The following is a 57,671-nucleotide window of genomic DNA, read 5'->3' as shown; positions in this document are numbered from 1 at the left end:
TAGAAGGCCAGATTGCAGATAAAACATTAAAATTTCTAGCGACACAGCAGCCGCTTGCAGGCGATCTGCGCATGTGCATTTCCATTTTACAAATGATTCGAGATTTGGAACGCATCGGCGACCACTGTGAAGACATTGCAAAATATACGTTACGCCTCGAAAATGAAGAATATATGAAAGAGCTGATCGATATTCCCCGCATGGCAGAGATGGCGGCGAAAATGGTGAAAAATGCAACTGACGCATTTGTAAACAAAGACTTACGCCTTGCAAGAAAGGTATGGATTTTCGACGATGAAGTCGACGAATTGTTTCGCAGCATTTACGAGGAACTGATTGGATTCATTGGAGAGGATGCCGTAAAGAACCGTCAAAGCGTGACCTTCTTGTTTATTGCATCCCATTTAGAGCGGATTGCAGACTATGCGACAAACATTTGTGAGGAAACGGTATTTGCCATGGAAGGAACGACTGAAATCAGCGAAAAAAAAGATGAAAAAAATGAATAAATATACTTGAATATTTATTCTGATGGTAGTATAATCATGCATATGCATAAAGAAGTGATTTCAATGGAAAAACAATAGGTACATTGTATTTGATATAATCGAGACAGGAAATCCGAAGAAAGGAGCATTTGCATGGTAAAAGTAAAAAACTTAAAGAAAACCTTTGGCCAAGTAGAGGCATTAAAAGGGATTAACGAAAGCATGAAAGAAAGTGAAGTGGTTTGCATCATGGGACCTTCCGGCTGCGGAAAAAGCACTTTTTTGCGTTGCTTAGATTTGCTTGATATGCCGACTGAAGGTGAAGTTCTCATTGAAGATACAGCAGCTGACGGCACAAGTGAAGAGCCACTTCGAAAAAAGATTGGTTTTGTTTATGGAAATTTTAATCTTTTCCCGCATTTGAATGTAAGAGATAATGTGGCAATTGGAATGCTCCATGATCAGACAGCGGATTGTACAAAAGCCAATGAACAGGCGATGATGGCATTGGAAAAGGTTGGTATGGAAGCGAAAGCATCGCTTTATGCGGATCAGATCAACGGTGCGGAGAAGCAGAAAATTGCGATCGCAAGAGCTTTGCTATATGATCCGAAGATACTTTTGTTTGATGAGCCGACAATGGGCTTGACAGCGGAGATGGCGGAAGAAGTTGTGCGCTTAATTAAGCAGTTTGCAAGCGAAGGAAAGACCGTCATTGTTGCGACAAACGAAAAAAGCCTAGCAAAGAAGGTCGCCGACTCTGTTCTGATAATGGAACAGGGATGCATCGTCGAAAAAGGAGCTCCCGGGCAAGTCCGATATTTGAATTAAAGCTGAGAGCCGCAGCTTTTCGTCACTCCCGACAATTGATGAAGCGCTCAGAGGCAATAAAGAGAATATAGGATGAGATGAGATAAAATAAGTCACCAGGAAAAAATCGGTCGTGTGTAAATGCAGACCGATTTTTTCGTGTATTTTTTTCAAAAAAAGATAAAGGGCTATTAAGTAACTGAGAATCCGAACGATATATAAGACATAGAAAAAAGTTTTCGACCCGAAGGCGAAAGGGCCCTTAGCCGGAGGGATGAAATATAAAAAGAATTTACATGTAGGGGAAAGGAATCCCCTGATAAGATTTAAGGAGGAACAATTATGAGAATTCAACACAATATCGCAGCATTAAACTCGTACAGACAATTAGGCGGAAACAATAACGCAGTAGGAAAGAACCTTGAAAAGCTGTCTTCCGGTTACAAAATCAACCGTGCCGGTGACGACGCTGCAGGTCTGGCAATTTCCGAAAAGATGAGAGCACAGATCAAAGGCCTGGAGACTGCACAGAATAATGCAAATGACGGTATTTCTTTAGTACAGACAGCAGAAGGTGCTTTGACAGAAGTACACTCCATGCTGAACCGTATGTCAGAGCTGGCTACACAGTCCTCAAACGGTACATATGATAACGATGTAGACCGTAAAAGTCTTCAGGAAGAAATCAAATCCCTGAAATCAGAAATCGACCGTATTTCCGAATCCACAAACTACAATGGAATCAACCTGTTAGACGGTTCCCTTGGAAGCAGCTCTGCTACAGGCGTTGCAGTGAATGTGAAGTATGCTGATCTGGCAAGCAATCCGGACGTATTGAAGCTGAATGCAGCAACTGCGACGACGTCTACAGTAGCTGCAGAGGGTACTTCTCCAGCTACATTGACTAAGGGTGATACATACAATGTAACGCTTACCTACAGAGATGCGGATGGTGCATTGCAGGAAACAACCGTTGACTTTACGGCAGCTGACGATGCAGAGTTTAGTGATTCAAAAAATGATGCGTCAAATACGGAACTGCAGGAAAAACTACAGGAGAAATTGGGCGACGGCTATACGGTAGGGGTAGCAAGCGGTGAAATAACGATCACCTCCAAAAACGCCGGAGCGGCAGATCAGTTTGAAATCTATAAGATTGGGGTGACTGATAGTACAGGTACAGATCAAGCAGTGTTTGATGCCCCAGCGACTACAGCAGGTGAGGATGCTTACTATGATTTAAATGCAGATAAGATTGATGTCTATAGTGCTGGCGGTGATGCATCGAAAAGCATTTTTGAAATCAACGGACAAAAATTTGCATTTGTAGAAGATTCTGATGCAGCTGCAGACTTGGATTCCGATGTCAATTATGTTAAGGTTACTTCTGGTTCTTATACTGTAGGCACTGATGACGTAGCTATGGCTGCATTAATCAGTGAAAAGACGGGAATTAATGCAAGTGCATCTTCTAGTGCAATTTCATTAAAGGCTGGCACCGCTTCCGCAACTTCCGGAGACGGCTTGGTCTTACAGGTTGGTGACACGGCAGATAAGTACAACAAGGTTACCGTATCAGTTGGTGACATGAGTTCAAGTGCACTTGGCATCGGCGGTGTGGATATCGGCTCTCAGACAGGTGCATCGGCTGCGCTTGAAAAGATCAAGGATGCAATCAATAAAGTATCTGCTGCACGTGGCGGTCTTGGTGCGGTTCAAAACAGGTTAGAGCACACCATCAACAACTTAGGTGTTGCAGGAGAAAACATGACTGCTGCAGAAAGCCGAATCAGAGACGTAGACATGGCGAAGGAAATGATGGACTTCACAAAGAACAACATTCTGACTCAGTCTGCTCAGGCTATGCTTGCACAGGCAAACCAGATTCCGCAGGGCGTATTGCAGTTATTACAGTAATTGTAGGAGTAAACCCTTGTATTGGGAATTTTATAAGAAGAAAAAAGGGCGGAGCAATCTGCCCTTTTTCTATCACAAAAAATGTATTTTTCGTGATAGAAAAAGGGAAAGATTTATCTTGATTTCATGAGCTGTTTCTAATGAAATTGATTCAAGGATATAAAGACAGAAAAATACGGAGGATGCAAATGAAATACAATGTGATTAAACCGGACTATTACGATGACTTTTCCTGTATCGGAGGAGACTGCAGCTATCACTGTTGTCAGAAATGGAGTATTCATTTATCGCAGAAGGAGTATAAGAAGCTAAAAAATGCAAGGCTTTCACCGGAGCTTAAAAAGGTTCGGGAGCAAGCATTGTCACGGATACGGACCAATTCAAGCACGACTCGATATGCAAAAATGAAATTGAATGCAGATGGAGATTGCCCGATGCTTTCGGAAAGCGGCTTGTGCCGTCTGCAGCTGGAAGGCGGAGAGGAAAGCTTATCGCAGGTATGCCGCACCTTTCCAAGACTGAATGCACTTTCTGCAGGAGTGCTGGAGCGTCATCTTTCGCTGGCTTGTGAGGTGGTGGTAAAGCTTATCATGGGAAAAAAGGATGGGATTGCACTTGTTTCACAGGAAGAAGAGCTGAAGGAGGATCTGCGTGTCTTTTCCTTAGAATTGGCAGGAGAAAAAAAGAGGGCAATCTATGATTGTGTTTTCGACATTAAGGTATTGGCAGTGGCAGCACTGCAATGTAGAAGTCTGTCACTGGATGACCGTTTTTTACTGCTCGGCATGTTTTTAAAGCACATAGACGAACTGGAAGCAGAAAAGAAAGAAGCAGAAATCCCCGCCTATGTGGACAGCATGCTTTCTCTTTTAGATACCGAAGAGCTTTCTGAGATGTGGAAAGGCATGAAGGGCGACACAAACCTTCAAGCAATGAGTATGGGCATTTTAATTACCAATTATTATAAAGGCGGAATGAGCAGTGTATCGGAAGCAGTGAAAGAGAAGCTGAAAAATATAGGCGTTTCTGCAGAGGCGGATGAGACGGGAGAACTTGTCTATACCTGTAATCTTGAAACTTATGAGAAATCGAAGGAAAGAGTGAGACGCTTTTTTTCGGGACGAGAATACATCTTAGAAAATATACTCGTCACTTGGTTTTTCACAACACGCCAGCCATTCCATTTCAGGGAAAAGAGCGTGTGGGAAAATTACCTGAGCTTTGCAGGCTTGTATCAGCTTTTGAAAGGATTTCTGCAGTGTGAGCTTTCAGATAAATCCACAGATGAAGAATTCATTCAGCTCATCGTAAAAATTTCGAGGAATTTGACGCATAATGAGGAAAATCAGGAGACCTTGCTGAAACGGGCACGATTGCGGGGTACGGAAGACCTTGCCAGTCTTGCAATACTCATCAAAGATTAAAGACTTGCTTTTTCTTTCCAATACCTTGCAAATTTGATATCCTCAAAGAGCAGATGGTCGATAAAAGGGGAGGAGAGGAAGTCATACAATTCCTGCACAGCCTGATCAGAAAAGGAAGCCTTGCGAAGGAAGTGACCAATTTCACGCATGCTTGCACGCAGGCGGTCGTGAGAAGCCAGATGATGATGAAAGTACGGATAATGTGATTCTTTTTGGAAACCCTCTTCATTTAAACAATGTGAAAGAAAAAGCTGTTCGAGCAAAGAAAGATCTGCTTCCAATTCCGTGGAAGCGGGATGAATCTTACATTTTGCATAGAACAGATTTGCTTTCAAAAGAAAATGCTTGTGCTGGCTGTCAATGAGAGGGATCTCGGTTGCAAACTTCTTATCCCAAGGTATCGTAGGCATGATAGACTCCATTTATTCCAAAAATGTGAAACGGCACGTCAATTTTCCGTCTTGTGACTGTACGTATTGAATGCTCAGCTTTTCAAAAAAAGCAGAAGTGAAGAGCGGAACTCGATCCAAATCGACAAAAATATGGGTGCGGTTCACTTGAATCGCTTTTAATTTGGATAAGGAAACCGCTTTTTGCAGCAGACTTCCCTGATTCAGCAAAAAAGTCTTAAGCATCATAGACTGCATAGGGCCGCCTTGTGGGCGGATATCTTCACGATAAGTAAAGCTTAGACGGTGCATCTGCGGTTCGAAGACGCATTTTTCCACACTGAGCAGATACATTGCCTTAATCGGGCCGAGCTGTTTGATGTTGAGATTCAAATCTAAAAATATATAATCACCGGAAAAAGTAACCTTATAGTCGTGGACATTCGGTGCAAGCTTTGCTAAAATGGGTTTTTTGCAAGGATTGTTTATCAGTTCTTCCGGTATGGACAGAATTCCGTTTCTTAAATCCGCAGGTTCAAAGTAGTCAAGATACTGACTGAGACTCTCTTTCTTCTCTATGAGAAAACCTAATAATGATTTGATGGTCTGGTCATTCAATGGAAACACTCCTTTTTGATTTTCTTTTTATACGATGTATTTTAAATTTCTTCCAAGAGGTAGATTCCCTCAAAATTGCTGATTTCTTCGAGCAATTCATCCCGATCAACATGCTTTGCTAATTTGATAGAAAGATGGACACCTACGGTGTGCTCTGAAATGGTCTCAGAGCGGCTCAGGTGGGTTTCCGGTATCATGACATCAAGACTTCGAATAAATTTCAGCATGGGCGGGACTCTTTTGATGGAATCCGTTTCAATATAAAGGTCAATCATCCTTGAACGTTTATAAAAGTACAGTTCAATACTTGGGAGAAAAGCAAGGACGATAAAGATTAAGATTCCGGCAATGATTGCACCGGAATAAAAGCCGATTCCGATTGCAAGTCCGGTACAGGCAGAAGCCCAAAGTCCGGCGGCGGTAGTCAATCCTTTTATTTTATGACGTCCTGTTACTAAAATGGTACCGACTCCCAAAAAACCGATGCCGCTGATCACCTGTGCTCCAAGTCGGGCTGGGTCGGAAGCAGTGGACATGGTTTCATAGATGAATTGGTTGGTCAACATAGCAAGTGCAGCTCCCATACAGACGAGCATGTGTGTGCGAAAGCCGGCCTGGTGCTTGTTAGAACCTCGCTCTAAGCCGATCATTCCCCCTAAAAAAATGGAAAGGATGAGGCGAATTGTGACCGATATCAGATTAATGTCTTGTAAATATATCGTATAAAAGACTTGCAGCTGCTGCATAAATTCCTCCTGTTTATTCATATTCAAGAAGATAAAGAAATAACACTTGTTGCATCCATACATTCGATACAATACCGATAGTATTTGTTATAGGAACTGTATTTATTATATCATAAGTGCAAACCGCTGCTCTGGTTTGCTTCACACCGATACAATCAATACATGCGAGGTAAAATATATAAGATTTTGTTACATAAACTGTATTTATTATATCATATGTAGGAAGCGCATAGTAAGCGATTCATGAACGCAATTTATTATAATTTTTTACTATGGGATTTTTTCCCTTGCGGTGAAAGAGGAAGCGGGTTATACTAAAATCAATTTTAATGGGGTGTGCCTATGTATAGAGAAATAAAGAAAAAACTTCTTATTTTAGAAAACAGAAAGCCGTTTCCGCCGGAAATAAAAACGTATATCGAGGAAGTGAGCTTTCATGACTGGATTTATTCTTCCCTGCATTTGGATGGCAGTGCGGTTTCCAAGCAAGATGTCATAAAAATTATGAAGGGTGAATTTGTTGTGAGCGTGAATCTGATGGAGCACAGCCAAATTCGTAATTATATGGAAGCGATACGGAAAATCTATCTTTTAAAGGATATGAAATATGAGTTGGATGAAAAGCTGCTGATACAGATTTTTAAAGTGCTCTTTCCGGAGGAAAGTGAGATTTACCGCACAAACAATCCGGTTTTACTTGAACTGTGTTATAATCCGCCGCATTTTAAAGAAATAGAAGAGCAGATGGAGCTTTTGTTTGGCTGGATGAATGAGGAAATCATCTCCAATCCAATCCGAAAAGCTGCCTACCTGCATAATAAGATCATTGAAATTTATCCGTTTGGCCCGCATTCTGCCAGCATGGCGAGGATGGCGCTTCTGTGTGATTTGATCCAGCATGGATTTCCGCCCATTTCGCTTGCGATGAGCGAGTCACAATACAATGACGCACTGTGCCATTATTTGAAGACAGAAGAGATTGAGCCGTTTTATCAAGTGGTAGAACGTGGAGTATACAATCAATTGGAGGTGATGCTCCAATTGACGTCTCCTTACCGTTAATGCATTATTCTACAAAGTCTCCGCCGCGGATGACTTTCTTTCCAAGTGTTTCATCACCCTTGATTCCTTCATGCTGTTCCTTTAATATAGCACGGATTTTTAAAGGAAGTGCAAAGAGATTGATAAAACCTTCTGCGTCTTTTTGATTATAAACCTCATCTGCACTGAAAGTAGCAAACTCTTCACTGTAAAGGGAATACGGAGATTTAGAACCAACAGCGGTGCAGCTTCCTTTATATAACTTGATTCGAACCGTTCCGGTTGCTTGTGCCTGCGTTACATCGACAAAAGCGTCAATCGCTTCTCGCAATGGGGTAAACCAACGCCCGTCATAAATCAGTTCAGAATACTTTTGTGCGACGATATTTTTATAAGCCATCGTATCACGATCTAAGATCAGCTTTTCCAATGCATGGTGTGCTTGGTATAGGATGGTGCCGCCCGGCGTTTCATACACACCTCTGGATTTCATCCCTACAAGACGGTTTTCTACGATGTCAATACAGCCGATTGCATTTTCTCCTCCAATTTTATTTAGATAAGCAAGAAGCGCAACCGCATCCATTTTTGTTCCGTTAATTCCGGTGGGAATTCCTTTTTCAAAGTCAATTTCAACATACAGCGGAGTATCCGGTGCTTTTTCCGGCGGCACACTTAAAAGAAGCATATCGTCTAAATGCTCGTTCCACGGGTTTTCAAGGTTTCCTCCCTCATGGCTGATATGCCATAGATTTTCATCACGGCTGTAAATTTTCGTTACACTTTGTGCTACCGGAATGTTATGTTCTTTTGCGTAAAGAAGACAATCTTCTCTGGATTTTAAATCCCAAATCCGCCAAGGTGCAATAATCTTAATGGAAGGGTTTAAAGCTTTAATAGAAGATTCAAAACGCACTTGGTCATTTCCTTTTCCCGTACATCCGTGTGCAATTAAGTAAGAACCTTCTTTTTCAGCGATCTCTACCAGCTTTTGAGCCATTAAAGGGCGGGCCATAGAGGTACCCAACAGATAATCCCCTTCATAAACCGCACCGGCTTTTAAAACCGGCCAGATGAATTGCTCAACAAATTCTTTTTTTACATCAATGACATAAGCTTTCGATGCACCGGTTGCATAAGCTTTCTTTTCAATCGCTGCAAAATCTTCATTTTGCCCGGCATCAATACAGACCGCAATTACATCATAATCATATTTTTCTTTGAGCCAGGTTACAATAACCGATGTATCCAATCCCCCGGAATAGGCAAGTATAATTTTTTCTTTTTTCATGGCATTACTCTCCTTACTATGTAATCTCGAAAATATATGTTATTTAGTATAGTACTGCTGGGGGAAAAAATCAATAAAAATTTTAATATTTATTCATAAAAATAAATAAATATACACAAACGTCGTTTTGAATCCGAATTGTATCCTTCGATCGCATGTTACTTTTTTGTGCAATGGTTTACTTTATTCATAAAGTCGAATATAATTAAAGAAAGAATTTTATTGCTTGGAGGAAATCATTTTGAATCAAAAAGAAATTTACGAGAAGCTTCTCCCTTATATACAAGAAAGTGGCTTGCATCTTGATGCACCGATGCGAGAATACACGTCATTCCGTACCGGAGGAAATGCGGCACTGCTGGTAAAGCCATCTGGTTTGTCAGAGCTTTTTTCGGCGGTTGAGCTTTTGAACAGAGAAAAATGTCCCTTTATTGTCATCGGAAACGGGAGCAATACTTTATTCCGTGATGAAGGTTATGAAGGTGTCGTACTACATGTTGGAGGGGGCATTGACCGAATCCGCGTGGAGGGAAATGTGATTTTCGCAGAACCCGGCATCTTACTATCGGCAGTCTCTAAAAAAGCGATGGAACATTCCTTGACCGGGCTGGAATTTGCTGCAGGAATCCCGGGGAGTTTAGGCGGTGCGGTTTACATGAATGCCGGTGCTTATGGCGGTGAGATGAAAGATGTCATAATCAGCACAGCTTCCATAAAGCGGAATGGAATGATGAAAGATCGCAAAGCGGATTCCTTGCATTTTGGATATCGTAAAAGTGTTTTTCAAGAAAATGATGAGATTATAATCGGGGTAAAAATGTATTTGCAGACCGGAGATCAAGAAGAAATACAAAAGCGCATGAGGGAACTGAACACAAAAAGAAATGAAAAACAGCCGGTTTCTTTCCCGAGTGCAGGCAGCTTTTTTAAGCGGCCGGAAGGGCATTTTGCCGGACGACTGATTGAAGATGCTGGATTAAAGGGACTCAGCGTCGGTGGTGCAAGAGTTTCTCCTATGCATGCCGGGTTTATTATAAATGAAGGAGGAGCGACTGCGGCAGACATCATCGATTTAATGAAGCTGGTTCAACAGACCGTTTATGACAAGAGCGGAGTGATGTTGAATCCGGAGGTACGTATTATATAAGGAAAGGAGTGTATAATGCATAGAGGTATTATACGAAAGAAAGTCGAGTGCAACAATACCGTTTAAAATTTGATATTCATACACATACGACCTTTTCACATGGAAAAGGTTCCATTGAAGATAATGTGAAGGTGGCTTTGCAAAAAGGTTTAAAAACAATTGGTATTTCCGACCATGGACCGGGGCATATTAGTTATGGGATAAAAAGAAGTGCAGTTCCGATCATGCGTGCAGAAATTGAAGTTCTGCGGAAAAAGTATCCGCAGATTGAAATCTTACTAGGTGTAGAGGCAAACATTATGAATCCCAGCGGCCATTTGGATGTGCTGCCGCATGAATTTGAGCAGTACGATTATATTTTGGCGGGGTATCATTATGGTATTTTTGGAGAAAAACCGCTGCGTGCAGGGCTGTTGCACAGCTTTAACTATGTCAGGGAGCATACAGGTATTTCTGTAAAAGCTGCGAAGCACTGGAATACGGAGATGACGATTAAGGCATTGTATGAGAACCCGATTAAGGTGTTGACGCATCCGGGAGATAAGGGCGAGTTTGACATTGCGGAAATCGCGAAGGCTTGTGCAGAGCGAAAGACGTGGATGGAAATCAGTAATTGGCATAAGGACTTAACCGTAGAATCGATTCGAATTGCAGCAAAAGAAGAGGTACAGTTTATTTTGAGCAGCGATGCACATGTACCACATAATGTCGGGGGTTTTGAGGGCGGTCTGAAAAGAGCGATTGAGGCCGGTTTGGATTTGGAACGCATCGTAAACTTAGAATATCAGGATGTATAGAAATAAAGTATGAGGGAAAGGAGGTGCGTTATGGAAGCAATTATTGTAACAGGATTATCCGGTGCGGGAAAGAGCCAAGCGGTTCATTGCATGGAGGACTTAGGGTATTATTGTATTGATAATATGCCCCCGGTTTTAATCAAGGAATTTATTAACTTGGCTGTTCAAGATAAAATGAAGATTGATAAAGCAGCGTTTGTTGTAGATATACGGAGCAGAGAATTTTTTGAGAACTTTAGAAATATCCTAACGGATTTAAAAAGTCAGGATGTTCCCCTTAAAGTGATGTTTTTGGAAGCATCTGATGAAGTATTGATTCGCAGATATAAAGAAACAAGGCGCAGCCACCCTCTTTCTCCGTCGGGCACGATTGCGGAGGGCATTCGAAAAGAAAGAATGCATTTGGAAGAGATTCGAAAAGAGGCCGATTTTATATTGGATACGTCGAATATGAAAACGGCAAAGCTGAGTGAAGAGATCAAGGAGCTTCTGTTATCAGAAGACGAAGCGGATGGGTTTACCATAACGATTATGTCTTTTGGGTACAAGCATGGGATTCCTTTGGATGCAGATTGGGTATTTGATATGCGCTTTCTGCCAAACCCATTTTACCTTGCCAGCATGAAAAATTTAACAGGGAACAGCAAAAAAGTGCAAGATTATGTATTAAAGTTTCCGGAAAGCCATAAATTTATCAAAGAGATTTATCAGGTGATCAATGATTTAATTCCTCTATATAAAAAAGAAGGAAAGTCAAATCTAGTTCTTGCGTTTGGATGCACCGGCGGTCAGCACCGTTCGGTAACGATGGCGAATGAATTTTCAAGATTGTTTACAGCAGATGAAAAACGTGTGATTTTGATTCACCGTAATTTGTAAGAGAAATAGACAGAGGGCATATATGGAAGAGCGTTCAAAAAAAAGGATGATCGATTACTACAGTCAACAGGGAAGCGGGCCTAAAATCACAGTCATCGGTGGGGGAACCGGCCTTTCGGTTATTCTTCGAGGGATGAAAAAAGTGACGGAACATTTAACGGCGATTGTGACGGTGGCAGATGACGGTGGCGGTTCCGGTATTTTAAGGGAAGATTTGGGCATGCTTTCGCCCGGAGATGTCCGCAGCTGCCTTCTGGCGATGGCGGATGAAGAAGGAACGATGCAGGAACTGCTAAAATACCGCTTCTGTGAGGGCCGCTATGCGGGTCAAAGCTTTGGAAACCTCCTGCTTGCTGCATTGGATGGTATTTACGGTAATTTTGAAACAGCAGTCAGTAAAGCGAGTGAAATTCTCAGAGTGCGTGGATGCGTGCTTCCGGTGACGACACAAAATGTAACTCTTTGTGCAGAACTGGAAAATGGAGAAATTGTTTACGGAGAATCCCGCATACCTGCAAAAGTAATTTCAGAAAAAAGCAGAATTCACCGTGTTTTTTTGAAACCTGAGAATTCAGATGCCACAAAAGCTGCAATTCGTGCTATACTAGAATCAGATGTGATTGTTTTTGGCCCGGGAAGTCTTTACAGCAGTATCATTGTAAACTTTCTGGTGGGAGGCATAAGGGAAGCGATACAGCGATCTTGTGCACAAAAAATTTTAATTTGCAATATCATGACACAACCGGGAGAAACCGATAATTATACGGTTTCCGACCATGTGAACAAAGTGAATGAATACATAGGACGTGAAGTGATAGAGTATGTGATCGCCAATAACAAGCAGATTGAAGACGTGAAGCTGCAAACGTATAAGGAGGATGGTGCCAGGCAGATCCTTCCCACCAAAATAGATAAGGCATATCTTAAGGGAAAGAAGATACGATTGATCGAGAATAACTTTACGGATATAAAGATGGGATACATCCGCCATGATGCCGAACGCATCGCTAATTTGATTGTCGGGCTGACTCATGAATACTAACCATTCTGAGGGCTTGATATATTTAATAATAACATATACATACAAAGGAGCAAAAAATCATGGAAAAACTAATTATCAGTGCTGCAATCTGCGGTGCAGAAGTAACAAAAGAGCAGAATCCTGCGGTCCCTTACACAATTGAAGAAATTGTAAGAGAAGCAAAGTCTGCATATGATGCAGGTGCATCTGTAATCCATCTTCACGTAAGATGGGATGATGGTACACCGACACAGAGCAAAGAAAGATTCCAAGAGGCAGTGGATGCAATCCGTAAAGAATGCCCGGATGCAATCATTCAGCCTTCTACCGGTGGTGCAGTTGGTATGACTGATTTGGAAAGACTAGAATCTACAGATATCGTTCCAACTCCTGAATTTGCAACGTTAGATTGCGGTACTTGCAATTTTGGCGGAGACGAAGTTTTTGTAAACACAGATAATACGATCTTCAACTTTGCAAAAATTATGAAAGAAAGAGGCATTAAGCCGGAGCTGGAAGTATTCGATAAGGGTATGATTGACATTGCGTTAAAAGCAGATAAGAAAGGTCTTTTAGTACACCCGCTTCACTTTGACTTTGTTCTTGGCGTACAGATGACTGCAACATTAAGGGATTTAGTATTCATGGTAGGAAGCCTTCCTGCTGGTTCCACATGGACGGCTACCGGTCTTGGAAAGAATGCTTGGCATATTGCAGCTGCGACTATTTCAATGGGCGGACATGTAAGAGTTGGATTTGAAGATAACCTTTACCTAGAAAAAGGCGTTCTTGCAAAGAGCAACGGAGAAATGGTAGAAAAAGCAGTAAAGCTTGCTAAGATTTTGGGAAGAGAAATTGCAACTCCTGCAGAAGCAAGACAGATTCTAAGCTTAACAAAATAAAAAAAGCAAAACGTTAATGCATGAATAAAAAGCGGAAGGAGTACTTTGCTCCGACCGCTTTTTTTGATACAATATTTTTGCTGCAGAAAAGAATGAAAAAAGCATGAAAAACAGATTACTGGAGGTGCAACGATGTCTTTTTCATCAAATACAAAGAACGAATTGGCACGCATTGAGATGGAAAAGAAATGCTGTATGCTTGCCGAAATTGCAGGATTTTTACGTATGTGCGGAACGATAAAGCTTTCCGGCGGGGGAAAGATGGATGTGAAGCTGACGACGGAAAATGCTGCGGTAGCTCGCTTGTTTATCAAGCTTTTAAAAAGTTATTTTGGAGCCAGAGCAGATTTAGCCGTTTCTGAGGCCGCAATTTTAAAGCGGGGTCATTCCTATGAATTGACCATAGGATCGGATAAAAATGCAGAACAAATCCTGAGAGAAACAGGGATTTTACTTGTAAAAGAAGGCTGCAATTATATCAGTGACGGCATTTATTCGGATATCATAAAAAAACGCTGCTGTAAAAAAGCTTATTTAAGAGGGGCTTTTTTGGGGGCGGGTACGATTAGTAATCCTGAAAAGGGGTATCATTTAGAAATAGTCTGTAATAGTGAACTGTTAGCAAATGATGTGAAAAAATTAATAAATGGATTCCGCTTGCATGCGAAGGTAGTACGGCGAAAAAATAATTATATTGTCTATTTAAAAGAAAGTGAGCAAATCACCGATTTTTTAAATATATTAGGTGCACATTCACAGCTTTTGGATTTTGAGAATATCCGAATTGTAAAGGAAATGAGAAACAAAACCAACCGTATTGTAAATTGTGAAAGTGCGAATTTAGATAAAACCGTTAATGCAGCATCCAAGCAGATTGCAGATATTGAATACATCAGGGATGAGAAAGGCTGGAGTTTTTTACCGGAAAAGCTGTTTTCTGTCGCACAGCTCCGTCTCGAAAATCCAGAAGCATCTTTAAAGGAGCTGGCAGAAATGACGGACCCGCCATTGAAAAAATCGGGTATCAATCACCGCTTGAAAAAAATTGAAGAGCTGGCGGAAAAGATTCGACAATCAAGGAAATAGCATTCATTAAAGATTAAAGGAGAGAATATGAAAGAAAATAAGCACTTGCTTTTCCGATTTGCACCTTATTTTAAGAAGTACAAAGCGGTCTTAATTTTGGATTTATTTTGCGCAGCATTAACTACGCTTTGTGAGCTGGTTCTGCCGTTGATTGTAAGATTTATTACGGATAAGGGTATGAATGATATGCAGGCTTTATCGGTGCGTATCATTTTATCACTCGGTGCCGTATATCTTGTTTTGCGGTGTATTGATATGATTGCCAACTATTATATGGCAAACATCGGTCATATGATGGGGGCAAAGATCGAGACAGATATGAGAAGAGATTTGTTTTCTCATTTACAGGAGCTGTCTTATTCCTATTATGACAATACAAAGATCGGTCAGCTCATGGCAAGAATCACCAGTGATTTATTTGATATTACAGAGTTTGCCCACCACTGCCCGGAAGAGTACTTTATTGCGGCGTTAAAGATCAGTGCATCTTTTGTCATTCTTTGTACCATGAATATTCCGCTTACGATTCTCATTTTCGCAGTCATTCCGGTTATGATCTACTGCTCGATGTATTTTAATAATCGAATGCGCAGAGCATTTAAAAAATCCAGAAACCAGATTGGAGAATTAAATGCACAGGTGGAAGACAGTCTGTTGGGCGTCCGTGTTGTAAAATCCTTTGCAAATGAAAAAATGGAAGAAGAGAAATTTGAAGAAGGTAACAGCGGATTTTTAAAAATAAAAAAAGAAGTATATCGTTATATGGCGGGATTTCAGAGTACAACCAGGTTTTTCGATGGAATCATGTACATCATGGTCGTAGTAGTCGGTGCACTTTTTATGATAAACGGAAAAATTACAGCGCCTGATTTGATCTCTTACCTCCTTTATGTGACGATGCTGCTTGCATCTATTCGAAGAATTGTCGAATTCACAGAGCAATTTCAACGAGGGATGACAGGGATTGAGCGCTTTGTCGAAATCATGGATGTGCCGGTGGAAATCAAAGACACGGAAGGAGCAGTTCCACTTGGAAAAATTAAAGGAGAAATTCAGTTTGACCAAGTGAGTTTCCGTTATGCGGAAGGGGAAAAGAGCGTACTTTCTAATATCAATCTCCATGTAAAAGCAGGAGAAAATGTGGCACTCGTCGGTCCGTCAGGCGGCGGGAAAAGTACACTTTGCAACCTAATACCAAGATTTTATGAAGTGACGGCAGGGCGAATTTTAGTAGATGGGCAGGACATCAAAAATGTTACGCTGCAATCTCTTCGCTCCCAGATTGGGATAGTACAGCAGGATGTGTACCTTTTTTCCGGAACCGTTTACGATAACATTGAATACGGTAAACCCGGAGCGACGTTTGAAGAAGTTGTGAATGCTGCGAAAATGGCGGGTGCACATGAATTTATTGAACAGTTGGAAGATGGGTATCAGACGTATGTTGGCGAACGAGGGGTAAAGCTGTCGGGAGGGCAGAAACAGAGAATTAGTATCGCCAGAGTCTTCTTAAAAAACCCTGCAATCCTCATTTTAGATGAAGCCACATCGGCATTAGACAATGAAAGTGAACGAATTGTGCAGAATTCGCTTGAAAAGCTTGCAAAAGGCCGGACAACATTCACCATAGCTCATCGTTTATCTACAATACGTAACGCTGCTGTGATCTTGGTACTTTCCGACCAGGGGATTGTAGAAAGCGGAACGCATGAATCATTGATGGAAAAGAAGGGATTGTATTACAGTTTGAATCAAGCCTAATAATGATTGAAAATTTAGAATGCGATATATGACAAACAAGAAAGATTTGTGTATAATAAAATAAATACGTATTTTTAGTAATAGAAAGAGCTGGGAGGACGGTTGCATTATGGAAGAAAATAAGATGGAGAAATGGACGCTGGAAGATATGACGGATATTTCAGAAATGGATGGAAAGTATTTGACCTTTTGGACAGAGAGCCAAATTTTTGGAATTCCGATTGCAGATGTTGTACAGATTGTTGGGATACAGGAAATCACGTCAATGCCGGAATTTCCTAACTATGCAAAAGGTGTGATTAATTTGCGTGGTTCGATCATTCCGGTAATCGACGTCCGCCTTCGTTTTAATAAACCGGAGATGCCGTATAATGAGCGTACGTGCATTGTTGTAACGAACATAAAAGAGAATTTAATTGGGTTTATTGTTGATGAAGTGGATGAAGTTGTAAAAATTGAAGCAGAGCAAATTTCAAAACCACCGCAGCTTGCAAGTGAACGGAGCGATGCACAGACCAATTTAGAAGGAATCGGTAAACTAAATGGAAAAATTGTTTTGCTGATCAATACAGAAGCATTGCTAAGTGATGAAACAATTGACTTTTTAACGGCTGCCTCTTAAAAATGAAGAGCATTATTTTAATAGGGAGTCAAGTTTTTGCACAAGAAATAGAAAAGCCTTAAAATCTGGTTTTAAACTAGGTTTTAAGGCTTTTTTTGTGGGAATTTATAATTAAAGTTTATTGGAAGGATTGCTGTCTTCCTGGGAAGGAGGCATTTCTACCTGATCGGTAATACCGTCTTTACCAAGCCGTGCATTTTTGGATAAAATGCTTTCAGAAGGCTGTGGTGGGGTGTTTTCCGCCCCATGAGAAGAAAGCATTAAATTATTCCAGATATTATTGACGGTTTCTACGCATTCAAAATAAATTTGAGACATAATATTCTTTGGAATTTCCAGACTGTCTGCCAATTCTGAAATTTTCTTCCAGTCCGCTCTTTCGTAGCTTAGTACCAATTCATACAGCTGGCCGCAGCGGCCCTCTCCCTCTAGCAGTGCGGTTTTTACTTCGTCTGCAATGTAAAGCTCGTCTAAAACTTCATCTAACGGAGCATCTAGTAACAGACCTAAAGTAGAGAACATACCCATTAGATAAGCTTCAGATTTTGAAATCGGCATTGCACTGGCATGCGGAAGCAGGCTGGAGCAGAAATTAGCACGTAGCAGGGAAACCTTAACCAAATCTTCTGGAAGATTATCATCATCCTGCTGAAAGCTCAGAAGATAAATCCACTGCTTCAATTGACCAAGTCCCAGGATTACCAAAGACTGCATGATCGAGCTTACCTTATGGCGTAAGGCAAAATAAGAAGAATTAACCATTTTAAGAAGAGAAAAGGTCAGGCTGACATCTCTGGCGATAATCGCTTCTACCATATCTAAATCCGGCTCATCTTTTGTTAATTCTACAACAAGCTGGAAGAAGTTCCCTTGAAGATATTCAAGGCGGTTTACTTTTTTGGAAACATCCTCTGCGATATACGAACCTTGCATATAGTCTACTTCCAGTTCAATGGCAAAGTCATAGGCCTTTTTTGTATTTACACCGTAAGCAATGCACTGTTTTTGAAATCCTTTTGCAGTACGCACGATATTTCGAAAAGAGGTTGAATTGGTATCGATATTTCGAAAATCCAGTCGAATATAATCAATGATATCCATCATTGAAAAGTACCGAGGTGCAAACTGAAAATCATTAACAGCTACTTTATAATTCTGTTTTTTATAGCGGTGAATGATATTTTGCGCTAAGGGATGGATAATGACGTTGTCATCAATTTGTATGACAAGCTGGTTTTGTTTAAAAATCTTTGGAACATTTCGAAACAAAAGATTAGGTGTAAAGGTAATAAAAGCGATCTTATCTTCAAATATTTTATTTCCATTTTGCAGCAAAAAATCTGCGATCAAGTCTGCTGCATTCCGATCTTTTGTTTGGTTGGATAAACCACCAGTATCATCTTGGAATACTACTTCGTAACCAAAGATTTGCTGATTCAAATCTTTAATTGGCTGGCGTACTACATATTTCTGCATCTTGTCCCCCTTTTTTCCTTTCAATCATAAGACCTTAATAGCTGTGAATTTTACCTCAATTTTTGACTATTACGTTCATTATATCAGAAATTAGTAAAGTGATGCAAAAGTTTCTTCAATAAAACCTTTTTTCAATCTTCAGAGGTAAAGTATTAGATAATAAATAGAATTATTAGATTTTTAATAATTTTCTCTTATTAGGACGAGTAAAGATTGATAAATATTTGTCCATCTAAGTAAAAAATAAAATATAAAATATTTATTTTCATTGAAATTTCACTAGTCCTATACGCTTTATTTTATTTTTTTTTAGATTATACATATTGTGGCACATGAATTGCGTTAATAAAATGACAAAGTTTAATTCATCTGCATGCTAGTGACTTTATAATAAACGACTAGCAGAAGGAAGCACATTTTTTAGGAGGTAAAGAAAGATGTTAAAAAATGCATTACCTAAAGTTGTAACTACATTACCAGGACCAAAAGCATCTGAAATCATTGCAAGAAGAGAAAAAGCAGTTCCGAATGCCATCAAATGCGGCTATCCATGCGTTATTGCAAAGGGAGAAGGTGCAATGTTTGAGGATGTAGATGGAAATACATTCCTTGATTGGATTGGCGGTGTCGGCGTTTTAAATATCGGATACAGCAAGCCGGAGCTGGTTGATGCAGTAAAGGCACAGTCGGATAAGTTCTTTCATGCAATGATGAACATCACGACGCATGAAGGTTATATTAAACTTGCAGAAAAATTAAATGAGATTGTTCCTGTTAAGGGCGAAACAAAGAAAACCATGTTTGTAAACAGCGGTGCGGAGGCTGATGAAAATGCAGTGAAAATTGCAAGAGGATATACGGGAAGACCAAATATTATTGTCTTTACCGGAGCGTTCCACGGAAGAACAAATATGACCATGACAATGACTGCAAAAAAAGCATATGCAGTTGGAATGGGTCCTTTCCCAGATGGCGTTTACAGAGTAGAATTCCCTTACCTTTACAGAGCACCGGGAAAGATGAATGAACAGGAAGCAATCGATTATTATATAGGAAAATTAGAAGAAGCATTTATCGAAGCATCTCCGGCAGATTATGTTGCTGCAATTGTACTGGAGCCAATTCAGGGCGAAGGCGGATTTGTACCGGCACCGATTGAATGGGTAAAGGCAGTTCGTAAGATCTGTGATGAGAAAGGAATCCTTCTTGTTGCAGATGAAGTTCAGACTGGTTTTGCTAGATCCGGAAGAATGTTTGCTACAGAGTACTGGAAAGAAGCAGGATGTGCACCGGATATCATGACTTGTGCAAAATCCATAGCAGGAGGAGCACCGCTCAGCGCAGTAACGGCTAGAACAGAAGTTATGGACGCGGTACCGGCAGGAACAATCGGCGGAACTTATTGCGGAAATGCATTGGCTTGTGCGTCAGCTCTTGAAGTCATTGATATCATGGAGAAAGAAGATTTTCCTGGAAAAGCACTTAAGATTTCTGACAAAGTCATGAAAACATGGAAAGAGTGGCAGAAAAAATATGAAGTGATTGGTGATGTAAGAGGCATCGGTTGCATGATCGGTATTGAGTTTGTAAAAGACAAGAAAACAAAAGAAGCAAATCCTGAGATTGTAAGTGCAATTGTAGCAGAGGCAGTAAAGCATGGTCTTCTATTGGAGAGTGCAGGTACTTATGGTAACGTAATTCGTTTCTTAGCACCGCTTGTTATTACAGATGAGCAGTTAGATGCAGGATTGGAAATTTACGAGAACGCAATTAAAGCTTGCATGAAATAATAGGAGGACGTTATGGGTTGGCAGGAACAATACAAAAGCCGATTGTGTACAGCAGAAGAAGCAGTTCGTCACATTGAGGACGGGGATGCAGTAGTATTGGCACATTGCGTGGGAGAACCTCCCGTGTTAGTGGAAGCCATGGTTGCAAATGCAGCACAATATAAAAATGTAGAAGTAAAGCATATGGTGAGTCTTGGGAATGGCGGATACGCTGTTCCCGGGATGGAAGAGCACTTTCGAGCAGATCCGTTATTTGTAAGTCCCAATACCCGAAATGCAATTATAGAGGGGCGGGCGGATTTTACTCCTGCATTCTTCCACGAAGTACCGTTACTGCTTCGACAGAAAAAACTTCGATGTGATGTTGTGATGGCACAGGTGACGCCACCAGATGAAGATGGTTATTGCAGTTTGGGTACATCTGTAGATTATACGTATCAGGCGATTAAGTCTGCAAAAATCGTTATTGTTCAGGTGAATGATCAATTTCCGAGAACGTATGGTGAAAAAGTTCATATTTCCGAATTTGATTACATCGTAGAGGCTTCTACACCGGTTTATGAATCCAAGCCAACTCAAATCGGAGAATTGGAGAAAGCCATCGGAGCGAATTGTGTTTCTCTTATTGAAGACGGTTCAACGTTACAGCTCGGAATAGGCGGTATTCCAGACGCAGTGATTCAGCTGCTCGGAGACAGGAAGAATTTAGGCATACATTCGGAAATGATCTCCGACGGCACCTTAGCTCTTTATGAAAAAGGAGTTATCAACGGTAAGTTTAAGAAGTTTGACCAAGGAAAAATGACGGTTACCTTTTTAATGGGAAGCCGTAAGCTTTATGACTTTGCACACAATAATCCGGAAGTTGAAGTAAGACCGGTGGACTATGTAAATCATCCTGCGGTAATTATGAAGCAGAATAAAATGGTTTGCATAAACTCTGCAATCCAAGTCGACCTTATGGGGCAGGTTGCAGCAGAAAGCATTGGCTTAAAACAATTTTCAGGTGTAGGCGGCCAGGTAGACTTTATCCGCGGTGCTTCCATGGCAGAGGATGGGAAATCCATCATTGCGATGGCTTCGTATACCAAGAAAAAGGATGGTTCAATTATTTCTAAAATTGCTCCGTTCTTAGACCATGGTGCTGCGGTCACAACCTCAAGAAATGACATTGATTATGTTGTAACAGAATGCGGCATTGCAGAGCTGAAAGGAAAATCTTTAAGAGAGCGTGCAAGAAGCTTAATTAATATATCGCATGAAAGTGCAAAAGAAGAATTGCAAGCAGAATTTGAAAAGAGATTTCACGAAAAATTTTATGCCATTGCAAAAGACTTTTAAAAGAAGGAAGAGAGGGAATTATATGCAGGCTTTAAGAGTAGTACCGAAAGTGTTCTATTTTGACACTTTCAAGGAATTCAATGATGAGTTTAAAATCGGGAAGAATGATTTGGTCGTAACCAATGAATTCATTTATGAGCCGTTTATGAAGCCGCTGGGCATCGAAACCAATCTGATCTTTCAAGAAAGATTCGGGGTCGGAGAGCCTTCCGATGAAATGATTGATGCAATGACAAAGGAAATGAAAAAGTTCAATTTTGACCGCATCATTGCATTCGGAGGAGGAACCATTGTAGACATTTGTAAAATTTTAGCACTCGATGTTCCCGAACACTCCATCGATTTATTTGAAGGGAAGATATTGCCGGTAAAGAAAAAGGAATTAATCTTGATACCGACGACTTGCGGAACGGGAAGCGAAGTGACAAATGTTGCAATTGCAGAATTAAAATCCAAGCATACAAAAAAAGGAATTGCAGTAGAAGAAACGTATGGAGATTGTGCGGTATTGATTCCGGAGACTGTAAAGGGTCTGCCGTATAAATTTTTCGTAACCAGCTCCATTGATGCATTGATTCATGCAATCGAATCCTATTTGTCTCCAAAAGCATCTCCTTTTACAGAAATGTACTCTTTGAAAGCAATCGAGATGATTATGGGAGGATATAAAAAGATCATTGCAAGTGGACCGGAAGCAAGATTAGATGACTTAAGAACCTTTGTATTGGCAGCGAACTATGCCGGAATTGCATTTGGTAATGCCGGATGTGCAGCAGTGCATGCACTTTCCTACAGCATAGGCGGAGCCTTCCATGTTCCTCATGGAGAAGCGAATTATCAATTCTTTACAGAGGTCTTTAAAATGTATGACCGAAAAGACCCGAATGGTAAGATTGTTCAGGCAAAAGAAATTTTTGCAAGTGTTTTAGGCTGTGATGCAAAGGGAGAAGTTTTCGATGCATTGGAAGAATTCCTAAATAAATTAATTGCAAAGAAACCATTGAGAGAGTATGGCATGGTGGAAGCACAGATTGATGAATTTACAGAAAGCACGATTGCAAATCAGCAAAGGCTTTTAGCAAATAATTATGTGCCGTTAAGCAAAGAAGAAATCAAAGAAATTTTTGCAAATTTATATTAATAAACTAATATAAATTTTTGATAAACTGATAGGGGGAAAAGAAAATGGCTTTAATGACTGGTGATCAATATATTGAGAGCTTAAGAAAGTTAAATACAAGAGTATATATGTTTGGTGAAAAAATTGATAACTGGGTAGATCATCCGATGATCCGCCCATCCATCAACTGTGTTGCGATGACTTATGAATTGGCACAAGATCCGCAGTATGAGGATCTGATGACAGCAACGTCAAGCATAACTGGAAAGAAGATCAACCGCTTTGCGCATCTTCATCAGAGCACAGATGATCTGAGAAAAAAGGTTAAGATGCAGAGACTTTTGGGACAAAAGACAGCATCTTGCTTCCAAAGATGTGTAGGAATGGACGCATTTAATGCAGTCTTCTCTACAACATTTGAAATTGATGAAAAGTATGGGACGCATTATCATGATAATTTTGTAAAATATTTAACTTATGTTCATGAGAATGATTTGGTAGTAGATGGCGCGATGACAGATCCAAAGGGTGACAGAGGGTTACCACCGAGCAAGCAGCCTGACCCAGATGTATTTGTACACATTGTTGAAAAGAGAAAAGATGGGATTGTAGTAAGAGGAGCAAAGGCTCATCAAACTGGTTCCATCAACTCTCATGAGCATTTAATTATGCCGACAATTGCAATGACAGAGGCAGATAAAGCTTATGCTGTATCGTTTGCACTGCCGTCTGATGCAGAGGGACTCTTTATGATTTATGGAAGACAGTCCTGTGATACCAGAAAATTAGAGGAAAATGCAGACGTCGATCTTGGAAACAAGAAATTTGGCGGACAGGAAGCTTTGGTTGTATTTGATAATGTATTTATTCCAAATGACCGAATTTTCCTTTGTGAAGAATATGAGTTTGCTGGTATGATGGTAGAACGGTTTGCAGGATACCACAGACAAAGCTACGGCGGATGTAAGGTGGGTGTCGGTGATGTTGTAATCGGAGCCGCTGCCCTTGCTGCAGATTACAATGGTGCAAATAAAGCATCCCATATTAAAGATAAACTGATTGAAATGACGCACTTAAATGAAACATTATATTCCTGCGGAATCGCATGTTCTTGTGAAGGATGTGAGACAAAGGCCGGAAATTACCAGATTGATCTTTTGCTTGCAAATGTATGTAAGCAGAATGTCACTCGCTTCCCTTATGAGATCGTAAGACTGGCAGAAGACATTGCAGGTGGATTGATGGTAACGATGCCTTCTGAGAAAGACTTTAAGTCAGATATGGTTGTGGGAAAAGAAGGAGAGACAATTGGAGAAATTTGTAATAAATATTTTGCAGGAAAAGCAGAGGTCTCTACCGAAGATAGAATGAGAGTGCTTCGCTTCTTAGAAAATATTTGTCTTGGTTCTTCAGCTGTCGGCTATCGTACAGAATCCATGCATGGCGCAGGTTCGCCACAGGCGCAGAGAATCATGATTGCAAGACAAGGAAACATCGAGGCTAAAAAAGGACTTGCAAAAAATATTGCTGGTATAAAATAGAAAACAAGAAAAGAGATGAGATAGGGCGGCATCTGGCCGCCCGAAATAAACTTATTAAGATCCGTTCCCGTTATGAGTGAAAGAGAAAGGATGATATGTATATGAGTGGAGATAATCAGACATTACAAAAGGCATTTGGGACAAAAGATGTATTAGCACTGGCATTTGGTACGATGGTAGGCTGGGGCTGGATCATGCTCTCCGGTGCATGGGCTGCAAGTGCAGGTATGCTTGGGGCAATCGGTGCCTATGTCGTTGGCGCAATACTATGTGTTTTTGTTGGAATGGTATACGCAGAGCTTACACCAGCAATTCCTTGTACAGGAGGAGGCGTTGTTTTCTCCTATAAAGCAATGGGCTATTGGCCTGCTGTGATTGCAGGTTTGGCTACCAGTTTTGCATATATTGGTGTGGCAGCATGGGAAGGACCGGCTTTTGCTACTGCAATTGATTACGTAGTACCAATTCCCAAAATAGGCTTTCTTTGGACAATACAGGGCTTTGACGTATATGGTTCATGGGCTTTGATTGCGATTGCGGCTTCGGTTATTATTACGATGGTCAATTATAAAGGTGCAAAGCAAGCTGCTATTTTCCAATCAATTGCAACGATAGGGCTTGTTACCGTGGGCATCATCTTTGTGTTCGGAGGTGCCACAAGGGGAGATATCAGCAATACCAAACCTCTGTTTACAGACGTAAAAGGTTTTGCATCGGTACTTCTTATGGTTCCTGCTATGTTTGTAGGGTTTGATGTAATCCCGCAGTCAGCTGGTGAAATGAATGTCCCACTCAAGAAAATTCCGAAGCTTCTTATCCTTTCTATTTGCGCAGCAGCAGCTTGGTATATGATCATGATTATGACAACCTGTCTGTCTGCTCCAGCTGCAGTTCGTGAAGCCGGCGTAATACCAGTTGCAGATTCAATGGCTTACGCATTTGGCAGCCCGATCTGGGGAAAGATTTGCATTGTCGGTGCAATTTGTGGAATCTTAACGAGTTGGAACGGTTTCTTATACGGCGGAGCGAGAGTTCTTTACTCTTTGGCAAATGCTAAGATGCTTCCTGCCTTTTTAGGTGAAATCCATCCAAAGTATAATACCCCTTCGAATGCAGTTTTGACTTGTGGTATTCTTTCTACTTTCTCCTGCCTACTGGGAAAGGGAGCGTTAGTTTGGTTTGTAAACGCCAGCTCCTTTGGTGTAGTAATCATGTATTTGATGGTAGCACTATCGTTCTGTTTCCTAAGAAAGAATCAGCCAGACCTTGCTCGACCATACAAAGTTAAATACGGAAAATTTGTCGGAGCGATGGCGATATTTGTAGCATTTTTCTTCGCATGGCTCTATACACCATTAGGTCCGAGTCCGTTGATTGGCATAGAATGGTTGTTAGTAATCGGTTGGTTTATACTTGGATTGTGTCTAGCCTTTTATGCAAAAAACAAGTACCGCTATTTTACAGAACAAGAACGGTTGATTGCGTTATTCGGAGAAGAATAACGATTGTAAAGACGGAAAACATTTTGCATCAAAATAAAAAAGAGAGCCAGTTTTTCAGATTGGGGCTCTCTTTTTTATAAAATAGGGAATATTCTAAAATTTTAATTACGCTACTGTGTAATCAGAAAGATCATGAAAAACTGGTTCGCTAAACATAAAAAAAATACTAGCTCATTTTGACTGGTTTTGTCGAAAATGTGACGGCTATGTTAATTTTTGTTATAATTAACTGATTGTAAAAATTAAGACAAAGATTCCGTTTAGTGTAATAGGTTGAGTTGTTTTATGATTCTGTCTTACAGTGGCATCATAATGAAAGTGGAGAAATAGATATTAAAATTATTGAAAAGCTAAGTCAGATAAATAATATTTATCTAGATGGAGCAGACCAAAGCGTTTTATTATGGGAAAGAGATCATTAAAAGTTATTCACAACATTTCTTGATCCAATGTAATAAATTAAAAAGTAAAAGACTGCCAGTTTTAATTGACAGCCTTAACGTTATATGAAAAAATATATTATTATTTTTCATTAACTCGGAAAAGTAGAAAACATGAAATAATGAAACAAAGTGCTTTTATTTATGAGCGAATATTTTTTCCTTTTAAATATTTGTTTAGTTTAACGGAAACAGTCGGCTGACTGATTCCTAATTCCTTCGCAACCTTAGTTGTAGTTCCTTGACGTTCATAAGAATCCAGCAACACTTCTTTTTCCACATCTTCTAAAATTTGTTTTAGCGTTCTATTTTTTGTAGATACATCATAAGGCTGCTCGTTGGAATAGATGTAATAAGGCAGTTGCTCTTCCGTAATGGAATAGTCTTCGGCAGTAAGAATTGCTCGCTCTACTACATTTTCTAACTCACGGATGTTACCGGGCCAACAGTAAGCTTCCATATAGTTCACGGCACTATTTGTAAAAGCATGGTTAATTTCATATTGTTCATTGAATTTTTTTGTAAAGTGATTAATTAAAGGGAAAATGTCTTCTTTTCGTTCACGAAGCGGGGGAACAGTAAGTGCCAGTACATTTAGACGATAGTATAAGTCTTCACGGAATGTACCTTGCTCAACCATTTTTTTAACATCCTTATTGGTTGCGGCAATGAGGCGAAAATCGATGTTTTTCTCTATGACACCACCAACTCTTGTTACATTTTTTTCTTGAATAACTTTCAAAAGCTTAACTTGCATATGCAATGGTAAATCACAAATTTCATCTAAAAACAAAGTGCCATGATCGGCAAGCTCGATTAAGCCGGCTTTTCCCGTTTGACCTGCACCGGTAAAAGCTCCTTTTTCATAGCCAAACAATTCCGATTCAAGAAGGTGTTCGGGGATTGCCCCGCAATTAATGGAGATGAAAGGCGCATCGGCACGCTTACTGCTGGAATGGATCAGGTCAGCTAACACATTTTTTCCAACGCCGGATTCTCCGTTAATAAAGACCGTAGCATCAAACTTAGCGACTTTCATAGCGGTATGAACGACCTTTTTTATTCTTGAACTTATGCCGACAATCTTTAAATTTTTTTGATATTCTTGTTTCAACTGTTCCAGTTGAACGAGATAAGAGGTCATTGTATCTTGTAACTTTTGGTGTTCTTCTTGCAGTAATTCATATTTTTCAACGTCTCTGGTGTAACTGATTACTTTATCTAGTTCGTTGTCATCGTTAAAAATCGGAATGGAAGTGCACATCAAATATTTATTATTTTTTGTAACTTGCAGCATTGTTTCTGGCTGAAGGGATTTCATTACGCGAGCTGAAATACATGGATTAAAGACTTTTTGTTTCTCCATCTCATAAATGGTGGAGCCGATAGCTTCTTCTTGTGGAATGCCGTAGACAGATTCAAAATTTGGCCAGACCTTTTCAATGACTCCATCTTTACTGATAATTGTAAAATCATCATAAATACTACCTAAAAATTTGTAGAAGTTAGTTTCTATTTGCTTTACATAATTTAATTGAGAAAGTGTTGTTTGCACATTAGACGTATTTAAGAAAAAGAAAAGAAATTGGGATTCTGAGATATTTGGTAAGAGAAGAAGAAGATATTCTGTCTCTTTATTTAGAAATTTTTTTAAGGTATATTCAGGACTTGAAATGGAATCTAAATTGGAATTTATAAATTCTTGCAGCAAAAAATGATCTTCGGGCTGTGAAAATTCTTTTAAAAATAGTTGATTTCCGGAAATCTGGTTCCGATCTTTTTGATACCACATGATGGGTATGTTCAGGTAGCTCATATCTATCTTCAAGGTCAATACCTCCTAACTATACTATAATATTATAGCATTTTTTTAAGCGGTATACTATATTTTGTTTCAAATCTGTCTATTTTATGCTTTTTATACGCAAAAAATTCACAAAATAATACAAATTAACCTTAATATGTGAATTCTATTCTTTTTACCAGCTCCATTATCTTTTCTTGATCTTTTATTCCATTTGTTTCTGCACCACTACTTATATCAACGCAATAAGGGTGATAAGAAATAGCTTGCTCTAAGTTGGAACAATTAATTCCTCCGGCAAGGAAAAATGGCTTTTCGCATTGTGGAATAGAATCCCAATCAAAGCTGTGACCACTGCCTCCCTTATAGTTATCAAATAGAAAGAAATCTGCGATTGAAGGCTCTAATAAACCGAGACTTTCCTTTTCTTTGACCTTTATTACCTTTATAACGGGGATGTCACAACTTTTTTTTAACTGCTTGATGTATGCTTCAGTTTCGGTTCCATGCAGTTGTGCGATGCTGATGATACCCTTGCGGTAGAGCGATTCAATTTCATAAATAGGTGAATTTGTAAAGACGCCTATTGGGATGATAGGAGCTTTTAATTGCATCCGGAGTTGCTCTGCTTCAATTGCTGATACAGATCGCCGGCTTTTTGCAAACACAAAGCCGATATAATCCGGCATGGCTTCGTTGACATAATCGATCTCACAAGTACGGGACAAGCCGCAGATTTTAATTTTACTCATTTGCGATACCTCGCAGCAGAGAAAGCTGTTTTTGTTTACTAGGGCTACACATAAGCGTTTCTCCAATTAAGACGGCATCGGTACCGATACTTTTTAGTAAAGAAATATCTTCTGAGGTCTTGATACCGCTCTCAGAGACGAAGAGTATATGATCTGGGATTTGTTTTCGTAAATCAAGGCTTACGGAAAGGTCTACCGAAAAGGTTTTCAGGTCGCGGTTATTGATACCGATGACCCTTGCGCCAGCTGCTATGGCGGATTGGACTTCTGTATTTGTGTGGGCTTCTACGAGTGCGGAAAGCCCAAGTTGATGCGCCGTTTCCAGATAGCTTTTTAAGGTTCTGGTATCCAAAAGAGCGCAGATGAGAAGAATAGCGGATGCCCCTAAAAGTTTGGATTCGTAGATTTGGTAGGGATCTACAATGAAATCCTTGCGTAAAACAGGGATGGAAACGGAGGAGGAAATTTCTTCAAGGTAGCGGTTGCTACCTTGAAAAAAGTAAGGTTCGGTTAGCACAGAGATTGCACAAGCTCCAACTTTTTCATATTCCTTTGCAATTGTGAGATAAGGAAATTCTTTGACAAGAATTCCCTTAGATGGGGAAGCTTTTTTTACTTCGCAGATGAAGGAAATTTCATTTGTACGCAGTGCCTGCTCAAAAGGAAAGCTATCATCTTTTGGCATTTTTTCCGCAAGGTTTTTTAATGTTTTTAAGTCTTGAATTTTTTTTTGCTCAAGTATCCTTTTTCGCGTTTTTTCAGCGATCCGTTCTAAAATCATGAGATCACCTCATTTGAAAGAGCTATTAGTTGTTCAAGCCGCTGCAATGCTTTTCCGCTGTCTATAGTTATCTCTGCGAGAGAAATGCCTTGCTCCAGTGTCAATTCGGGATTGGCGAGATAAAGTGCCGCGCCCGCATTTAAAAGAACCGTGTCACGTTGAGGGCTCTTTTTTCCAGAAAGAATTTCTCTTGTGATCTTTGCATTATCTTCCGGAGATCCACCTACAAGTTTTCGTTTATCACAACGATGAAAACCGTACTGCTCTGGTTTCATTACATAGGAGCGAGATTTTCCGTTTCGAATTTCAAAAACACTGGTTGGAGCACTCATGGAGATTTCATCTAGCCCATCTTGACCATATACAACCATGGCTTGTTTAACCCCTAGATTAGAGAGAACGCGTGCGAGGGGTTCTACGAGGTCTTCTTTATACACGCCAAGTAGCTGAATCGTTGCTTTGGCTGGATTGGCAAGAGGTCCCAATAGATTAAAGATCGTACGGATACCTAATTCCTTTCGAACGGGAGCAACGTATTTCATTGCCGTGTGATAGTTTTGTGCGAATAAAAAGCATAGACCGATTTGCTCTAAGATTTTTTGGCTATGACTGGCAGAGATGGAGATATTCACACCTAGTGCTTCTAATACATCAGCGGCTCCGCATTTACTGGACGCTGCTCGATTCCCATGCTTTGCTACAGGGACACCTGCTGCGGATACAACGAGTGAAGCGGTTGTGGAAATATTAAAAGAATTTGACTGATCCCCTCCGGTTCCCACAATTTCAAGCACGTCTGTTTTGGGATGAATTGAAATGCAATGTTTTCTCATTCCAGCGGCAGAGGCACTAATTTCATCAATGGATTCGCCTTTCATTGCCATTGCGGTTAAATAAGCGGAAATCTGGACAGGAGACGCTTTTCCGCACATGATTTCGTCCATAACCGCCTCTACGGTCGAATAATTTAAATCTTCCAGTTGAATTATTTTTTCAATGGCTTTTTCTATCATAACGGATTTCCTCCTATAAAATTTTTTAATATTATTTTTCCTTCAGGTGTAAGAATGGATTCGGGATGAAATTGTACACCATACACTTCGTATTTATAATGTTTGACTGCCATAATCTCATTGTCTTCGGTACGTGCTGTAATCTGAAGTTCATTTGGGAGTGTTTTTTCCAGCACGGCAAGCGAATGATAGCGTGCACCTTTGATCGTATCTGGCAGGTTGTAAAAAAGAGGGCAGCTGGTGTCCAATTTGATTTCAGACTGCCGTCCATGCATCACTTTTCTTGCAAAGGATACGTTGGCTCCATAAGCTTCACAGATTGCCTGATGCCCAAGACACACACCCAAAATGGGAATGATCCCAGCAAATTGTCGAACTACTTCAACGCAGATACCGGCTTGTGATGGGTTTCCGGGTCCGGGTGACAAAATAATTTTATCAGGGCAAAGGACTTTGATTTCTGCGGGGGTGATTTCATCATTGCGTCTTACTTCGATAGAAGGTTCAAAGGAGCCTGCCATTTGATATAAATTATAAGAAAAACTATCATAATTATCGATGAGTAAAATCATAAGTCTGCTCTCCCTTCTGAAAATTGCAATGCCTGAATGACGGCTTGCGCCTTATTAATGCATTCCTGGTATTCTTTTTCGGCAATGCTGTCATATACAATGCCTGCTCCCGCTCGAACGGTTACAGTGCCTTTTGTCTTTACTGCCAGACGAATGGCAATACAGGTATCAAGATTTCCATTAAAACCGATGTAGCCGATAGCTCCTCCATAAATACCCCGTTTTTCTTTTTCAAGCTCATCAATAATCTGACAGGCTCGAATTTTTGGTGCTCCGGACAGAGTGCCGGCAGGAAGTACTGCGTGAATGGCGTCAAGCGCATTTTTTCCTTCCATAAGTTCACCGGTTACTGTTGTGCTGAGATGCATGACATGGGAAAATTTTACAATACTGTGATAAGATTCAACTGTAACAGAGTTGATTTTACTGATTTTTCCCAAGTCATTTCGGCTTAAGTCTACAAGCATATCATGTTCTGCTAATTCTTTTTTATCGCAGAGCAGATCTTTTTCTAAATAAAGATCCTCTTTCTCACTTTTCCCACGAGGCCGAGTACCGGCAAGAGGAAATGTATACAATTTTTGACCGGTTAATTTTACAAGCGTTTCAGGTGAAGCACCTGCAATTTCTAGATCTTCTTTACTAAAATAAAACAGATAGGGAGAAGGGTTACTCGTACGTAATACTCGATAAGCATTTAAAAGGCTGCCTTCCGCTTCTGCTTGAAAACGGTTGGATAGTACAATTTGAAAAATATCACCGTCATGAATATATTGCTTTGCTCTTTGTATTAAATTGCAATAATCAGTTTGGTTGAAGCGTGGCTGGAATGGGGACTTAAGCTGGAACGGCTTCGATTCTGACTTTTCTTCAAACTGAATCAATTTGGCCATATCTTTTAATTCATCTTGTGCAGATTTATAATTTGCATCTAAGTGATCTGTCTTTGCGTGGGCGATCAATATGATTTTTTGTTTTAAATGATCGAAAGCAATTACTTTATCAAAAAGCATCAAATCAAAATCAGGAATTGCGTTATCGCAGGAATGATTAAGGCTCAAACTTGGCTCAATGTATTTGATAAAATCATAGGAAAAATAACCGACAAGCCCACCTGTAAACGGCGGCAAATCTGGAAGCAGGGGAGCTTGATTTTCTTTTAAAAGTTGTCGGATGAAAGAAATTGGTTCTTTTTCTCTTATGGAGTCATTCGTGAACTGGTGCTTAGGGTTATAGCCCATAAAGGTATAACGTCCCCGATGTTCGGAATCCTCGAGACTTTCTAATAGGTAGCAGCAATTGCTTTTTTTCTTCAAACGCCGTAGAACTTCAATCGGTGTAACTTCATCTGCATAGATGGTGTAGCTTATCGGAATTATTTGATAATCCTTTGAAAGAAGTTTCGCTGTTTCTAAGCTTGGTTGATACATAGGTAACCTCCTTTGAGAATAGAAAAAATCCGTCCATGACGATGTCGTCAAGGACGGATTCCTGCAAAAACCCGCGGTGCCACCTTGTTTTGAGAGGCAAAACTCTCACCCTTTACAGAATACTAACATATTCCTGACAACTGACGTATGTCTTACGTCGCAGTATACTCAGCAAAATCGCCTTTGACTGCGCCCTCAGTGGTCCATTTAACAAGCTGCGTTCTGCCGGATTCTCAGCACCCCGGCTCTCTGTGAGTGCACGATTTGTTTTTATCTCCACCTCATCGGTTTCATGAACGGTATGAAATTGAGTGTATTATATGACAAAGGGCATTTTATTGTCAAGGGGGGATTTTTAATTTTTTGATACGGGTGAAATATACATTTTTATTTTACATATATTAGGAATTAATTTTAATATATTGCTTATGCTCATTAATAGAAAAACTAAATTTAGTGGTTGACATTTTATAAAACAGCTTGTAGAATGATACACAATAAAATAACAAAAAAACTAATGATTGAGAAGAGTAAGTACAAAAAAGCGTTGTTCAGAGAGCTGCGGGTGGTGTGATTGCAGTCGGCGTGACCGTACCGAATGGACTCATGAAGGTGGGGGGAAAGGCATTGCTGAGTAATTCCCAACGGGGTTTCCGTCCGTTATCAAAGGAAGACGTATGATTGTACGTTTTGAGTGGATACAGTTTGTATCAAATTAGGTGGTACCGCAGAAGTTAAGCTTTTGTCCTATTTTTAGGATGAAGGCTTTTTTTATTTACAGAAAACGATTCTTTGAATCAAGTACGGCGTGAAACGGAGCATGAAATATATTATAGCAAACAGGAAGGAAAAGAGGCGCATATGAAAAAAGGAAGATTTGGAGAATATGGAGGACAGTATATCCCGGAAATACTGATGCAGGCAGTTTTAGAGCTGGAAAAGCAATATGAGCACTATAAAAAAGATCCATTGTTTTGCAAGGAGCTTGATGAATTGCTGCATAAATATGCAGGAAGGCCGTCTATGCTTTATTATGCAGAAAAAATGACAAAAGATTTAGGAGGTGCAAAGGTCTATTTAAAGCGTGAAGACCTGAATCATACCGGCTCTCATAAAATTAATAATGTACTGGGACAGGTACTTTTGGCCAAGAAAATGAATAAAAAACGTGTAATAGCTGAAACTGGTGCCGGGCAGCACGGTGTTGCAACTGCGACTGCGGCCGCACTGATGGGGTTGGAATGTGAAATTTTCATGGGAAAAGAAGACACAGAAAGGCAGGCTTTAAATGTATTTCGTATGGAGCTTTTAGGGGCAAAAGTGCATACGGTTACCAGCGGAACGCAGACATTGAAGGATGCCGTCAATGAAACGATGAGAGAGTGGGCTGGTCGTGTAGAGGATACTCTTTATGTTTTAGGGTCGGTCATGGGGCCACATCCGTTTCCGACGATTGTAAGAGATTTTCAAAAGATCATTGGAAAAGAAATTAAGGAGCAGTTAATGGAAGCGGAAGGAAAGCTTCCGAGTGCAGTACTTGCTTGTGTTGGAGGCGGGAGCAATGCAATGGGAGCTTTTTATGAATTTATAGAGGATAAGACGGTAAAATTGATTGGCTGTGAGGCCGCAGGGCTGGGGATAGATACGCCACGAACCGCAGCCACGATTGCAACCGGAAAAACAGGTATTTTTCATGGAATGAAGTCCTATTTTTGTCAGGATGATTACGGACAAATTGCACCGGTGTATTCAATATCAGCGGGGCTGGATTATCCGGGGATTGGGCCGGAGCATGCAATGCTCGCCGATCAAGGAAGAGAGGTTTTTGCAGCGATCACGGATGAGGAGGCGGTTGAAGCTTTTGAATATCTTTCTCGCACTGAAGGGATTATTCCGGCAATTGAGAGTGCTCATGCGGTTGCCCATGCAATGAAAATTGCAAAGAACATGCAGAAAGATGAAATACTTGTCGTCAATCTTTCAGGACGTGGCGACAAAGATGTAGCAGCAATTGCAAGGTATAGAGGGGTGGATATTTATGAGTAGAATAAAAGAGGCATTTTCAGACAAGAAGGCATTTATTGCATTTATCACTGGTGGAGACCCAGATATACAGATAACAGAGGCATTGCTTTATGAGATTGCAGAGGCCGGTGCAGACTTAATCGAAATTGGAATTCCTTTTTCTGATCCAACAGCAGAGGGACCGATCATACAGGCTGCAAATGAGCGCGCGTTGCGAGCAGGCTGCACGGTAGATAAATTATTTGATTTGATTCAAAAGGTAAGGAGAAAAATATCGACACCCATTGTATTTTTGACTTACGCAAATCCGGTATTTTCTTATGGAAAAGAGGCATTTATGAAGCGTTGCAAAGAGGCGCAGATAGATGGAATCTTAATGCCTGATGTACCGTTTGAAGAGAGAGATGAGTTTGCAGAGGTTTGCAGAAAGTATGACGTAGATTTTCTTTCGATGATTGCTTTGACTTCAGAGGAACGTATTTTTAAGATTGCAAAAGAAGCGCAGGGGTTTCTCTATTGTGTTTCTTCTTTAGGTGTGACGGGAGCGCGTGTGGATATCCCAACTGAAATTGGAGAAAAAATTGCACAGGTAAAGCAAATATCAGAGATTCCTTGTGCGATTGGTTTTGGAATTGCGACAACAGAGCAGGCTAAGAAGATGGCAAAGATTTCCGACGGCGTGATTGTAGGAAGTGCAATTGTCAAATTAGTTGAAAAATATGGAAAAGAATGTATTCCGATAGTGGGTGAATACGTGAGGCAGATGAAACAGGCTGCTTCTTTTGACCAAGGATATAAATATATGAAAGGTTAGTCATGAAATGCTAAACATCTGAATATATAGACTAATGGAAAGCCGATTGTACCATAAGCTTCTGGGCGATGGAGTCAAATATTAGGTGAATAGAATTTACCCTTTGGGAAGACAAAATAAAGATTTTTTGGTTCAATTCATCATTATTAAAGTATAAAATAAGCAGAAGATAAACTGATAATACAGAAGAACGGTTGAAGTGATCAAAATAGAAGGATATTAAACAATTATAACCTTGCACAAAAGAATAAACTATGGTATATATTAAAAAAGGATTACCGCCTTCGCACGGTGGCAAATCCGGAATTAGAGTAAGCCACCTTTGCAGGTGGCTTTTGCTATCTCTTACCATACATACACAGAGAAATGATTGCTACAATTAATAATCCAAATTGAAATAAATCAGAATATGTAATCATAGAGTTATCACCCCCCTTCAGGGAAAGTGATCCGCCACCAAACGGTAATCCTTATTACTAAGTATATCAAAAAGAAAAAATATGTACAATAAAATAATGGAGAAGTAGGTGGTACTTATTCATCGTCTTTTTTTCCTTATATAACAGAAAAAACTATGTCTTATCTTATAAAAAAACAAGATTATAGCTTTTGCGACAGCAGTAATTTCTAAAATAAACTATGCGCAGGATATAAATTGTAAAAAGAGCATGAGAATTAGGGTTTTAAAACATATCTACATTCTGTTTGCAGTTTGGTAACCCTAATGAATCAGAGTATTATTACTTATAAATTATTTTAAATATTTATGGAAGCTATGCTTTATATTGGATAATTAATTGAGAAATACAGCCCAAAATGTATTTCAATAATGAGTAAATATATGAGGCAAATAACAAGTTGCCTTCGCACAAAAAAACCTTCTGAAAGTATTAAATTTCAGAAGGTTTTTTTCGATATTCTTATTTGCAGCGGTCTCTTGGTCTTAAATCAAATTCTGGATTGATTGCGTAGAAATTCTTTTCATCTAAATTATCCTGCACAATTCTTAGGGATTCACCGAAACGTTGGAAATGAACAATTTCACGTTCTCTTAGAAAACGAATCGGATCAATCACTTCTGGATTATCTACAAGGCGAAGGATATTGTCATAAGTAGTGCGAGCTTTTTGCTCTGCTGCGATTGCATAAGAACAACACATAGAATAATAAATAAAATTTCGGCGATAAAATAAACCATTTGCAACAATTTCAATGGATTTTACGATTTAATAAAAAAGGTTTACCGATAACTTTGACGGGTTGCGGTAAACCTTTTTACTCATCAACCGCAAATAACAGCGGCTCTTGTTATGTATCATAGCAGAGTCGTTTTTATTTGTCAAAAAATAAAACAAATTTTTTGATGGAAAGGAGACGGCAATGCTGAATTATTGGGGAATTTTTTTTATGTTTGTTTTTCTGCCAGTGTGTTTTATTACACTGATAGGAGTTACTTGTTACATTGAACGGAGGGAACATGAAAATAAAAAGGCAAAAGAAAAAGCAAATTATGCTCATGCTTTGTATCCTACTTATTCTAATGACCGGTAAGATTGATTTCGGTGGGGAGTATACAAGGCTGGAACATGAATACTTAGGCAACCGGATTTCATGCGATGTTATTCGAGTCGTAGATGGGGATACCTTTGTGGCCTTGCTGAATGAGCAGGAAGAGAAGGTACGGTTGATTGGCGTGGACACGCCGGAAAGTGTACATCCTGATAAAAGTAAGAATACGGAAGCAGGGGCGCTTGCATCAGAGTATGCAAGTGGATTGCTGGAAAATCAGACGGTGCAGCTAGAACTTGATGTGCAGGAAAGAGATAAGTATGGGAGAATTCTGGCATATGTTTACTTAGAAGACGGTACTTTTCTTAATGAAAAACTGATATTGGACGGATACGCTAAAATAGCGACTTATCCACCGAATGTAAAATATGTGGATGTCTTTAAAAAAGCGGCAGAAAGTAGAGAGCAGAAATAGATTAATCAACTTTAGGCAGAATCTGCCTAAAGTAAAAGTTTAATTTTTTAAATGGGCTGACTGGAGGAATCAAAATGATATGCAAAGGTTGTAAAGCGATAGAGGGGAACCGCCATCCCGATGATGTAACCGACTTCACAAGCGCAAAATGTGGATTAGGTTATCAGACGATATTGGACAGGGGCATGATGATGCCGGTACATAAATGCGAGAAGCCAAAGAGCTGGAAAGCTTTGGAGAGGCTTATGCGAGAGAAAGGAGACCTAGCATGAATAAATTAAAACCTTGCCCCTTCTGCGGCGCAGAAGCGGAATATCGGCAATTCGCAAACCCAAAAAACTTTTACACAGTAGTTTGCACCAATTGTCACTGTCGAACTGACGGATATAATTGCAGTCTAGACAATAACGACGCGGAGAATAAAGCAATGCAAGCTGAAAAATGGAATCATAGACTCCAAACTTCGTCGGAAATTGGAGGAGCTACGGCAGATGAAGACATACTTTGTACGACATGCGAAGAAGCAGAACGGAAGTTGGAAGAAATAAAGAAGCGAAGTAAGGAGGAAATTTAAATGAAATCAAAAATCATTGCAATTTGGTTTGAAAAAGGCGGTGGCGGTAAAACGACTACCGCTTTTAATTTGGCAGCAGGATTAGCAAGAAAAAGTAAAAAAGTGTTACTGGTAGATGTGGATCCAACAGCGGGGAGTACCAAGCATGCGGGATTAACACCCAATACTTTACAGAGCACACTTGCTGATCCGCTCCTCAACGTGCTAAGAAATCTTTCCCCGAAAACCGAGGACTACCTACATAGGGTAGAAAGTGATCCGTTTGACATTTTGCCTGCAAATGCTTTTTTGGACACCATAGAAGATACGGTGAAAAAAGTTTTTTCAGGTATAGAGGTTGGCCAAGCTCTGGGACGTGTATTAGAGGAATTAAAAAATAAATATGATTACATCATCATTGATTGTGCGCCAAGTACACGCATTTATAATACCAGTGCGTTAGCAATTGCCGATGAAGTAATTATGCCGATGCGAGCGAATTTCTTGGATTTTGGTGGCTTGGATGATGCTACGGATGCTGTAAATACCATAAAAACAAACATCAACCCCAAGTTGCGAAATCGAGGAATATTACTTACAAATTATCGTCATATCAATCATACACGCCTTATTGAAGAAGGATTGGAGTGCCTGAAAGAAGAAAAAGGCGTGGAAACATTACAGACGAGAATCAGTCATGGCGTAGATGTGGCGGAGGCCAGTATGCGCGGCCTGAGCATTTATTCGTACAAAAAATCCGGTAAACAAGCAAAAGAATATCAAAGCTTGGTGGAGGAAATTTTAAATGGCTAAGGATGATTTTAAGAATAGGTTAACTTTTTCCTCACCAGAAAAGAAAACAACTACGAAGAGTGTAACTGATTTGTTGCTCGGAATATCAGACAATGTTGATTCAAAGGGATTAGAATTTACGATTGTAGCATTAGATTTAATTGATCCGCTATTTTCTTTTCACCATTCTTTCGAAAAAACTGTAAATAAAGGCATTGAGAAATTAGCGGATAAGATTAGAGCACAAGGGGTACTAGAACCAGTTATTTTACGTCAGTATCTTAGGGATGGAATCAAGCGTTATGAACTATTAGCTGGGCATCGACGGTGTATGGCAGCACGTTTAGCTGGGCTGACGGAAGTACCAGCAGTCATTGTTAATGTCAATGATGCGAATGCAAAGTTAATCGCTACTGACACGAACTTAGAACACCGTGAAGAAATATTGCCATCTGAGATGGCTGATGCGTACAAATTGCAAGTCGAGGCACTAAAACAGCAAGGTAAGCAACGTGATTTTTCACCAGATTCCATTGACAAGAGCTTTAGGCATATTCTGCCTAAAGTAAAAGAATGGAGTGCAAGAGGCTTGGTTGCAGCATTAAATGGTATTTCAGTCAAGAAGGTTGCTTGCTATTTACGCTTAAATGAATTAAATCAAGAACTGTTGGATTTAGTGGATGATAAACAGATACCGATTTATGCAGGAGCAGATTTATCGCATTTATCGATGCAGCAACAGCAATGGATCTGCGAGATATTAATGAATAATGAAAGAATAAAAATAACATCTGATTTGGCAGTGTCACTAAAAGATGAAAAAGAAAACTTGATAAGTAAAGCAATCATAGAAGCTATTTTGAATCCGCCAGCGCAGGAAACGAAAGAACATCCTCCAAAACCTACATATAAAAAAGCACTTCGCAATGTGGAAAAAAACATCAAGAAATTACCGGAAGAACAAATTAGAAAGATTGAACTTATGGATGAGAAAACCTTACAAGAAATTATCTTAGTAGCAATCCAAAATTATGTTACCAATCATTAGTAATTTAGCAATGAGAACTTTAGGTAGAATATGCCTAAAGTAAATCAGCATGAAAGAGAGGATGTGAGAATACATGAAAAAATATACGGTACAATTGGTCGTTCCATCTGATTTGCGAGGAATCAAACAGGAAATCGAGAAAATACAGAGTTATAGAAGTGAGCAAGTATTTCTTTCTGTCAGTGGTGTATGTGATAATATAAAATCTTTTCAGGACTGGGTGCAACTAAATGAAGTACCCAATTTTATTTTAATTTTTGAAAGGGTATTGTTAGCCAGAGCCAACAGAGAAAAAGCGAGGGAAGAATTACTCACAATTATCAGTAATATTTGTTTTCGCGGTTCTAAAATCATTTGCATATTATCAGAAGATGCAAGCGAGGAATTGTTACCATTTGTAAACGAACTCACCAAACTGGGATTGCAAAATTTTTATTTTGCAAAAGAATTTCGGTCAGAAAACTTGGTTGATTGGATTTTTGGTGAAAAGTCATTGCAAGATAACATGTGTTACTTGGTTCGTCAAACCAAATTTGACAAAGAAAAAGAGGTTCCGATTGAGGTAATAAAAGAGGTACCAATTGAAGTGGAAAAGGAGGTTATCAAAGAGGTCCCTGTGGAAGTAGAGAAAATTGTAGAAAAGATTGTTGAGAAAAAAATAATGGTACCAACTGATGCCAAGCTAATGGGAAAGATTACGCTTGGTATTTTTAATTTAGCTCGTGGAGCTGGTGCAACAACAACGGCAATCTCTTTAGCAGAGAACTTGCAAAGCTTAGGCTATGATACGGCGGTCATTTCTATGGATGATAAAATTGATCTGCATTACCTTGATAAGAAAAAAAATGCCGCTTATATAATTCCTGCACCGGGAGAAAAAAGGCTGAAGCTTTTGGAAGCGTATAAGAATGATTATAAGTTTATTCTTTTAGACTTTGGTAATTTGTTTGATATTTTACCGACGGGTCAATTGAAAACAGACCGATTAACTGAAAAGGAATATGAGATTGAAGAGTTTTTCCGCTGCAATTATAAAATTGCAGTTGGATTTTCCGATGAATGGAATGCCGGAAAGTTAAATTATTTCATAAATAATCCGGCATTTGATAATTTGGAAACCTTTATATTCTCAATTCGAGGATTAACGGATCGGATTGCCAAACAATACAATTTGAATTTTTGTAGCTCAACCGATACCGCACTAGAAATATTGCTCATGTGGTTGGGAATCGAGCAAAACCGAGAAAGGCTAAAAGGAAAGGATAGAAAAGCAGCTTTTTCTTTTTTATTTAATTGAGGGGAGGAAATACATTGAAAAACAAAAAATATGGGATAAGAGTCGTCTTATTAGCAGTGCTAGTAGCAGTAGGAGCACAGGCGATGACTGTTTTAGATTTTGATCGTAGTACAGCGTATGGGTATAGCGTTGACAAAGTTTTAAGTAAGGCGGTTACTGACTCAAAAACAAGCTCTAACAATAGTTTTGATCAAAAGATGGAATATACAGATGCGGATGGATATAAAGGATCACTTGACAAAAATGGAGCCAGTTTTGTCAAGAGTGGCAGTTATAACCCAGGGAGTCCAGGGCATGTGCATACTAGCAGTTGCGAGACATATAATTATGTGTGTTGGAAGTGTGGGTATACTACCACCTACGGTCATGGGCACGGGGCTGGTTACTGCGTCAACTGTAAAAAAGACAGTTGTCTTAACCAGGGGAAAGTATTTAAGTGTGGTATGTATGAGGGACAAGGATATATCCCAGCATCAGACACAAGAATATATCAGCAGAACTATGCGGGCACAGTATATAAAACGGTGAAGGAATACCCAGAGTTAACCAGTATCGTTATTGTAAAGCAGCCAAATAAGGCACATTACAAAGAATATGAGGACTTTGAGCCGGAAGGAATGGTTGTACAAGCCATCTATGCAGATGGTCATCAAGAGGAAGTAACAGGCTATACGCTTTCTAAGAAAATAAATTTGGATCCTTCGGTAACCAGTATTCGCGTCACATTTTCTGAAAATGGTGGTACGGCTTATGCCGATGTTCCGATTACAGTAGCAAAATTAACAGGAATTCATGTGAGTAAGCTGCCGGACACAGTAGAGTACCTTGAAGGGTTAGTAAATATCGACTTAACCGGAGGGGAACTTGCTTTGGAGTTTAATGATGGCAGTACAAAAGAAATTTCATTAACAGAAGCCAGTGTGATCACTCATGGTTCTGAGGTAGGAGAGATAGAGATAAAGGTTGGATATAAGGAATTTACAACGACATATAAGGCTAAAGTAAAAGCAAAATCACCTATTAAGCTTGAAATCATGACACCACCATCAAAATTACAATATATTGAAGACCTACCATTTGACTTTGACGGCATTTCGGTCAAGGTTACTTACGATAATGGAACTTTCGGTATAGCAAAAGAGTTATCTTCTACCGATGGTGCTGCGTTGCAATTAGGACAAACCTTTGTAACAATAGCATATTATGAAAATGATGTAACCGTAACCTGCCAGCAACCGATTACAGTAATCAAAAAATCACCGGTTAAGCTTATCGTTGAAAAAGTTCCGGATAAAGTGAAATATGAATGGAGTGAGCCTTTAGATCTAAGTGGGAGTGCCATTCGAATGTATTATGATAATGGAAAAGATGAATTGCTAACATTGGATCAAGTGACAGCAACCGGCTATGAGGCGAAACAGACAGGAAAACAGACGATTACTGTAAGCAGCAAAGGTTGCAGCGATACATTTGAAATAGAAGTTGGGAAAGCTCCGGTTACTGAAATCACCTTGATTACTTCACCGGGAGCCATTGTTGTACAAAACGCTTCGCTGGATCTGAACGATGCAACAATTGAAGTAACAAGGGCTGATGACAGCAAAGAGACGGTTAAGGTAACAAAGGATATGATTTTACCGTTTGATTCCTCCGTTTTAGGAAAGCAGACCATTAAAATTACCTATGAAGGAAAACAGTGCGAATTTGAAATTACTGTGGTAAGAAAGCCAAGCAGTAGTAAACCCAATACGGAGAAACCAATCGGAGAGGTCATAGTGAAAGGGGAGGATTGTTTAGACAAATCAGATGTTGTTTTATCAGAAGGAGAGAATGGTAACATTAGGGTTAAAGTAAACCAATCTCATGATGCCATGTATATGGTAATTCCGATGCTTGACAACAAAGTAGCTCGAAATGTCATTAATAATACCATCCCATCTTTTCAGGCAATTATGGAGGGTAAGCTGTATGTCAAGATAACAGGAGATGCAGAGTTTGAGTTTATCGACAATAGCAAGGACTTTGTTGATACAAATACACATTGGGCAAAGCAGGAAATTGACAAAGCAGCATCCCGAGAAATCTTTGCGGGAATAGGCGATAAACGATTTGCACCGGATGACACCATGACTATCGCAATGATGGCCGCTATTTTGCATCGATTGGATGGATATAAAGCGGATCAGCTACCAACGAATAAGGGACAATGGTATGATCCAGATTTAGCTTGGGTAAAAGAGTATATTGCCAGAGAAGAAGACCTTGTGAGACCGGAAGCAGCAGTTACCAAGGAACAGCTGGCCAGGATGCTATATCAATTTGCAGAGCATTCCGGCGTGGAAGTGGAAAAAGAGACTGATCCGGTAACCTGGATGCAGAACAATGGCATCCTAATAGAAAGAATTGGAGGGAGCTTGCAATTGTCTGATACAGCAACCAGAGCAGAGGTCGCTACCATTATCAATAAGAGCATCGAAGCAATGTTAATTCGTGTGAAATAGGAAAGGATAAACCTTTCCTTTTTTATTAAAAAAATAGGAGGAACTATGCTATTTAAGAAAAAAGAAAAACTGCAAGAGAAAGTAAAGCTTCGGAGAAATCCAGGGAAATATCTAAAAAATAAAAAGCTATTAAGCTTGCTGTGTATTGTACTGGCAGCAATACTTTCCTTTGTCGTTTTGCCAAAGCTTTATGAGCAGCAAGCGGATACTGCAATGGTTGTTACAGTAACCGACACAATAAAAAAAGGAGAGATCATTAAAGCAAATAAAGTGATTGAGAAAAAAGTTGGAGCGTACGGATTGACGGCAGGGGTTATAAGCAATGTGGCAAAACTAGAAGGAAAAGTTGCAAAGGTAGATTTACTTGCCGGTGATTATATTACCGATGCAAAAATTGGTGACTTTGTATCGGATCCCATTATCGAAAATATTGTGAAACAGGGAAAACAGCTTACTACCATTACATTACAATCCAATGCTGCGGGGCTTGCCTCTCATTTGCAGAAGGGCGATATCGTAAATGTTGGTACCGTAAGAGAAACGGAAACCGGATTTCATATATCCTTTGATCCATTATTAAAAGGAATGCAAATTTATGATATAGAGAACGCCGATGCAGTTAGTGTGGATGATGTCAAAGCATCCAAAGCTGATGCCGTCGATGCAATACCCCAAACCATAACATTCATAGTCACAGAAACGCAAGCAGCAAGGTTATTGGATGCAGAGTATAATGGCAAAATTCATATTACATTAATAAAGAGATAGGAGGCAGTATGAGCAAAATTATTGCAGTTTATGGAAGACCCGGATCAGGAAAAAGTACACTGGCAGCTAATTTAAGCTGTGCTCTGGCGACTAAAAACCAAGTGGTAATTCTAGCTTCTGCTAATCTGGATTACGGTGGGATTCAGACGTTTTTCGGAGAAAGTATTTCGGAAGAGCAGGGAATCTTTGCCGCATTGGCCGACACGGCAGAACAACCACAACGGATGCTTACTCCATGTAAAAATAGAGAGAATATTTTTCTTCTGGGAGTTCCGAATAAGATGACTGAGCCATGTATGGAAGAGCTCTATGAAAACAGAACAAAGCGGTTGTTTCAGCAGCTTCAAGTATGTTCGGACTATATTGTGATTGACTGTACTGGATATTTGCGGGAACCAATGACTAGCTTGGGATTGTTTCTGGCAGATCAGATACTTTGCACCTATACCCTGTCTTCCGAAAGTGGATTATGGCATCAAGCCATGCAGAGCTTTTTTGAACGGTTTCATATCAAAGAACTGGTAAAGCCGGTGATTGGGCAGTGGAACATAGGATGCAGTATGCATGAATTCCTTCAGCTGTATGGGCTTACCGATACCGTACAGCTTCCTGCCGTAGAGGATGCTGTAGTATTCCAAAACAGCGGGAAGCTCATTTATGAGATGAAGTCCAAGGAGGCAAAACAATATCGAGCGGTGATGGAGCAGCTGGCAGAGGAGGTACAGTAGATGGCAGATCGGCTTATTACACTGGAAAATCTGATGTATCAGAAAAACATGGAGTACCTGAATCAGCAAAAGGGGACACAGGCAAAAAATTATCCGGAAATCAAAGAACGGATGCAGCATATTATCAGCACAAATCATGCAGAAGAGTTAGCAAGAGATTGGACGGATAAAGAAAAACGGCCACGACTGGTACAATTGATTATCCACTATTTAAACGTGGAACGTCTGGTAGATAATGAGTTGTCCGTAGAAGAATTGGCACAGCGTATTTATGAAGATATGGCCGGCTTTAGCTTCGTTGAAAAATATCTGAAAGATGCTGAAGTGGAAGAAATAAATATCAATGGTTCGAACAGTACAAGAGTAATCTATAAAGATAAAACGGTACTCGTGAGAGAGCGATTTGAAACAGCAGAGCAATGCACTAATATTGTTCAAAAAATGGCACGTTCGGGAGCTGTCATTTTGGATGGCGCGCAGCCTTTGGGTGATTCTTACATATCCAAAGGCGTACGTATGTCAGGGGCAATTTCTCCATGTGTAGACTCAGAAGTAGGAGGAGTGGCTTCGATTCGAAAACAGAAGAAATCCGGCATTACAAGAGAGACTCTTATTGAGTCAGGGACAGTTTTGCAGGAAGAATTAGACTTTATTACTACCTGTTTAGGCAGCGGGGTTTCTATGGCATTTGTAGGATCCACCGGGTCTGGGAAAACATCCAATATGAATTATGTGTTGGGAACGATTGTTAAGGAGACTCGTGTTTATACCATTGAGGATACAAAGGAGCTGGATTTGCCGATTGTGGATCAAGAAGGCTTTGTTATCAATGACGTGGTACAGACATATACCAAGCCGGGAACGATCACAATGAACGACTTGTTAAAAATGGCTTTGCGGTTTCATCCGGATATTATTGTTCCTGCAGAAATGCGTGGAGAAGAGGCTATGACAGCGCAGGAGGCCGGACGTACAGGGCATACCATTGTTTCAAGTCTACATGCCAATAGTGCAGCGGATGCTTACGACAGAATCTTAACTATGTGTATGGAATCGGGGACTCGATTATCGGAAACACGCATGTTAAAAAACATTGTAAAAGCATTTCCCCTCATGGTCTTTTGCAAGCAATTAAAGGATAAATCCAGGCGATGGATGGACATTTTTGAGGCGACTGGTGTGCAGGATGGAGAAGTGGTTGGACACAGCATCTATCGTTTTGTTATTGACCATTCCGAAAAGGACAAGGTCGGAAACGTGTTAAAGGTACACGGAGCGCATCGCAGAGTAGGATGCATTTCTGAGAATCTGGAAGAAACTTTGCGTATGAACAGTGTAGACGAAGAATTCATTAAGCGATATTCCGACACGAGAAAGGAGAAGTAAGATGCTGGGGATCATTTTTTTTCTTCTGGTAGCTGCTATATTACTGATGCAGACTTGGCACATTTCCATCCCGAAAGTAGTTCACTTTTCTTTCAGAGACAATGCAGCGAAACGGAAACGAATTTATATCATTGCAGAAAATGCCCTCAATCCACTGGAGAAAATCATGGTAAAAGTGGACAGTCTCTTAAAGAAAATTCATAAAAACTGGAATTACTTTTATAAGGTTGTAGCTGTTTTTTTCTTAGCCGGATGTATGTGTGGAATCGGCATCTTCAGGGATGTGACGCTCTCCCTTTTCGCTGGAGCAGCCTTTACGCCTCTAGCATATCTGTTCTTGCTGTTTCGAACCATGTCAGCTAGGCGAAGAGAGCTGGAAGAATTGGAAAGTGTTATGTCTATCATTACCAATGCCTATCTAACAAGTGATGACATCATTGGAGCATTTCAGGTATATGTGGAAGAGAAGAATCGCTATGTAGATGAACGGTTTCGAGAAATTAATCCCTTTGATGAGTTTTTAACGGATGTACTTCTGATCAATCCTAATGTGGAACGAGCATTGATTCTGCTGGATGGGAAAATTGACAATCGACACTTTCATGAATGGATTAATAAGCTATTGCTCTGCATGAAAGATAGAAGAATGAAATTTAACCTACAATCCACTCTGCGGGCAATGAATGATCAGAAAAATATACAACAGGAAAGTGATACTGCTATGATGACGGCATGGAGAAATTATCTCATGACTGTAGCTGCTATGTTCTCTGTAATTCCAATTTTGAAATTCGTTAATGTGCAATGGTTTCTCACTTTGACCCAGACTGTAATTGGGAAAGGATTTGTGATTGCAATGATTCTGACTTCGCTTCTGACAGCAGCTTATGTTATGAAAATCAATCGGCCAATTGAATAAGGAGGTTGTTATGTTACTGACACTGTTACAAATTACTATTGTATTGCTGGTGATTAAGGCTCTTGACCTAATTGGGCAGCATTACAACAAGGAGCCGCCAAGAGCTGCTACTAGAGCGTTTCGAGGGACTATAAAGCCGAAACGCAATATAAAAGAAACGTTACAAGAGGAATTGGTGATGCCAATTGCAAGGAAGATTACTCCATGGATCAAACTGGAGGAACGACAGGCGGCAGAATGGAAGCTGCGGCTTGCCAGAGCTGATATAGATTGTAGTCCCCAGGAATATGTAGCTAGGGGCATTGCCATAACAGGAATGACGTTTCTATTCACAGTAGTGGGACTGTACTTAGGTGGCTTGGTCATGTTTATGCCTATAGGAATCTGCATTGTTGCGATTTTGGGGTATCATCAGTTCACATTGTGTTCTGATATTTTAAAACAGAAAAAGGAGAAAATTTCAAAGGGATTACCCGGATTTGTAAGGGCAATCCTTTTTAAATTGAAGGAAGCACGGAGTTCTCCAGATCTAATTGGTATATTTGAAACTTATTTAGAGGTCGCAGATTCGGCTTTTCGATATGATGTTTCGCTCCTCATTATGGAAATGAAGTCAAAGAGCATTGAAACGGCATTGAGAAACTTTGCCAATCGGATTGGATTGACGGAAGTTAATTATCTGTGCAATACGTTAATTGGCGTGACTCGTGGAGAAAATCAGGAGCTGGCGTTAGATCGTTTAGCTAATGATATGGATCTGCGGGCAAGAGAGAATCTGAAACGGGAGTTGGATAAGCGTCCGGGAAAAGTTACGGTGGCTACGCTGCCGCTTGTTGGTGTGGCTATGACCGCCATGCTGTATGTGATTATTGCCAGCATTAGCTCTGGCTTAGGAAAAATGATTTAATTTTAGGAGGAAATGAAAATGAAAGTAAAAGCTGTGATGAAGAATGTGGAAGAAAAGTACAACAAAGCGTGCATTGGTTTCTTTTGTAAGCTACAGAAGGATGAATCCGGCATGGCTGGGTGGGAAATCCTGCTGGCAGCATTAGTAGGAATTGTGATTGTGGGATTGCTGTTAAAAGCAGTTAGCCCTACAATATCCAACCTTTGGGATTCCATGGTAGACAAGTTCAAGTCCTTGCTGACTGTTTAGGTGGCAAAATGAGAAGGAGAAAGTTACAGGCTTTTCAGCGATGGAAAGCCTTCTTTTCCGGTAGAGAAGGTGAACTGCTATGGGAACCAATCGTGATCATGCTGATTATTGTCATTATGATTTTGAACTGCATGAATTTGCTTCAAATGATGGTGAAATACCAGCATGTGCACTATATTGCAAAGGAACTTGCGCAGACCATTGAACTGAATGGACAGGTTACAAGTGATGTAAAGGAGCAGCTTCGAGATTTGAATGATAAATTACAAACGAATGCAAAAATGACCGTGGAAAATATAAGGTATCTTGATTCTTCTAAGAAAATACAGTTTCGAGATTCCTTTACGGTAGTGGTGGAGGACAGTTATGATATGACTATTTTGACACCGGCATTTTCAAAACGGCCGGTTGTATTAAAAATCCCTATAAAAAGTACCATTGAGGGAATGTCTGAAGTGTATTGGAAGGATTATTAGCAATGAGGAATTTATGCAAGGATAAGCGGGGAGACTTACTCATCACCACACTAGCTATTTTCGTTTTGCTGCTTGGTATGGGAACCTTTGTAGCTGAGTATTTAAAAGTACATGGTATGCATGACCATGTAGAGACAGAATTAAACCGAGCGGTAAACCTATCCATTAAAGAAGCCATGTATGATAGTTATCGGCAGGACTATCTAAATAAGCTCGATCCTGATGTGGCAAAAGATAAGTTTTATCGCTATTTGCACGAAGATCTCGATTTAGATTCCAATTTCGAGAAGCATCAACCAGGTCAAAAAAAATATGCTTATAAAGTAGAAATTAAAGATTTGGAGATTGATGGAGAGAACGCAAAAATGAAGGTAAAAGCGGTTGCAAATGTACCATGTGTATTTGTAGGACTACCAGATTGGCAGCTTCCCATTAATGTAGGGAGTAGAAACATGAGGGTAGATGGAAGGTAAGCGTAATCCTGTTGACGAAAAATTTCCATTATAATACAATGAAGGGAAGTGAAAAATTTGTATGAATTTTTAATATCGGAGGAATGGTGGATGGAAACGATTGTCGCCGCGGGTATTACCGCAGTTGTTACACTAATAGTAGCTTGGATCGGGTATAACAGCAAAGTGAATAAATTAATACAAGGGCATAAAGATCTATCTTCGGAGAATGGAAATCTCTCAAATGAACATGAAACTTTATCAAAAGAGCATCGCTTTTTAACCAAAGAGCATAATGGATTGGAGGATGCTCATAAGAGGCTGGAACATGGGCAGGAAAGAATATTTGACTGCACATCAAAAATTTGGACAGATATGCAAGTGACAAAAGAAAAGCAGGCTAATCGGTATAATTGTTTGACAGTGCAGCAAAAAAATATAGTAGACAGTGTTGAGAACATTAAAGCAATGGCAGATGAATTAAAGCGGATTGCTGCGGAAAACAAAGAGCTTCACCAGCGTGTTTCTGAATTGGAGCAGGAAAAGGCTTTATTGCAAAAAGAAAACAAAAATATCAGAAGAACTAGAGATAGAGGACTAGAAAGATAGAAGTATGTAAGCTTATGGTAAGTAAATCTTGTAAGAAAAAAGAAAATCATGGTATAATATGCTAAGGATTACCGTTTGGCGGTTGGTCACTCTCTGAAAAAGGGGGTGATTGTTATGATTACATATTCAGAACTGTTTCAGTTTGGATTACTAATTGTAGCCATTATTTCCTTGTGCTTGCACAAGCGTAAATAAAAGAAATACCGCCTATTCCTTTTCGGTCTAGACGGCATTTCAAAACCCAGTTTTGGACTGACCGCCCTGCGAAAAGCGGTAATCCTTTATCTATTCTTATGATAGCATATGTTTCAATATGCGTCAAGAAAACAGGTATAGTACAGACAGAAAAAGAAAAAACACAATCGAATAAAAAATTATAAAGATTCAACAAAACTATTGAAATTTCAACGGTTTTAAGGTATAATTATAGTATGAAAAAGAATAAATTTCATTAATTTGGAGGTGGAAATTATGAAGAAAAAGAGCATTATGTTGGCACTGACTTTAGTCGTGGCCATTGCATCGTCTACCATATCCTTTGCAGCAGCGCAGCCTAATTTTAAAGATACAAAAGTAACTGATTGGTATTACCCATATATGAGCAAAATGGTTGATAAGGGAGCTATCAGCGGGTATCCGGATAAGACCTTCCGTCCAAACAAAACCATGACGAATGCGGAGTTTATAACCACCATCGTGGGAGCGACAGTTGGCAAACAAGATAAAACTGGCCAGCATTGGGCAAGTGGTTATATGGATGTTGCTAAGAAAAACGAAATGGTTATTGGTGATGAGATGCAACAGTCAGATTGGAATAAACCAATTACACGTCAGAAGATGGCGGTTGTCATAGCAAGAACTACAGAAAAAGTGCTAAAGGAAGAGCCAATTGCCAATGCAGATAAATTTAAAACTCAATTAAAGGATTATGCAGGACTTTGTGATTACTGCAAACCATATATTTTGCAAGCTTACGGGAAGGGTATCATATCCGGTTATCCGGATGGAACCTTTGGAGGAAGCAAAACTGCAACAAGAGCTGAGGTTTGTTCTATGCTGACAAGGATGCTGGAGCCGGCAGATCGAACCACCGAAAAAGTGGTGGATAAAGACAAGACGGGAACAATCAAGGATATTATTACAAATTCACAGGATATTTTTGGGGGAAAACATCTGACCACATATGTAATCTCTGATCCGAAGCTTTGGAATATGGAGCTTGGAGAAGACTCTCTTCAAAAATACGTGAAAATGAAGGATCCAGGATTGGCAATCTTTGTGACTGATGGAAAAGCAGTTATAACAAGTGGTCGTAATGCTACAAGAGATGGAAGATATGCTGTTTTGTATGAATTAAGGGGAGTACAGTCAGCGGATATTACAAAGGTAGATTATATCGGCAGTTACGACAGTGTAAATCCGGTGTTAACTCTGATACCGAATCCATTTAAAAAATAATAGATTAATATGTAAAAGAGATAAATCGTCTGTAAAAAAGCAGGCGATTTTCTTTTGCAAAGAAAGGATAACAATATGAGAAAAAGAATCTTTTGTATGCTTCTTAGCTTGCTCATGCTAGGGATGTCAGTTATACCCGTATTTGCAGCAGAAGAAATAAAAACGGAAAAAAAGGTAAGGTTTGTCACTAGCGTTATTTTTATTTGGCGAAGTAAGACGCAAGAATGGGATCCAGCAGCTCCGAAGGATTTATATACGATGAATACCAGCGCAACACTGGAAAAAGGTGCGAAAAATGTGAAAATTTATCCTTATGATATGGACAAACATGATCCGGGAAAGGCTACGGATGGGGCAAGAGAAAAGACGATGTATGATAAAGCATATATGCCATATGCCGCTTCGGAACTAAGTCTTAAATTAAAAACAAATCCAGATGCAGATGGAAAGATTACCTATTCCTATCAATTTAGGTTACAATCAGGTGAAATCTATGATGTAGCAGCAAAGCTTAAAGTAGGAGAAGAACAGGAAATACGGGATCTATTAGGCTATGTCTCTCCGGAAATCGAGAAATTTCTTAGTTATGCGAGAAATAATACCTTGTCGGATGATATGCAGGGGCAGCTTTATTTTATGCCATATGTCATAGAGTGGGATGAACCTGTGCTTGAGGAAGTACCGGAAGTTCCACCATTTGTAGAGCCGGAGCAGCCAACACCGCCGGCAGATACCAAAGGGTGCAGTACAGTTATTCAATGGTCAGAGACAAAGGCACATACGTATTATTGTGGAGGTTGCTTAATAGGTGGAGGCTGCCCCGGACATACCTGCAGGCATGTTTATACGTATCAGACTACTTTAACAGCCAATGCAACAGTTTCGCCAAATAAACTGAAATCCGGATATGGTTTTGGTGTAACAGTAAATAACAGTATATCTACGAAACAAATCAGTGATAAAGGGGTATGTGGAAAAAGTAAAACAAAGGTCAATGAAAAGAAACCGGTGCCACCGGCAGCTGCAGAAGTAAAGACGGGGTGGTCTGTTAAAAATCGATTAGGAACACAGTTTAAAATTATTCAGCTTGAAAAATCATCATCCACGGCTGCATCCTCAAAATTTATTTGTCGTAAGAATCGTATCAGTGAAATCAAAGAGTGTAAGATTTACACCGATGTAGCACTAAAAGGAACAGGGAAGAAGCCTGTAACACATCCCATCTCGATTGTGATCAGCGGTGGTGGTGTAAATGAAGTGCCTTTCTGCAAGACTATCCCAAAGACAATTACTATTAATGGTAATATGTATGAGGATGATTTTACAGTCGATCGGAGGCCATAGGAAAGGATAGGGGTTATGATGCTATGTAAATATAAGATATTTGCTGAAGGTGCCCAATTTGCACTCTATCGCAGGTTAGAAAATAAAGAGGAAGAGTACTATACGGAAGAGCTAGAACGTTTGAAATATGAGAATAGGACTATTTGGTTGCGGTTAGATGTCGGAGAAAAAAATGAACTAATTACGAAGAAAGAAAAGTTGATGAAAATTGTGGGAGAATAATTCGAAAGGCAGGTAAAGCATGAACGTGTGTATTTGGATGCTATCTGTGCCAATTTTGGCATATGGTGCATATCAAGATTGGAAATATCGAATCGTCCCCAATAAAGTACCTGCAGGGTTAGCAATTCTAGCTGTTATAGAAATGATAATTTCGATTTTTGGTAATAACAATTTTTTTATTTCAGTTAGTATCAGTGAAAGAATCTTTGGGGTAATTGTGCCTGCATTGATTCTTTTTTTATTATATGTTGTTCAGGAGGATGGCATTGGAGGTGGCGATTATAAGCTAATTATAGCATTAGGAGCGTTAATCGGGGCAACACAACTCAGTATAGTGGCATTTGTGGCTTGCCTGATCGCTTTATGTTATTGCTTCATGAAGCAGGTACGTTCAGTACCTTTTGCAATTATGGTGTTCGTTGGATATATCTTTCTGTTGATATTCCGTGAAATATAAAATAGATAAATAAGGATGAGGGAGAGTGTAACAACGACTCTTCCTTTTCTGTTTTTTGGAAAGAAAGGAGCGAGAAATGGCAGTATACACAAAAGAGGACTATGAGCTGGCTCGTGGTGTACATGCACTAGACTATCTGAGGGCAACTGGTCATGTTTTGGAAAAGTCGGGGAAGGATTGGCAATTAAAAGAGCACGATAGTTTGAAAATAAGCGGAGATGGAAAGTGGTTCTGGCATAGTAGGAATACCGGAGGGCAGAGCCCTATCTCATTGGTGCACGAACTGGAAGGTATCAGTAAATTGGATGCAATTAAAAAACTAGCAGAATTTGCAGGAGGGACTAGTGTTACTTCTGAGATAACAGCATCAGTACAGAGAGAGATGAAAAAGGTAGAGTTTCAATTACCAGAGAAAAATGATACGACAAAGCGGGCATATGCGTATCTAACTAAGACTAGAGGATTGGATGCAGACATTGTAAAAGTGTGTATGAAGCAAGGGCTGATTTATGAGAGTAAGAAGTACAACAATGCGGTTTTCGTAGGACAGGCAGACGATTTGGGGCATGTAAAACATGCGTCCTTGCGTGGAACTTATACCAATGCAGCAAAGCCATTTAAAGGTGATGTGACTGGATCGGATAAATCATATTCTTTTGCTTTACCTGGGCGAAATGATATTTTAATTGTCTGTGAATCTGCTATTGATGCTTTGTCTCAAGCTACGTTGACCAAGATGGCAGGAGGTGATTGGACGGAGGATCACCGATTAGCGCTAGGAGGTATGTCAGATTCCTCGTTAGAACGATATTTGAGTAAGCATCCAGAAATTAAAACTCTTGTTCTTGCATTAGACAATGATAAAGATGCCGTAGATAAGGATGGAAATCCAGACAATCACGGACAAAAACGAGCTGAAAAATTGGCTCAGGTGTATAAAGAGAAAGGCTATACCGTATTAAATTCTGTAACTAAGGAGAAAGATTTAAATGCAGAACTACAAGCCCGTCGCGGAATTTCTTCTGAGTTACCGGAGAACAAAAAGGTAAAGGAACAGAAAGCAAAGAGAACCTTACCCAAAGAAGGTAGTTCAGCAGAAAAAAATGAGATTGCAGGCATTGACATTCAACAATCCAATTTAAAAATGGACGAACTGTGGAGCAAGCTGGAAGATGGGGTAAGAGCGGTATATTCCAGTGATAATTACATCAATTATTTAAAGTTTGCCGCTAAATTTTATCATTACAGCATAGCAAACTGTTTGTTGATTGCTATGCAGATGCCAAATGCAACCAGGGTGGCTGGGTTCCAAGCTTGGAAGAAAAAGTTTTCCCGTACTGTTAAAAAAGGAGAATCTGGACTGCAAATATTAGCACCTGTTACCTACAACAAAAAAGAAGCGATAGAGGTTGTCAACAAGGAGACAGGAGAGATCACGATTGAGAATCAAGTAGTGCAAAAAAAATATTATAAGCCTGTTTATGTCTTTGATGTATCACAGACTGAAGGACGAGAACTACCGCAGCTAACAAGTGAATTAAAAGGTAACGTAGCCCAATATGAGTTAATGATGAAAGCGATTCAGGCGGTTTCTAAGTATCCCATTGCTTTTGAGCAAATGCAGGATGGCAAGAAAGGGTATTTTTCACCGAAGCAGAAAAGGATTGCATTACGAAATGGAATGAGTGAAGCGCAAACTTTGAAAACTGCCATCCATGAGCTGGCTCACTCCAGATTGCATGCAGACAATAGTGGAAAGCTAGATGACCAGTCGAAAACCATGAGAGAGATTCAAGCAGAGTCAGTGGCTTTTATGGTATGTGAGCAACTTGGATTGGACACATCCGACTACAGTTTCCCATACATCGCATCCTATGAAAATCAAGAATTAAATGAGTTAAAGGAATCTTTACGAACCATACAACAAGGAACAAAAAGTATGCTAGCAGAACTTGAAGCAGCGATGGAACAGCAGCTAGAAAAAGAAAAATCAGTTGCTGAAGAAACCAAAGACAGTAGTGAACTCTTAGAAGAAGAAACACTCTTAAAATTATCAGAGATAGAGAAAAATCCGAAAAGTAAAAGTGAATATGTCATGCAGCTTTTTCAAGAAGGGTATCGAAAAGACCCTGTGGAGACCATGAAAATTTTTGGTTATCCAGTAGAGGAGTCCACATTGAACACCGCTATTTTATACAAAGATCCGCTCATTCAAGAAGCGGTTGCTAAGCCGACTTCGCTGAAAAGCTGTGTGGGTGTTATACAAAAACAAATTGATGCAGGCAATAAAGTTAAAGGCAAGGTAAAAGTACAAATCAATTTTTCTGAATCCAATTTACCGAAAGGAGAATTTTACTCGTTGATGGCTGCTAACAAAGTATTTGGGCAGTATGAAGCGAGGGTTCGCAAAGAAAGAAAAATTGATCCAAATCGTGGATATGACAAAACAGAGTTTGCACTTTATATTGAAGACAATGGACAATGGCAGTATGGTATCTCACGGTATGACATTGGAGATGGATACGCAGATAACTTGCTAGACTTTATTCAAAAGAGCATGTATCCTGACATTGTAAAAAAGTGTGAAAAGGATTTGCTGACCCAAATGAAACGATTTGAAAATCAGAAAACAAAAAGTACAAAGGAGGATAAACAACATGACTAATGATTATTTATTTTTACAATTCAGCATGGAGCAAGAGGCAATTTTGGTAAAAGAAATGCGCCGACCAGATAAGGATTTATTGCTTCGTACATTACGAGAAGGAAGAGCCAATATTGAATCGGATGATGGCTTAAGCGGAAAAGGATTTTTATTTGACCCAGCCGAAGAACTAGAAATGATGTATGACGAGGTAATTGAAAAAGTAGAGCAAATGTCGGAAGAAGATATTCGCAAGCTATTTGAAATTTTGCCAATGTATTCTGATTTAGAATAGCGATGTGGCACCCAGCGGATGTTATTTTTTATTCTGTCAGTGGTGATTTCTCTGTCAGTGAAAACTTGTGCCACAAGTTTTTTTTGAATTGGCAAGCACTGGATTTGTGCCACAAATCCGCTCGTTAGGGGGGCGAACCCCTAAAACCCCGTTTGATTGAAAATAAAAAAGGAAAGGAGGTAGCCTATGAAAACAAAAGCCGATAGCAGAACTGAAACAGTAAAGTGTCGAGTGACGGTAGAGGAGTTATTAGATATTGATGAGAAGGCTTACCAATTGCAAACATCAAGAAGTGATTATTTGCGCCGATTGATTTTTGACAAGGAAGTTGTCATTTATGATTTTTCTGCATTGGATAATCTGACGGCGCAGATTGGAAAAATCGGTGTCAACATTAATCAAATTGCAAAGAAGTTAAATCAAGGTGATAACTTAGATAAAGGAAATGCAGAATACTTGGTGGGAGCTATGGAGACAATTCATGAGTCAATCAAAAAAATTTACAGAGACACCATAAAGAAAAAGTCAGAGGGTGGATAATGGCTATTACGAAAATATGGGATGTGAAAGTGCGACCTGATCAAAGATTAGAATATGTATCTAGGCCTGAAAAAAGCGATAATGGTACATTGCTTTTCTCGAATAGATGCTCTACTGATTGGGAACTTGCGCATCTACAGATGCAGACGCACAGGAGACGGTTCAATAAAGATAATAACAATTTAATATATCATGGGTGTGTTTCCTTCCCTGCAAAAGAAGTATCACCAGAGCAAGCCAGAGAAATTGCAATTGAGTGGATGAATGGTAAGTTTTCGAGATACCAATACTTTGGAAGCGTGCATGTGGATACGAAAAACATTCATTTCAATTTTATTTTTAATGCAGTTGATATGGATGGAAAAAAATACAATGACTGCAATCGAACGCTAGATGAACTTCGAGCGTGGACTGACACTTTGTGTGAAAAATATGGACTGGAGGTAGTAATCCCAAAAGACAAAGGAATGAGCTATAAGGAATATATGGAGAGACGGAATCAAAGTTCTTGGAAAGCGAATATTCAACGTGACATTGATGCCACTATTTGGCGTTCAGATAGCTTTGAACATTTTATTGAGCTAATGCATGCACAAGGATATTTTATAAAGTATGGCGAGAATGTAACTCACATTGTATTTAAAAAAGAAGGAATGGAGAAGGGGTGTCGTGGAAGAAAAATAGGAGCAGCATATACAGAAG

58 protein-coding genes, 1 pseudogene and 1 other annotated feature (2 of these 60 cut by a window edge) are annotated in these 57,671 nt (G+C 39.7%); of the genes and pseudogenes, 45 read left to right on the top strand and 14 right to left on the bottom strand.

All coding sequences use genetic code 11. The annotated features are described in order from the left end of the window. The 4 genes from phoU to fliB form a co-directional block, all read left to right on the top strand. Positions 1-509: the 3' portion of a phosphate signaling complex protein PhoU gene (gene phoU / locus U5921_RS04030; protein WP_324825192.1), read on the top strand. 169 nt of this gene lie to the left of the window's left edge; 509 of the gene's 678 nt are visible here — the last part of the coding sequence; its start codon lies off the left edge, out of view; the stop codon is at positions 507-509. Positions 510-641: 132 nt separating this feature from the next. Next, positions 642-1,319 (top strand): amino acid ABC transporter ATP-binding protein, encoded by a 678-nt coding sequence (locus U5921_RS04025; RefSeq protein WP_324825191.1) that lies wholly within the window; start codon positions 642-644, stop codon positions 1,317-1,319. Between the two features lie 321 nt (positions 1,320-1,640). Next, complete coding sequence (locus U5921_RS04020) at positions 1,641-3,215, top strand: flagellin (protein ID WP_324825190.1); 1,575 nt, start codon at positions 1,641-1,643, stop codon at positions 3,213-3,215. A gap of 188 nt (positions 3,216-3,403) precedes the next feature. Continuing rightward, the gene (gene fliB / locus U5921_RS04015) at positions 3,404-4,639 is read left to right on the top strand and encodes a flagellin lysine-N-methylase (protein WP_324825189.1); all 1,236 of its coding nucleotides are present in this window, start codon (positions 3,404-3,406) and stop codon (positions 4,637-4,639) included. Here the strand turns inward: fliB and U5921_RS04010 are convergent. The 3 genes from U5921_RS04010 to U5921_RS04000 are packed head-to-tail and all read right to left on the bottom strand — an operon-like array spanning position 4,636 to position 6,392. Beyond that, positions 4,636-5,049, bottom strand: a complete 414-nt coding sequence (locus U5921_RS04010) for a hemerythrin domain-containing protein (RefSeq protein WP_324825188.1) — start codon at positions 5,047-5,049, stop codon at positions 4,636-4,638. The two genes, fliB and U5921_RS04010, sit on opposite strands and share 4 nt — an antisense overlap. A 12-nt stretch (positions 5,050-5,061) precedes the next feature. Continuing rightward, the gene (locus U5921_RS04005; RefSeq protein ID WP_324825187.1) at positions 5,062-5,646 is read right to left on the bottom strand and encodes a hypothetical protein; all 585 of its coding nucleotides are present in this window, start codon (positions 5,644-5,646) and stop codon (positions 5,062-5,064) included. Between the two features lie 41 nt (positions 5,647-5,687). Beyond that, positions 5,688-6,392, bottom strand: coding sequence for an MgtC/SapB family protein (locus U5921_RS04000; protein WP_324825186.1), 705 nt, complete (start codon positions 6,390-6,392; stop codon positions 5,688-5,690). A 342-nt stretch (positions 6,393-6,734) separates the two neighbouring features. Between U5921_RS04000 and U5921_RS03995 the strand changes: the two genes are divergently transcribed. Then, entirely contained in the window at positions 6,735-7,454 is a 720-nt protein-coding gene (locus U5921_RS03995; protein WP_324825185.1) for a Fic family protein, read from the top strand. Positions 7,455-7,458: 4 nt separating this feature from the next. Here the strand turns inward: U5921_RS03995 and U5921_RS03990 are convergent, their stop codons facing one another. Continuing rightward, a complete protein-coding gene (locus U5921_RS03990) occupies positions 7,459-8,724 on the bottom strand; it encodes an argininosuccinate synthase (protein ID WP_324825184.1) in 1,266 nt (421 codons plus the stop codon). Between the two features lie 241 nt (positions 8,725-8,965). Here U5921_RS03990 and murB point away from each other — a divergent pair, with 241 nt between their 5' ends. From murB to U5921_RS03950, 8 genes are all read left to right on the top strand, one after another. Then, positions 8,966-9,871, top strand: a complete 906-nt coding sequence (gene murB / locus U5921_RS03985) for a UDP-N-acetylmuramate dehydrogenase (RefSeq protein ID WP_324825183.1) — start codon at positions 8,966-8,968, stop codon at positions 9,869-9,871. Between the two features lie 47 nt (positions 9,872-9,918). Next, on the top strand, positions 9,919-10,668 hold the full coding sequence (locus tag U5921_RS03980) for a PHP domain-containing protein (RefSeq protein ID WP_324825182.1): 750 nt from the start codon (positions 9,919-9,921) through the stop codon (positions 10,666-10,668). A 30-nt stretch (positions 10,669-10,698) separates the two neighbouring features. Then, complete coding sequence (gene rapZ / locus U5921_RS03975) at positions 10,699-11,547, top strand: RNase adapter RapZ (protein ID WP_324825181.1); 849 nt, start codon at positions 10,699-10,701, stop codon at positions 11,545-11,547. A gap of 22 nt (positions 11,548-11,569) precedes the next feature. Next, positions 11,570-12,589 (top strand): gluconeogenesis factor YvcK family protein, encoded by a 1,020-nt coding sequence (locus U5921_RS03970; RefSeq protein WP_324825180.1) that lies wholly within the window; start codon positions 11,570-11,572, stop codon positions 12,587-12,589. A 59-nt stretch (positions 12,590-12,648) separates the two neighbouring features. Beyond that, a complete protein-coding gene (locus U5921_RS03965; RefSeq protein ID WP_324825179.1) occupies positions 12,649-13,470 on the top strand; it encodes a 3-keto-5-aminohexanoate cleavage protein in 822 nt (273 codons plus the stop codon). 132 nt (positions 13,471-13,602) lie between these two features. Continuing rightward, positions 13,603-14,556: a DNA-binding protein WhiA gene (gene whiA / locus U5921_RS03960; RefSeq protein WP_324825178.1), complete on the top strand. Its 954-nt coding sequence runs from the start codon at positions 13,603-13,605 to the stop codon at positions 14,554-14,556. Positions 14,557-14,583: 27 nt separating this feature from the next. Next, the gene (locus U5921_RS03955; protein ID WP_324825177.1) at positions 14,584-16,317 is read left to right on the top strand and encodes an ABC transporter ATP-binding protein; all 1,734 of its coding nucleotides are present in this window, start codon (positions 14,584-14,586) and stop codon (positions 16,315-16,317) included. Positions 16,318-16,426: 109 nt separating this feature from the next. After that, complete coding sequence (locus U5921_RS03950; protein ID WP_324825176.1) at positions 16,427-16,939, top strand: chemotaxis protein CheW; 513 nt, start codon at positions 16,427-16,429, stop codon at positions 16,937-16,939. Between the two features lie 111 nt (positions 16,940-17,050). Here U5921_RS03950 and U5921_RS03945 read toward each other — a convergent pair whose 3' ends face one another. Continuing rightward, complete coding sequence (locus tag U5921_RS03945) at positions 17,051-18,415, bottom strand: EAL and HDOD domain-containing protein (protein ID WP_324825175.1); 1,365 nt, start codon at positions 18,413-18,415, stop codon at positions 17,051-17,053. 437 nt (positions 18,416-18,852) lie between these two features. On the opposite strand from U5921_RS03945, the gene U5921_RS03940 reads away from it, so the two are divergent. From U5921_RS03940 to U5921_RS03920, 5 genes are all read left to right on the top strand, one after another. Continuing rightward, positions 18,853-20,205 (top strand): aspartate aminotransferase family protein, encoded by a 1,353-nt coding sequence (locus tag U5921_RS03940; RefSeq protein ID WP_324825174.1) that lies wholly within the window; start codon positions 18,853-18,855, stop codon positions 20,203-20,205. Positions 20,206-20,217: 12 nt separating this feature from the next. Continuing rightward, positions 20,218-21,546, top strand: a complete 1,329-nt coding sequence (locus U5921_RS03935) for an acetyl-CoA hydrolase/transferase family protein (protein WP_324825173.1) — start codon at positions 20,218-20,220, stop codon at positions 21,544-21,546. Between the two features lie 22 nt (positions 21,547-21,568). After that, entirely contained in the window at positions 21,569-22,687 is a 1,119-nt protein-coding gene (locus U5921_RS03930; protein WP_324825172.1) for a 4-hydroxybutyrate dehydrogenase, read from the top strand. Positions 22,688-22,731: 44 nt separating this feature from the next. Beyond that, on the top strand, positions 22,732-24,207 hold the full coding sequence (locus U5921_RS03925) for a 4-hydroxyphenylacetate 3-hydroxylase family protein (protein ID WP_324825171.1): 1,476 nt from the start codon (positions 22,732-22,734) through the stop codon (positions 24,205-24,207). A 101-nt stretch (positions 24,208-24,308) separates the two neighbouring features. Next, positions 24,309-25,709: an APC family permease gene (locus tag U5921_RS03920; protein WP_324825170.1), complete on the top strand. Its 1,401-nt coding sequence runs from the start codon at positions 24,309-24,311 to the stop codon at positions 25,707-25,709. Between the two features lie 582 nt (positions 25,710-26,291). On the opposite strand, the gene U5921_RS03915 is transcribed toward U5921_RS03920, so the two are convergent. The 7 genes from U5921_RS03915 to U5921_RS03885 all read right to left on the bottom strand — a co-directional run bounded on the left by U5921_RS03915 (position 26,292) and on the right by U5921_RS03885 (position 32,781). Next, positions 26,292-27,977: a sigma-54 interaction domain-containing protein gene (locus U5921_RS03915; RefSeq protein ID WP_324825169.1), complete on the bottom strand. Its 1,686-nt coding sequence runs from the start codon at positions 27,975-27,977 to the stop codon at positions 26,292-26,294. 128 nt (positions 27,978-28,105) lie between these two features. Then, the gene (locus U5921_RS03910; RefSeq protein WP_324825168.1) at positions 28,106-28,705 is read right to left on the bottom strand and encodes a phosphoribosylanthranilate isomerase; all 600 of its coding nucleotides are present in this window, start codon (positions 28,703-28,705) and stop codon (positions 28,106-28,108) included. Beyond that, a complete protein-coding gene (gene trpC / locus U5921_RS03905; RefSeq protein ID WP_324825167.1) occupies positions 28,698-29,486 on the bottom strand; it encodes an indole-3-glycerol phosphate synthase TrpC in 789 nt (262 codons plus the stop codon). Before trpC ends, U5921_RS03910 begins: the two co-directional genes overlap by 8 nt. Then, on the bottom strand, positions 29,483-30,499 hold the full coding sequence (gene trpD / locus U5921_RS03900) for an anthranilate phosphoribosyltransferase (RefSeq protein ID WP_324825166.1): 1,017 nt from the start codon (positions 30,497-30,499) through the stop codon (positions 29,483-29,485). Before trpD ends, trpC begins: the two co-directional genes overlap by 4 nt. Continuing rightward, positions 30,496-31,071: an aminodeoxychorismate/anthranilate synthase component II gene (locus tag U5921_RS03895; RefSeq protein WP_324825165.1), complete on the bottom strand. Its 576-nt coding sequence runs from the start codon at positions 31,069-31,071 to the stop codon at positions 30,496-30,498. The genes trpD and U5921_RS03895 overlap by 4 nt, the downstream gene beginning before the upstream one ends. Beyond that, on the bottom strand, positions 31,068-32,501 hold the full coding sequence (gene trpE, locus U5921_RS03890; protein WP_324825164.1) for an anthranilate synthase component I: 1,434 nt from the start codon (positions 32,499-32,501) through the stop codon (positions 31,068-31,070). The genes U5921_RS03895 and trpE overlap by 4 nt, the downstream gene beginning before the upstream one ends. A gap of 112 nt (positions 32,502-32,613) precedes the next feature. After that, a complete protein-coding gene (locus U5921_RS03885; protein WP_324825163.1) occupies positions 32,614-32,781 on the bottom strand; it encodes a hypothetical protein in 168 nt (55 codons plus the stop codon). A 228-nt stretch (positions 32,782-33,009) separates the two neighbouring features. Next, positions 33,010-33,254 (top strand) — a binding site (T-box leader). 108 nt (positions 33,255-33,362) lie between these two features. Here U5921_RS03885 and trpB point away from each other — a divergent pair. Further along, positions 33,363-34,547, top strand: coding sequence for a tryptophan synthase subunit beta (gene trpB / locus U5921_RS03880; protein WP_324825162.1), 1,185 nt, complete (start codon positions 33,363-33,365; stop codon positions 34,545-34,547). Further along, entirely contained in the window at positions 34,540-35,340 is an 801-nt protein-coding gene (trpA, locus tag U5921_RS03875) for a tryptophan synthase subunit alpha (protein ID WP_324825161.1), read from the top strand. Before trpB ends, trpA begins: the two co-directional genes overlap by 8 nt. Before the next feature lie 338 nt (positions 35,341-35,678). Here trpA and U5921_RS16190 read toward each other — a convergent pair whose 3' ends face one another. Together U5921_RS16190 and U5921_RS03870 are read right to left on the bottom strand one after the other, a co-directional pair. Then, positions 35,679-35,759: a putative holin-like toxin gene (locus tag U5921_RS16190; protein ID WP_417765050.1), complete on the bottom strand. Its 81-nt coding sequence runs from the start codon at positions 35,757-35,759 to the stop codon at positions 35,679-35,681. A gap of 501 nt (positions 35,760-36,260) precedes the next feature. Next, positions 36,261-36,482 (bottom strand): annotated as a pseudogene (locus U5921_RS03870) (manganese catalase family protein); the annotation flags it as partial. 335 nt (positions 36,483-36,817) lie between these two features. Here U5921_RS03870 and U5921_RS03865 point away from each other — a divergent pair. The 25 genes from U5921_RS03865 to U5921_RS03750 form a co-directional block, all read left to right on the top strand. Continuing rightward, positions 36,818-37,324, top strand: coding sequence for a thermonuclease family protein (locus U5921_RS03865; RefSeq protein WP_324825160.1), 507 nt, complete (start codon positions 36,818-36,820; stop codon positions 37,322-37,324). Between the two features lie 74 nt (positions 37,325-37,398). After that, positions 37,399-37,596 carry a hypothetical protein gene (locus tag U5921_RS03860; RefSeq protein ID WP_324825159.1) on the top strand — a complete coding sequence of 66 codons (198 nt, stop codon included), beginning with the start codon at positions 37,399-37,401 and terminating at the stop codon, positions 37,594-37,596. Further along, positions 37,593-37,898, top strand: a complete 306-nt coding sequence (locus tag U5921_RS03855; RefSeq protein ID WP_324825158.1) for a Lar family restriction alleviation protein — start codon at positions 37,593-37,595, stop codon at positions 37,896-37,898. The genes U5921_RS03860 and U5921_RS03855 overlap by 4 nt, the downstream gene beginning before the upstream one ends. Continuing rightward, entirely contained in the window at positions 37,899-38,690 is a 792-nt protein-coding gene (locus U5921_RS03850) for a ParA family protein (protein ID WP_324825157.1), read from the top strand. Beyond that, complete coding sequence (locus tag U5921_RS03845; protein WP_324825156.1) at positions 38,683-39,717, top strand: ParB/RepB/Spo0J family partition protein; 1,035 nt, start codon at positions 38,683-38,685, stop codon at positions 39,715-39,717. The genes U5921_RS03850 and U5921_RS03845 overlap by 8 nt, the downstream gene beginning before the upstream one ends. 73 nt (positions 39,718-39,790) lie before the next feature. After that, positions 39,791-41,014, top strand: a complete 1,224-nt coding sequence (locus tag U5921_RS03840; RefSeq protein WP_324825155.1) for a hypothetical protein — start codon at positions 39,791-39,793, stop codon at positions 41,012-41,014. A 14-nt stretch (positions 41,015-41,028) separates the two neighbouring features. Beyond that, complete coding sequence (locus U5921_RS03835; protein WP_324825154.1) at positions 41,029-43,515, top strand: bacterial Ig-like domain-containing protein; 2,487 nt, start codon at positions 41,029-41,031, stop codon at positions 43,513-43,515. 45 nt (positions 43,516-43,560) lie between these two features. Next, positions 43,561-44,283 (top strand): Flp pilus assembly protein CpaB, encoded by a 723-nt coding sequence (cpaB, locus tag U5921_RS03830; RefSeq protein ID WP_324825153.1) that lies wholly within the window; start codon positions 43,561-43,563, stop codon positions 44,281-44,283. An 8-nt stretch (positions 44,284-44,291) separates the two neighbouring features. After that, positions 44,292-45,011 (top strand): AAA family ATPase, encoded by a 720-nt coding sequence (locus U5921_RS03825; protein WP_324825152.1) that lies wholly within the window; start codon positions 44,292-44,294, stop codon positions 45,009-45,011. Continuing rightward, a complete protein-coding gene (locus tag U5921_RS03820) occupies positions 45,012-46,397 on the top strand; it encodes an ATPase, T2SS/T4P/T4SS family (RefSeq protein WP_324825151.1) in 1,386 nt (461 codons plus the stop codon). 1 nt (position 46,398) lies between these two features. Then, entirely contained in the window at positions 46,399-47,316 is a 918-nt protein-coding gene (locus tag U5921_RS03815; protein ID WP_324825150.1) for a hypothetical protein, read from the top strand. 10 nt (positions 47,317-47,326) lie between these two features. Next, entirely contained in the window at positions 47,327-48,223 is an 897-nt protein-coding gene (locus U5921_RS03810) for a hypothetical protein (RefSeq protein WP_324825149.1), read from the top strand. A gap of 18 nt (positions 48,224-48,241) precedes the next feature. Further along, positions 48,242-48,472, top strand: a complete 231-nt coding sequence (locus U5921_RS03805; protein ID WP_324824321.1) for a hypothetical protein — start codon at positions 48,242-48,244, stop codon at positions 48,470-48,472. Between the two features lie 8 nt (positions 48,473-48,480). Beyond that, positions 48,481-48,948, top strand: coding sequence for a DUF4320 family protein (locus U5921_RS03800; protein WP_324824320.1), 468 nt, complete (start codon positions 48,481-48,483; stop codon positions 48,946-48,948). Between the two features lie 2 nt (positions 48,949-48,950). After that, positions 48,951-49,421 carry a hypothetical protein gene (locus tag U5921_RS03795; protein ID WP_324824319.1) on the top strand — a complete coding sequence of 157 codons (471 nt, stop codon included), beginning with the start codon at positions 48,951-48,953 and terminating at the stop codon, positions 49,419-49,421. Between the two features lie 90 nt (positions 49,422-49,511). Further along, positions 49,512-50,009 (top strand): hypothetical protein, encoded by a 498-nt coding sequence (locus U5921_RS03790; RefSeq protein WP_324825148.1) that lies wholly within the window; start codon positions 49,512-49,514, stop codon positions 50,007-50,009. Between the two features lie 114 nt (positions 50,010-50,123). Next, positions 50,124-50,204, top strand: coding sequence for a putative holin-like toxin (locus U5921_RS16185; protein ID WP_417765049.1), 81 nt, complete (start codon positions 50,124-50,126; stop codon positions 50,202-50,204). Positions 50,205-50,480: 276 nt separating this feature from the next. Further along, positions 50,481-51,467 (top strand): S-layer homology domain-containing protein, encoded by a 987-nt coding sequence (locus tag U5921_RS03785; RefSeq protein WP_324825147.1) that lies wholly within the window; start codon positions 50,481-50,483, stop codon positions 51,465-51,467. 75 nt (positions 51,468-51,542) lie between these two features. After that, positions 51,543-52,811 (top strand): hypothetical protein, encoded by a 1,269-nt coding sequence (locus U5921_RS03780; protein ID WP_324825146.1) that lies wholly within the window; start codon positions 51,543-51,545, stop codon positions 52,809-52,811. Positions 52,812-52,826: 15 nt separating this feature from the next. Further along, on the top strand, positions 52,827-53,033 hold the full coding sequence (locus tag U5921_RS03775; protein ID WP_324825145.1) for a hypothetical protein: 207 nt from the start codon (positions 52,827-52,829) through the stop codon (positions 53,031-53,033). Between the two features lie 19 nt (positions 53,034-53,052). After that, the gene (locus tag U5921_RS03770; protein WP_324825144.1) at positions 53,053-53,490 is read left to right on the top strand and encodes an A24 family peptidase; all 438 of its coding nucleotides are present in this window, start codon (positions 53,053-53,055) and stop codon (positions 53,488-53,490) included. Between the two features lie 76 nt (positions 53,491-53,566). Next, positions 53,567-56,155: a DUF3991 domain-containing protein gene (locus tag U5921_RS03765; protein WP_324825143.1), complete on the top strand. Its 2,589-nt coding sequence runs from the start codon at positions 53,567-53,569 to the stop codon at positions 56,153-56,155. Further along, complete coding sequence (locus U5921_RS03760) at positions 56,148-56,429, top strand: hypothetical protein (RefSeq protein WP_324825142.1); 282 nt, start codon at positions 56,148-56,150, stop codon at positions 56,427-56,429. The genes U5921_RS03765 and U5921_RS03760 overlap by 8 nt, the downstream gene beginning before the upstream one ends. Positions 56,430-56,615: 186 nt before the next feature. Further along, the gene (locus U5921_RS03755) at positions 56,616-56,969 is read left to right on the top strand and encodes a plasmid mobilization protein (RefSeq protein ID WP_324825141.1); all 354 of its coding nucleotides are present in this window, start codon (positions 56,616-56,618) and stop codon (positions 56,967-56,969) included. Continuing rightward, on the top strand, positions 56,969-57,671 hold the 5' portion of the coding sequence (locus U5921_RS03750; RefSeq protein ID WP_324825140.1) for a relaxase/mobilization nuclease domain-containing protein. The gene runs 533 nt beyond the window's last position; only the first 703 of its 1,236 coding nucleotides appear in the window; it begins with the start codon at positions 56,969-56,971; its stop codon lies beyond the right edge, outside the window. Before U5921_RS03755 ends, U5921_RS03750 begins: the two co-directional genes overlap by 1 nt.

Origin of the sequence: Sinanaerobacter sp. ZZT-01 (genome assembly GCF_035621135.1) — a bacterium.
Lineage (GTDB): Bacteria > Bacillota > Clostridia > Peptostreptococcales > Anaerovoracaceae > IOR16.
The sequence above is the reverse complement of the archived record's forward strand: the minus strand, read 5'-3'. Positions and strand labels throughout refer to the sequence as shown.

Excerpts from the sequence above, each read along its gene's own strand:
- U5921_RS04025 (WP_324825191.1), top strand. The coding sequence starts at position 642 with ATGGTAAAAGTAAAAAACTTAAAGAAAACCTTTGGCCAAGTAGAGGCA.
- U5921_RS04020 (WP_324825190.1), top strand. The coding sequence starts at position 1,641 with ATGAGAATTCAACACAATATCGCAGCATTAAACTCGTACAGACAATTA.
- fliB (WP_324825189.1), top strand. The coding sequence starts at position 3,404 with ATGAAATACAATGTGATTAAACCGGACTATTACGATGACTTTTCCTGT.
- U5921_RS04010 (WP_324825188.1), bottom strand. The coding sequence starts at position 5,049 with ATGCCTACGATACCTTGGGATAAGAAGTTTGCAACCGAGATCCCTCTC.
- U5921_RS04000 (WP_324825186.1), bottom strand. The coding sequence starts at position 6,392 with ATGCAGCAGCTGCAAGTCTTTTATACGATATATTTACAAGACATTAAT.
- U5921_RS03995 (WP_324825185.1), top strand. The coding sequence starts at position 6,735 with ATGTATAGAGAAATAAAGAAAAAACTTCTTATTTTAGAAAACAGAAAG.
- U5921_RS03990 (WP_324825184.1), bottom strand. The coding sequence starts at position 8,724 with ATGAAAAAAGAAAAAATTATACTTGCCTATTCCGGGGGATTGGATACA.
- rapZ (WP_324825181.1), top strand. The coding sequence starts at position 10,699 with ATGGAAGCAATTATTGTAACAGGATTATCCGGTGCGGGAAAGAGCCAA.
- U5921_RS03970 (WP_324825180.1), top strand. The coding sequence starts at position 11,570 with ATGGAAGAGCGTTCAAAAAAAAGGATGATCGATTACTACAGTCAACAG.
- U5921_RS03965 (WP_324825179.1), top strand. The coding sequence starts at position 12,649 with ATGGAAAAACTAATTATCAGTGCTGCAATCTGCGGTGCAGAAGTAACA.
- whiA (WP_324825178.1), top strand. The coding sequence starts at position 13,603 with ATGTCTTTTTCATCAAATACAAAGAACGAATTGGCACGCATTGAGATG.
- U5921_RS03955 (WP_324825177.1), top strand. The coding sequence starts at position 14,584 with ATGAAAGAAAATAAGCACTTGCTTTTCCGATTTGCACCTTATTTTAAG.
- U5921_RS03950 (WP_324825176.1), top strand. The coding sequence starts at position 16,427 with ATGGAAGAAAATAAGATGGAGAAATGGACGCTGGAAGATATGACGGAT.
- U5921_RS03945 (WP_324825175.1), bottom strand. The coding sequence starts at position 18,415 with ATGCAGAAATATGTAGTACGCCAGCCAATTAAAGATTTGAATCAGCAA.
- U5921_RS03940 (WP_324825174.1), top strand. The coding sequence starts at position 18,853 with ATGTTAAAAAATGCATTACCTAAAGTTGTAACTACATTACCAGGACCA.
- U5921_RS03935 (WP_324825173.1), top strand. The coding sequence starts at position 20,218 with ATGGGTTGGCAGGAACAATACAAAAGCCGATTGTGTACAGCAGAAGAA.
- U5921_RS03930 (WP_324825172.1), top strand. The coding sequence starts at position 21,569 with ATGCAGGCTTTAAGAGTAGTACCGAAAGTGTTCTATTTTGACACTTTC.
- U5921_RS03925 (WP_324825171.1), top strand. The coding sequence starts at position 22,732 with ATGGCTTTAATGACTGGTGATCAATATATTGAGAGCTTAAGAAAGTTA.
- U5921_RS03920 (WP_324825170.1), top strand. The coding sequence starts at position 24,309 with ATGAGTGGAGATAATCAGACATTACAAAAGGCATTTGGGACAAAAGAT.
- U5921_RS03910 (WP_324825168.1), bottom strand. The coding sequence starts at position 28,705 with ATGAGTAAAATTAAAATCTGCGGCTTGTCCCGTACTTGTGAGATCGAT.
- trpC (WP_324825167.1), bottom strand. The coding sequence starts at position 29,486 with ATGATTTTAGAACGGATCGCTGAAAAAACGCGAAAAAGGATACTTGAG.
- trpD (WP_324825166.1), bottom strand. The coding sequence starts at position 30,499 with ATGATAGAAAAAGCCATTGAAAAAATAATTCAACTGGAAGATTTAAAT.
- U5921_RS03895 (WP_324825165.1), bottom strand. The coding sequence starts at position 31,071 with ATGATTTTACTCATCGATAATTATGATAGTTTTTCTTATAATTTATAT.
- trpE (WP_324825164.1), bottom strand. The coding sequence starts at position 32,501 with ATGTATCAACCAAGCTTAGAAACAGCGAAACTTCTTTCAAAGGATTAT.
- trpB (WP_324825162.1), top strand. The coding sequence starts at position 33,363 with ATGAAAAAAGGAAGATTTGGAGAATATGGAGGACAGTATATCCCGGAA.
- trpA (WP_324825161.1), top strand. The coding sequence starts at position 34,540 with ATGAGTAGAATAAAAGAGGCATTTTCAGACAAGAAGGCATTTATTGCA.
- U5921_RS16190 (WP_417765050.1), bottom strand. The coding sequence starts at position 35,759 with ATGATTACATATTCTGATTTATTTCAATTTGGATTATTAATTGTAGCA.
- U5921_RS03865 (WP_324825160.1), top strand. The coding sequence starts at position 36,818 with ATGAAAATAAAAAGGCAAAAGAAAAAGCAAATTATGCTCATGCTTTGT.
- U5921_RS03860 (WP_324825159.1), top strand. The coding sequence starts at position 37,399 with ATGATATGCAAAGGTTGTAAAGCGATAGAGGGGAACCGCCATCCCGAT.
- U5921_RS03855 (WP_324825158.1), top strand. The coding sequence starts at position 37,593 with ATGAATAAATTAAAACCTTGCCCCTTCTGCGGCGCAGAAGCGGAATAT.
- U5921_RS03850 (WP_324825157.1), top strand. The coding sequence starts at position 37,899 with ATGAAATCAAAAATCATTGCAATTTGGTTTGAAAAAGGCGGTGGCGGT.
- U5921_RS03845 (WP_324825156.1), top strand. The coding sequence starts at position 38,683 with ATGGCTAAGGATGATTTTAAGAATAGGTTAACTTTTTCCTCACCAGAA.
- U5921_RS03840 (WP_324825155.1), top strand. The coding sequence starts at position 39,791 with ATGAAAAAATATACGGTACAATTGGTCGTTCCATCTGATTTGCGAGGA.
- cpaB (WP_324825153.1), top strand. The coding sequence starts at position 43,561 with ATGCTATTTAAGAAAAAAGAAAAACTGCAAGAGAAAGTAAAGCTTCGG.
- U5921_RS03825 (WP_324825152.1), top strand. The coding sequence starts at position 44,292 with ATGAGCAAAATTATTGCAGTTTATGGAAGACCCGGATCAGGAAAAAGT.
- U5921_RS03820 (WP_324825151.1), top strand. The coding sequence starts at position 45,012 with ATGGCAGATCGGCTTATTACACTGGAAAATCTGATGTATCAGAAAAAC.
- U5921_RS03815 (WP_324825150.1), top strand. The coding sequence starts at position 46,399 with ATGCTGGGGATCATTTTTTTTCTTCTGGTAGCTGCTATATTACTGATG.
- U5921_RS03810 (WP_324825149.1), top strand. The coding sequence starts at position 47,327 with ATGTTACTGACACTGTTACAAATTACTATTGTATTGCTGGTGATTAAG.
- U5921_RS03805 (WP_324824321.1), top strand. The coding sequence starts at position 48,242 with ATGAAAGTAAAAGCTGTGATGAAGAATGTGGAAGAAAAGTACAACAAA.
- U5921_RS03800 (WP_324824320.1), top strand. The coding sequence starts at position 48,481 with ATGAGAAGGAGAAAGTTACAGGCTTTTCAGCGATGGAAAGCCTTCTTT.
- U5921_RS03795 (WP_324824319.1), top strand. The coding sequence starts at position 48,951 with ATGAGGAATTTATGCAAGGATAAGCGGGGAGACTTACTCATCACCACA.
- U5921_RS03790 (WP_324825148.1), top strand. The coding sequence starts at position 49,512 with ATGGAAACGATTGTCGCCGCGGGTATTACCGCAGTTGTTACACTAATA.
- U5921_RS16185 (WP_417765049.1), top strand. The coding sequence starts at position 50,124 with ATGATTACATATTCAGAACTGTTTCAGTTTGGATTACTAATTGTAGCC.
- U5921_RS03785 (WP_324825147.1), top strand. The coding sequence starts at position 50,481 with ATGAAGAAAAAGAGCATTATGTTGGCACTGACTTTAGTCGTGGCCATT.
- U5921_RS03780 (WP_324825146.1), top strand. The coding sequence starts at position 51,543 with ATGAGAAAAAGAATCTTTTGTATGCTTCTTAGCTTGCTCATGCTAGGG.
- U5921_RS03775 (WP_324825145.1), top strand. The coding sequence starts at position 52,827 with ATGATGCTATGTAAATATAAGATATTTGCTGAAGGTGCCCAATTTGCA.
- U5921_RS03770 (WP_324825144.1), top strand. The coding sequence starts at position 53,053 with ATGAACGTGTGTATTTGGATGCTATCTGTGCCAATTTTGGCATATGGT.
- U5921_RS03765 (WP_324825143.1), top strand. The coding sequence starts at position 53,567 with ATGGCAGTATACACAAAAGAGGACTATGAGCTGGCTCGTGGTGTACAT.
- U5921_RS03760 (WP_324825142.1), top strand. The coding sequence starts at position 56,148 with ATGACTAATGATTATTTATTTTTACAATTCAGCATGGAGCAAGAGGCA.
- U5921_RS03755 (WP_324825141.1), top strand. The coding sequence starts at position 56,616 with ATGAAAACAAAAGCCGATAGCAGAACTGAAACAGTAAAGTGTCGAGTG.